Origin of the sequence: Epibacterium sp. Ofav1-8, from assembly GCF_022348185.1 — a bacterium.
In the GTDB taxonomy this organism is placed as follows: Bacteria; Pseudomonadota; Alphaproteobacteria; order Rhodobacterales; family Rhodobacteraceae; genus Epibacterium.
On the sequence record NZ_JAKRFD010000010.1, the window covers coordinates 111899 to 168077 of the forward strand.

The window sequence follows — 56179 nt, forward strand, 5'->3', positions numbered from 1 at the left end:
CCGGCAGGTCGTTCTTGTGCACATGCGGCAGGATCACGTTCTGCTCGTGGCTGATGCGCAGCTCGCCATAGGCGAACTCCTCGGCGATATCGGCCATTTCGCGCATCTGCGCGGCGGTCGCATCGCCCGGGGTCGCCCCGTGTTTCTTGATCGAGATGGTCACGATCGCATGCCCGGGCGCCTTGTGCGCGGCCAGGTTGGTATCGGCCCAGGCGCGGAACACCGGGTCGGAGTCGTAGGCGGCGTCAAAGGCCTCGGTGCCGCCGCTGCGGAACTCCGGCGCGGCAAAGTGGCGCTTGATGTCCTGGAACAGCGCCTGATCGGCACCGCCAAAAGTCGGGCGCACCTGTTCGAACCGCGCGTCGGTCAGCTCGCGGATCTTCTCCAGACCCATTTCATGCACGGTGATCTTGATGCGGGCCTTGTATTTGTTGTCGCGGCGCCCGTACTGGTTCCAGACCGAGATCACGCTCTCGATATAGGGCAGCAGGTCATCGGCAGCGACAAAGTCGTTGAGCACCTTGCCGATCATCGGGGTGCGGCCAAGGCCACCACCCACCAGCACCTGATAGCCAAGCTCGCCCGCGTCATTGCGCACGATCTTCACCGCCAGGTCATGCGCCTTCAGCACCGCACGGTCATTGGCGGCGCCAGAGACGGCGATCTTGAACTTGCGGCCCATGAACTGGAATTCCGGATGGTCGGTGGACCACTGCCGGATCAGCTCGGCGATCGGGCGCGGATCTTCGATCTCGTCGGCGGCTGCACCGGCGAAATGGTCCGCGGTCACGTTGCGGATGGTGTTGCCCGAGGTCTGGATGGCGTGCAGGTTCACCTCCGCCAGCGCGTCCAGCATGTCCGGCACGTCCTTCAGCTTCGGCCAGTTGTACTGGATGTTCTGCCGGGTGGTGAAATGGCCATAGCCCTTGTCCCATTTCTCGGCCAGCAGCGCCAGCGCGCGCATCTGATCGGGATTGAGCGTGCCATAGGGGATCGCCACCCGCAGCATATAGGCATGCAGTTGCAGGTAGAGCCCGTTCATCAGGCGCAGCGGCTTGAACTCGTCTTCGGTCAGCGCGCCGTCGATGCGACGCTCGACCTGGGCGCGGAACTGACGGTTGCGCTCGGCGAGAAAGGCGTGGTCGAAGTCGTTGTACTTATACATTGGCTGCGGCCTCCTGTTTGCCGTGGCGGTAGTTCGAGGGCCCGGTGCGGCGGAACGCCTCGCGGAAGTGGGTGGGTTCAGGACCGGTCTCCCCGGCCTGAGCATCGGCGAGATAGGCGCCGACCGCGACCTGCGGCTGGCTCTGCGCCTCCAGCAGGCGCAACTGTGCCTCCGCCTCGTCGACGATCAGCTCGGCCTCTTCCAGGACGCGGGTCCAGCCGCCCGCGGCGGTGAGATAGATCACATCGCCTTCGAGCAGGTCGTTGGCGGTGACGACTTTGGGGGTAAATGCACGGGCCATCAGGCAAGCTCCATCTGAATATCGGTGCGGGCGGCGGTGGCGGCAGCTGCGCGCGGCGCCAGCCCGAGGAAGGTGAGGGCCGGGCCGTCAAAGGCGGCGGCGGCCAGATCGGCGGGCAGCCGGTCAAGGGTGGTGGCCAGCACGCGCTGGCTGTCACGAGAGGCGTTCTCCACCACGGTCACCGGCGTCGCCGGGTCGGCGCCATGCATCAGCATGCGCCCCTGCACGAACCGGGCGGATTTCTTGCCCATATAGACGGCAGCCACTTCGCCCGGACGGGCAAGCTGCGCCCAGTCGTGATCGGCAAAGCCCTTCATGTCGTGACCGGTGAGGAACCGCACCGAGGAATTGCGCCCGCGCTGGGTCAGGCTCTGACCGATCGCGGCCACGGCGGCAGAGGCGGCGGTGATGCCGGGCAGGATCTGCGTGTCCACATCAGCGGCCTCGCAGGCGGAAAGCTCCTCGTCGAGGCGGCCAAAGATCGTCGGATCGCCCGATTTCAGCCGCAGCACGCTGCGCCCGCGCTTGGCATGATGCACCAGCCGCGCGCAGATATCTTCCTGCGCCATCGAGGGGCCGAAGCCCTCCTTGCCGACGTCTTCGAGAAGGGCCCCGTCATGGGCCAGCGCCATGATCTCGGCGCTGACCAGACGGTCGTAGAGGATCACATCCGCCGTGCGCAGCGCCTTCAGCACCTTGAGCGTCAGCAGGTCCGGGTCTCCGGGGCCGGAGCCGGCAAAGGCCACCACGCCCGGGCACATCACGCCCTGCGGTCCCGGAAGGGCGGGCAGGTCGGCGGGGATATGGCTGGTGTCGCGTGGCATTGGCGGGTCCGTCCGTGGTGTTTGACTTGGGATTAGATATAGGAAATATTCCCGTCTGGACGCTATATGCGCCGGGAAATAAGGACATGCGTCCGCAGCCCTCCGGGCAGGAAGTCCGGATGTCCTCAGGTTTGGAGAATTTTGGAATGACAGTGCGGATCGACGCCACGGATCGGAAAATTCTGGCGGAACTGCAACGCGATGCGGGGCAATCCCTGGACGAAATCGCCAAGCAGGTGGGCAGTTCCAAGACGCCGGTGTGGAATCGTATCCGCAAGCTGCGCGAGGCCGGGGTCGTGGGCAATCAGACCATGATCCTCGATGCCGAGGCGCTGGGGTTCGAGGCCTGTTTCTTCGTGCTGATCCGCACCTCGGAGCATGAGGCCGACTGGCAGGCCGCGTTCCTCAAGGCGCTGCGCGAACGCCCCGAGGTGCAGGAGGCGCATCGGCTCGCCGGTGACATCGACTATATTCTCAAGGTTCGGGTCCGCAACGCGCGCGCCTACGACAAGTTCTATCAGGCGCTGATCTCCGAGGTGCGGGTGCACAATGTCACCGCGCTCCTGTCGATGGAGGAGATCAAATCCACCACCCATTTGCCGCTGGAGCAGATCCGGGTGGAGTGACCCGGCGGCGATCCGCAGCGCCAACCTGTGTCGAGGCGCAAACGTTGACCGCCGCATGACGGGGACGCTCCCCTAGAGGGGCGAGCGCAGCACCAGTTGCCGCCCGTCCTCCAGCCGCCACGGCAACTGATCCTTGCCGCTGGTGGCAGGCTGTACGCCAATGTCGGCCAGCAGATGCGGCGAGGTCTCTGCCAATCGGCGCAGATCCTGTTCCGGAATCCTGACAGCCGGCGCAGGTTTTCTCACGCCAAATCTCTCGCGAATCCGGCGAAGAAGAGTGCGGACCCCGGAGCGCCTGCCCAGTGCTGCCTGGGTGTTCAATACTGTGGTCATGGCCTCATCTCCCTAATATCGGCGTCCGTGCTTTGGGAATACGGGGTCAGGGGGCTTGCGCGCAAATCAGTTAAATTCCATGATTGGATCAGGAAAACTGATCCATGAGGGAGCGTCATGCGCCTGCCGCCGTTGAATGCCCTGCGCGCCTTCGAGGCCGCCGCCCGCCATCAGGGGTTCATTCAGGCGGCCGAAGAGCTGTTCGTGACCCGCGGTGCCATCAGCCGTCAGGTCAAGATCCTGGAGGATCACCTCGGGGTGGGGCTGTTTCACCGCCATGCCCGCGGGGTGGAGCTGACCACGGCCGGGCGGCGGCTCCATCCGGTGCTGACCGAGGCGTTCCAGATGATGCAGCGGCAGGTCGAGCAGATCGCCTCCGATGCCTCCGAGCTGCGGGTGATCTGCCCGCCAACCCTGTCGATCCGCTGGCTGCTGCCGCAGCTGGAGACGTTCCGGGCGGCCCATCCGGAGATCAAGCTGCGGCTGACCACCGATTTCTACAGCACCAAGGGGTTCGAGGCCGCCGAGTACGACCTTGGCATCTCCTTGCAGAACCGCCCCGGCCGGTCGGCATCGCTCCAGGTGCTGCCGCTGTTTGAAATGGTGCTGTCACCGGCCTGCGCGCCGGCGCTGCTACCGGACCTGGCGGCGAAGGGACCCCCGGCGCTGGCGCAGCAGCGGCTGCTGCACGAGAGCCCGCGGCGCAGCGACTGGCCCACCTGGGTGCAGCACTTCGGCGTCGCGCAGGTCGACGCCACCGCCGGCGAGGTGTTTCCCAACCTCGACATGGCCACGCGCGCGGCGGTGATCGGGGCCGGTGTGGTGATGGCGGATCTGGTCCTCTGTGCCGAGGAGCTGGCGCGCGGCGACCTGGTGCTGCCCTTCCCGGAGATGACCTGCGGCACCCCGGATGGCGCCTATGCGCTGGTTGGCGAGGCGGAAAAATGGCACGATCCCAAGGTGGTGGCCTTTCGCGACTGGCTGATGGCGGGGCCCTGCGCAGCGGCGCTTTCGGCGCTGCCGCAGTGACGGGACGCAGGCTGCGAAAGGGGGGGCGCTGCCCCCTCGGCGCGTTCGCGCCTCCCCCCGAGGTATTTGGCAAAAGGTGAAAGAGGCGCGCCGCGCCGCGTCAGCGGCGCCGGGCCCAACGGCGCAAGGGGATCTGTGATCCCCGCCGCGCGGGCGGGAGCGCCCCCGGCCGGGTTTGTCCTCAGCTGCGCGTCACCCACAGGCGGGTCAGCCCGTGGAAGTGATAGGTGTTGGAATAGACAGGCTGTTCCGCCAGCGACAGCTCCGGGCAGCGCGCAAACAGGATCGGCAGGGCAATCTCCATCTCCAACCGCGCCAGCGGCGCGCCGACACAGAAATGCAGCCCGCCGCCAAAGCTCTTGTTCACCTTCGGGGGGCGGGTCGGGTCAAACTGATCTGCGCGCGCCAGCGCCTCCGGGTCGCGGTTGGCCGCCGCCAGCATCAGCGCCACCTGATCACCGCGCTGGAAGGTATGACCGAGCACCTCGACCTCCTCATAGGCGTAGCGGGTAAACATATGCAGCGGCGGATCATAGCGCAGGATCTCCTCCACCAGTCCCGTGATGCCCTCGGGGGCCAGCCACTCGGGCGACCAGCCCTGTTCCAGCATCGTCTTTACCCCGTTGCCCAGCGAATGCACCGTCGCCTCGTGCCCGGCATTGAGCAGCAGGATGCAGGTGCCGATCAGTTCATCGGTGGAGAGGCTCTCGCCATCCTCTTCGGCCTGAATGAGGCGGGTGATCAGATCATCGCCCGGTGTCTTGCGGCGCTCGTCCACATAGTCGGTGAGAAAGGCGATGAACTCTTCGCTCGCTTTGGCGGCGGCATGTTCGGTCTCGATGGTTTTGGAGGCCTGATACATCGCCACCATCTTGTGCGACCAGTCCAGGAGCTTTGGGGCCATGTCTTCCGGCACGCCGAGCAGGCGGCAGATCGCGATCACCGGCACCTGCGTGCAATAGGCGGTCAGCAGATCAAAGGGCGCATCCTCGGGAAAGGCGTCGATCAGATCATGGCACAGCGTCTCCAGCCCCGGTGCCAGCGCCTTGATCTCGCGGCTGGTAAAGGCGCGCAGCACCAGTTTGCGCAGGCGTGTGTGCCGGGGCGGTTCTGCATCCAGCAGGGAATGTGCTTCGACCTGCAAAAAGGGCGCCAGATGGGCCGGGCCCTCGGTGGCCATCTCGGCGGGGATTTCGCGGCCAAAGCGGCGGTCGCGCAGCAGCATATGCACCGTGTCATGGCCAAAGGCCGCCACCATCTTGTAGTCCTGCCAGTACCCGAGTTTCCCGGCCGCGCGCGCGGCGTCGTAAAACGGGTAGGGGTCCTGGACAAACGCCGGCTCGGTCGGGGATTGGATCAGTGTTTTCATGGCTATGGGTTTTTGCCGAGGTCTCTGGCCTTGGCAAGGGGGGCTTTGCTACTGTGGCGCAATGTTGAAAACACGTCACCCCCGTCTGGCCCTGATCCTGGGCGTTGCCATCGCCATTGCACTGCTGTCGGCTGCGGTCTGGTCCTCGGGCTACCGGCAGGCGCTCACCGCCCTGGCGGAGCGCAGCGCCTCCGATCTGGCGCTGGCCTCCGACCGGGTCAGCACGCAGTTGCAGATCTACCGCGAACAGGCGGTGCTGGTGGCGACCCATCCGGCGCTGCGGCGGCTGGATGAGCCGGTGGGCCGGCGCGCCGCCCAGGCGCTGCTGCGCGGGGTGGCGGACAAGACCGGTGCGCTCGACGTGTTCTATGCGGATGCGCAGGGACAGGTGCTGGCCGCCGCCGAAGGGGTCACCGGTCCCAGTGTGGCCACCAGTGACTATTTCCGCCGCGCCATGCAGGGCGCCATGGGCACCGAGGCCCGGGTGCTGGCGGGCAGCGACCGGCGGGTCTATTTCTTTGCCGCGCCAGATTTCGGCCCCGATGGCCGGGTGCGCGGCACCCTGGTGGTGGCGGCGGATATCGAGCTGGTGGAGCAGACCTGGCGCGGCTCCTTGCCGGCGGTCTATTTCACCATCCGCGACGGGCAGGTGTTCATGTCGAACCACTCCGAACTGCTGTTCTGGCAGCGCGAGAGCACCCGCCCTGGCTTGCGCGCGGCGTCGGGTGCGCCGCAGCCACTGCGGGTGCGTCACATCGGATCGCATGAAATCTGGCAGCAACGCTGGAGCCCCTATCTGCCCAACCAGGCGCTGCATCTGGGCATCGACCTGCCGGCGATCGACATGCAGGGCGAGATCCTGGTGGACATTGCCCCGGCGCGGCGGCTGGCGGCGCTACAGACCATGGCGATGGCGGCGGTGGGGCTGGCGTTTGGCACCATCCTGTTCCTGGTGGCAGAGCGCCGCCGGACCCTGGCCGCCGCCAATGCGGAGCTGGAACAGCGCGTCGACACCCGCACCCGTGCCCTGTCGGAGGCCAACGTCCAGCTGCGCCGCGAGGTGCGCGAGCGCAAGGAGGCAGAAGCGGCGCTGAAGCAGGCGCAGGCCGAACTGGTGCAGGCTGATAAACTCTCGGCGCTGGGGCAGATGTCGGCGGGCATCAGCCACGAGCTGAACCAGCCCTTGATGGCGATCCAGCAGTTTGCCGAGAACGGTCAGGCCTTTCTGGAGCGCGGCAAGGCCGAACGCGCGGGCGAGAACCTCACCCGCATTGCGCAGATGTCGGCGCGGATGGCCCGGATCATCAAGAACCTGCGCGCCTTTGCCCGCAACGAGAGCGAGCCGGTGGGCCGGGTCGATCTGGTGCAGGTGATCACCGCGGCGGTGGAGCTGACCGAAACCCGCCTGCGCGACCATGACGTGACGCTTGACTGGCAGCCCCCCGAGGCGGGCGCGATCTGGGTGCGCGGCGGCGAGGTGCGTCTGACGCAGGTGTTTGTGAACCTGATCAACAATGCGGTGGATGCGATGATGGGACAGGACGACCGCCTGGTTCGGATCGTCGTCAACGCGGGCAACCGGCTGACGGTGACCGTGCAGGACATCGGCCCCGGTCTGAAGCAGCCCGAAAAGGTGTTTGAGCCGTTCTACTCGACCAAGGCAGTGGGCAGTTCCGAAGGCATGGGGCTGGGGCTGTCCATTTCCTACGGTCTGGTGCAAAGCTTTGGCGGCAACATCCGGGGCACCAACACCGAACATGGCGCCCTGTTCACGGTCGAACTGGACTACTGGAAAGAGGAAACCGCCGCATGATGCGCTCCCTGTCACCGCTGCCCACGCGAAAGGTCCTGCTGGTGGATGACGACGCCGCCGTGCGCGAGGCGCTGGGCCAGACGCTGGAGCTGGCTGATCTGGACACCATGACGGCGGGGTCGTTTGTGGCCGCCAAGGATCACATCACCGCCGATTTCGACGGGGTGATCCTGTCGGACATGCGGATGCCGGGGCGCGACGGGTTCCACCTGCTGGACTACGCCCAGGGTGTGGATGCGGAACTCCCCGTGGTGTTGCTGACCGGCGAGGGCGACATCCCGATGGCGGTCAAGGCGATGTCCGAAGGGGCGTTTGATTTCCTCGAAAAACCCTGCGAGGCGGCGACGCTGCTGGCGGTGCTGGAGCGGGCGCTGAAGACCCGGGCGCTGGTGTTGGAAAACCGCCGCCTGCAAACCCAGCTCGAAAGCGGTGATCCAGCGGCGCGGATGCTGTTCGGCTCTTCGCCACAGGCGCAGGAGCTGCGGGCGCGGGTGCGCTCTGTGGCGCCGACCGAGGCGGAGGTGCTGGTCTCCGGCCCGCCGGGCAGTGGCATTCCCAAGGTGGCCGAAGTGGTGCATCTGATGTCGCGTCGCGGGCAGGGGGCCTTTGTCAAACGTCCCGCTGCCGGTCTCACGCCCGAGGCGTTCGAGGAGCTGTGCCACCGCGCCGAAGGGGGATCGCTGTTCCTGGACGAGCTGTCGGCGATGCCCGAGGCGACGCAATTTGCGGTGCTGGAGCGGCTGGAGCAGGGCCCGGAGGTGCGCATCATCGGCGGCTCCTCCGCCGATCTGGCCGATCTTGTTGCGGCGGGAAAATTCAACGCCGATCTGTTCTACCGGCTCGATGTGATGCGGGTGCGCATCCCCGCGCTGGCAGAGCGGCGCGACGACATTCCGGTGCTGTTTCGCCACTATGTGAGCCAGGCCGCCGAACAGGCCGGGATCGAGGCGCCGGAAATCAGCGCCGACACCCTCGCCGGCCTGATGGCGCAGGATTGGCCCGGCAATGCGCGCTCGCTGATGTCGGCGGCGATGCGCTTTGTTCTTGGCATGCCGGAAGAGGTCTCAGAGGCCGCCGATCTGGGGCTGGCAGAGCAGATGGCACAGGTGGAGCGCTCGCTGCTGATCGCCGCGCTGGGCCGGCAGAACGGCAAGGCCTCCGCCGCCGCCGAGGCGCTGAAGCTGCCGCGCAAGACCTTCTATGACAAGCTCACGCGCTATGGGATTCGCCCCGAGGATTACCGGCGCTAACAGATGTGCGGTTTTTCGCACAATGCCCGGCACCCCATGTGCGGGATTTCGCACAGCCGCGCCGCGCGGCCGTGTGCGTAACGCAAAGAACCTATAATAACCGCAAGATAAGAAACAAAAAAACGGTTTGTTTGATCGATTCTCGAATCATCGCTTGAGCCTGTCTCCCCCATTGCCAATTCTACCTGCCAAGCCCCGGGCGCTGTTTCGGGGTTGGAGGACAAATTAGGATTCTTAGGGAGGATCACCATGAAGTTCCTGACTGCTGCCGCCACCGCAATGGCGCTGACCGTGACCGCTGGCGTGGCCCAGGCGGATGCCTGTGATGATGGCGAGATCGTCGTCAAGTTCAGCCATGTGACCAACACCGACAAGCACCCCAAGGGGATCGCGGCCTCGTTGCTGGAAAAGCGCGTGAACGAGGAAATGGACGGCACCATGTGCATGGTGGTCTATCCGAACTCCACGCTCTATGACGACAACAAGGTGCTGGAGGCGATGCTCCAGGGCGACGTGCAGCTGGCCGCACCGTCCCTGTCGAAGTTCGAGAAATTCACCAAGCAGTTCCGCCTCTTCGACCTGCCGTTCATGTTCAAGAACATCGACGCCGTGGACGCGTTCCAGGCCTCCGACAATGGTCAGGCGATGCTCGACAGCATGCAGCGCCGTGGTCTGCAAGGTCTGGGATACTGGCACAATGGCATGAAGCAGATGTCGGCCAACAAGCCGCTGCTGAAGCCCGAAGACGCCAATGGTCTGAAGTTCCGCGTGCAGTCCTCTGACGTGCTGGTTGCGCAGATGGAAGCGATCGGCGGCAGCCCGCAGAAAATGGCGTTTTCCGAGGTCTATGGCGCGCTGCAGCAGGGTGTTGTGGACGGTCAGGAAAACACCTGGTCCAACATCTACGGCAAGAAGTTCTTCGAGGTGCAGGACGGTGTGACCGAAACCAACCACGGGGTGCTGGACTATCTGGTGGTGGCTTCCGTCGACTGGCTCGACAGCCTCGAGCCCGAAGTGCGCGACCAGTTCATGACCATCATGGATGAGGTCACCGCAACCCGGAACGCCGAATCCACCAAGGTCAACAACGAAGCCAAACAGGCGATCGTCGAGGCCGGCGGCACCGTGCGTCAGCTGAGCCCGGAACAGCGTCAGGCCTGGGTCGACGTGATGAAGCCGGTGTGGGAGCAATTCGCCGGTGACGTGGGTCAGGACATGATCGACGCGGCGCAATCCATCAACGCCGGGCTGTAATCCGGCCCGCCTGATCCGCTGCCACGCTCCGGGGCCCGCGATACGGCCCCGGACCCCGCGGCGGTCAGGTCCGAAACATCGACGAGAGCGCGCACCACCGGGCGCTCCGTCACACTGGCGGCAGTGATTTTCCTGCCGCGCTTTTTTCCAAAAAACTGGGGAGACGACCATGTCGGGGGCAAGAACCGGCCCAACGGGGTTCATCCATTCGCTTGAAGAGACGCTGATCGCGCTGCTCCTGGGGTTCATGACACTCCTGACCTTTGCCAATGTGATCGCGCGTTATGTGTTCAATTCCAATATCCTCTGGGCGCTGGAGGTCACCGTGTTCCTCTTTGCCTGGCTGGTGCTGCTGGGCGCGTCCTATGCGGTCAAGGTGCATGCGCATCTCGGGGTCGACGCCATTGTCAACATGCTGCCGGCAAGCGCCCGTCGCACGCTGGGCCTGATTGCCGCGACCGCCTGCATCGTGTTTTCGCTGCTGATGCTCAAGGGGGCCTATGACTACTGGGCGGTGTTTGCCGACCTGCCGCCGACCTCGGGCCGCTGGTTCCCCACCGGGTTTGACACCGGCGCGCGCAGCCAGAGCTTTTACGAGGTGCAGGACGTGCCGATGATCGGGGTGCTGCGGTTCCTTGAGGATCTCATCAACTACGGCGAGTCCTACGAGAAACTGCCCAAGGTGGTGCCCTATCTGGTGCTGCCGCTGTCGATGCTGTTGCTGGTGCTGCGGTTTTTCCAGGCGGCGCTGCAAATCCTGCGCGGGCAGGCGGATCGCCTGGTTGCAAGTCACGAAGTCGAAGACGAACTCGAAGCGGTTCGCGCTCAACAGGGAGAGCATGACTGATGGAAGTTGTCCTTCTTTTTGCACTGGTCATTGGTCTGCTGCTGATCGGGGTGCCGATCGCGGTGTCGCTGGGGCTGTCCTCGACCCTGTTCCTGCTGTTTTATTCCGACAGCTCCCTGGCCTCGGTGGCGGGCACGCTGTTCCAGGCCTTCGAGGGGCATTTCACCCTGCTGGCGATCCCCTTCTTCATCTTGGCCTCCAGTTTCATGACCACGGGCGGCGTGGCGCGGCGGATCATCCGTTTCTCCATCGCCTGCGTCGGTCACCTGCCGGGCGGTCTGGCCATTGCAGGCGTCTTTGCCTGTATGCTGTTTGCGGCGCTGTCGGGGTCTTCGCCGGCCACCGTTGTGGCGATCGGCTCGATCGTGATCGCGGGCATGCGCCAGGTGGGCTATTCCAAGGAGTTCGCCGCCGGGGTGATCTGTAACGCCGGCACGCTTGGCATCCTGATCCCGCCCTCCATCGTGATGGTGGTCTATGCGGCGGCGGTCGAGGTTTCGGTCGGGCGGATGTTCCTTGCCGGTGTCATTCCGGGCCTGATGGCGGGGCTGATGCTGATGGTGACCATCTATGTGATGGCCAAGGTCAAGAACCTGCCCAAGGGCGACTGGAACGGCTGGAGCGAGGTCTTTGCCTCTGCCCGCGAGGCCGGCTGGGGCCTGTTCCTGATCGTTATCATCCTCGGCGGCATCTATGGCGGCATCTTCACCCCGACCGAAGCGGCGGCGGTGGCGGCGGTCTATGCCTTCCTGATCGCCTGTTTTGTCTACAAGGACATGGGGCCGCTGTCGAACGGCGAGGGCGCGGCCAAGACCTCGCTCCTGAAGATGCCGCAGGCGCTGATCACCGCCTTTGTGCATCCCGACACCAAACACACGCTGTTCGAGGCTGGCAAGCTGACCGTGACGCTCTTGTTCGTGATCGCCAATGCGCTGATCCTGAAGCACGTGCTGACCGACGAGCAGGTGCCGCAGCATATCGCCAATGCGATGCTGTCGGCGGGCTTTGGTCCGGTGATGTTCCTGATCGTGGTCAATGTGATCCTGCTGATCGGGGGCCAGTTCATGGAACCCTCGGGGCTTCTGGTGATCGTGGCGCCGCTGGTGTTCCCGATCGCCATCGAGCTGGGCATCGATCCGATCCACCTCGGTATCATCATGGTGGTGAACATGGAGATCGGCATGATTACACCGCCGGTGGGGCTGAACCTGTTCGTGACCTCGGGCGTGGCGGGCATGCCGATGATGGGCGTGGTGCGGGCGGCGCTGCCGTTCCTTGCGGTGCTCTTCGTGTTCCTGATCATGATCACCTATATCCCCTGGCTGTCGACGGTGCTGCCAAATGCGATCATGGGGCCGGAGATCATTACCAACTGATCCGATGTCTGAAAAGATATCTGAAAAACGGAAAAGCGCCCGGGGAGTGTCCTCCCCGGGCGCTTTGCTTTTTTGCTGGTGTCAGGGGCGCTGCCCCTCTTGGCCTGGCGGCCAATTCACCCCGGGATATTTGGGAAAAGATGAAGGAGGGCCAGCTCAGCTGGCGCCAAGCGCGGCGATGATCGGCTTGAAATCCGCAGCTTTCAGGCTTGCGCCGCCGACCAGGGCCCCGTCGACGTTGGAGACGGCAAAGATCTCTGCCGCATTGCCCGGTTTCACCGAGCCGCCATAGAGCAGCGGGATGTCGGTGCCGGCATCGCCGTAGCGCTGGGTCAGCGCGTCGCGCAGCGCATCATGCACCTCGGCGATCTGATCGGGGGTCGGCACCTTGCCGGTGCCGATCGCCCAGACCGGCTCGTAGGCCACCACGGTATTGTCGGCGGTGACGCTGTCGGGCAGGGAGCCGGCCAGCTGCATGCAGACCACCTGCAGGGTGGAGCCGGCCTCGCGGTCCTCCAGCGTTTCCCCGACGCAGACCACGGCGGTCAGATCGGCGGCAAAGGCGGCTTCGGTCTTGGCCCGCACCACCTCGTCGCTCTCGCCATGGTCGCTGCGGCGTTCGGAGTGGCCGAGGATCACGTAGCTGGCGCCCGCGTCGCGAAGCATCGGAGCGCTGATGTCGCCGGTATGAGCGCCGGAGGTCTCCGCGTGGCAGTCCTGGCCGCCGAGGCGGACCGCACCGGCCAGCGCCGCCGCGCGCAAGAGCAGCGTGGCGGGCGGGCAGATCAGCACCTCGACCCCTTGGGGCAGGTCCGCCTCGGCCAGCGCTTCCAGCTCTGCCAGGTTGTCGCCGGTGCCGTTCATCTTCCAATTGCCTGCCGCGAGTTTGCGCGCCATGTCGCCCCCCATGTGTTGTTACATAACATCGTCACCACAGGTGGTAGCACCGGGGCGCGAGGCGGGCAATCGCCGCCGCACCGGACAGCAAAAAAGGGCGGCGCATGGCCACCCTTCTGATCCGGGATATACGGGAAGTGCGGCGGTTACTCGCCCACCTTGAAGCTGATCGATTCACCGCAACCGCAGGCCTCAGCGACGTTGGGGTTGTTGAACTTGAAGCTCGACTCCAACAGCGTGGTCTCATAGTCGATCTCGGTGCCGAACAGGAACATCTGCGCCATCGGCGCGATCAGCACCCGGGCACCGTCCTGTTCCACCACCTCGTCATTGGGGTCGGCGGCGTCGACATATTCCATGGTGTATTCCATGCCCGCACAGCCGCCTTTCTTGATGCCGATGCGCAGACCGGCATGGCCCGCCTTCTCCATCAGTCTGGAGATCTGCGCGGCGGCGCGGGGGGTCATGGTGACAGCTTGCTTGCCGGGAATGGCGAACATGGGAAGGCTCCGTTTTCTGTTACCCTGTAACCTAAGGGGGGCGAGGCGGCGCATCAAGGGGAGACCACCGGCAGGGCCGTGGTCGGCGCGGGGGCAGGGGGCGTGCGATCACGATGCCGCGACCGCACAGGGCGCACGGGGCGCACAGGGCGCCGTTACATAAAGCCCAGTTCCAGCCGGGCCTCGTCCGACATCATGTCCATGCCCCAGGGCGGCTCCCAGGTCATTTCCACATCGACGCTCTTGACCCCGGGCACCGGAGAAATCGCATCGACGATCCAGCCGGGCATTTCACCCGCCACCGGACAGCCGGGGGCGGTCAGGGTCATAATGATCTTCACGTCGTTTTCATCCGAAATTTCAACGGTGTAGATCAGCCCCAGCTCGTAGATGTTCACCGGGATTTCCGGGTCATAGACGGTGCGGCAGGCATCGACCACCGGCTCGTAGAGCGGATGGGACACGGAGGAGGGCGCGATCAGCGGGGCGCCTTCAAGCGGTTCGGATGCGTCGGTCATTCAAGCCTCGGTCAGTTATCTGACGGTTTATATAGGAAACATGGCAGGCGGGGTCCAGTGGGCGTGCCGCCACGGCGGTCAGATCACCCGCGCTGCGGTTCAGTCGTTGATGTCGGTGTCGAAGGTCTTGACCTGGCCCTTGGGTAGCGCGAACAGGCGTTTCAGGATCAGCCAGGCCGCCAGCGACAGGGCGGCAAAGATCAGCAGCAACAGCGGCAGCGACACCTTCAGCGTCATCAGCAGGAGCACCGCCACGCAGGTGGCGCCGATGGCAAAGCCGAGGAAGATGAACCCCGGCAGCAGGATCTCGGCAATCCCCAGCAGCAGCGCAAAGGCGCCCCAGATCCACCACAGTGACCAGAGCGCGCCCATCATTTGCCCTTCAGCATCTTGAAGGCGTCGCCAAAGGCCTCGATCGCCTGGGCGGGCACGATGATGGTCTGCTTGCCATCGCCATTGCCAAGCGCATTGAGCGCCTCCACCTGTTTCAGCGCCACCTGATACTGCGCCGCCGACAAGCCGTTGTCGGCGATCGCCTTGGCGACGACCTCGGTGGCAAAGGCCTCGGCCTCGGCCTGGATGCGACGCGCCTTGGCGGTCTGCTCGGCGGCATAGAGCTCCGCATCGGCAGAGAGTTCCACCGCGCGTTTCTTGCCCTCGGCCTCGGTGACCTGGGCGCGGCGGGCGCGCTCGGCATTGAGCTGTTGCAGCATCGCGTCGCGAGTGGCCTGGTCGAGGTTCACATCGAGGATCTCGGCCCGGGTCACTTCGATGCCCCAGTCATCCACCGCGCTTTCGACGCTGTGCTTGATCTCGGCAATCAGCTGCGAGCGGTTGGATTGCACCTCGTCCAGATCCATCTTGCCGATCTCGGCGCGCACGATGCCCGCCACGGTGGTGGAAATCGCCCCGTCCACATCGCGGATGCGGTAGACGGTCTTTTCCGGCTCCAGGATGCGGTAGAACACCGAGGTGTCGATCTCCACCAGCACGTTGTCGCGGGTGATCGCGTCCTGGCTGGCGTTGGGCAGCTGACGTTCCAGGATGGAGACCTTGTGGCGCACAACATCCAGAAACGGCACGATGAAATTGATGCCCGGCCCAAGCACGGATTTCAGCCGGCCAAAGCGTTCGACCACGAATTTCTCCGACTGGGGCACGATGCGCACCCCCTTGAAGATCACGATGACGAGGAAGACCGCCCCGAGGATATACAGCAAGCCGCCAGAGAGGGCGTCGATGATCTCTTGTTCGTTCATGGGAAAAATCCGGCTATGACATGGTGTTGGGAGGCACCGTCCCTGCTGGGCCGGGGCGGGTCAAGGGGAAAGCCGCTGCCGGGCGCCCCTTCCGTCATTCGGCGGCATCCCCCAGCGCCTTGCGGCTGCGCAGGGGCATGGGGCGCACGTTGGCCTCGATCTCGTCGTGGATCAGGGACGCGATGTCCTTTTTCGAGGTTTTCTCGATCCCCTCCAGCCCCGGCGAGGAATTGACCTCCAGCACCTTGGGCCCGGATTCCGAGCGCAGCAGGTCCACGCCCGCCACGCCAAGGCCAAAGCAGCGCGCGGCCCGGATCGCGGTGGAGCGTTCCTCCTTGGTGATGCGCACCGACACGGCGCTGCCGCCCAGATGCAGGTTGGAGCGGAAATCGCCCTCCGCGCCGGAGCGTTTCATCGCCGCCACCACCTTGGAGCCGATCACAAGGCAGCGAATGTCGACGCCGGCGGCCTCCTTGACGAACTGCTGCACCAGAAAGTTGGCCTTGAGGCCGCGAAAGGCGGTGATGACGGAGTCTGCCGCCTTCTTGGTTTCCGCCAGCACCACGCCCTTGCCCTGCGTGCTTTCCAGGAGCTTCACGATCAGGGGCGCGCCGCCAACAATGTCGATCAGCGCCGACGTGTCCTTGGGCGAGGCGGCAAAGGCGGTGGGCGGCATGCCGATCTTGTGCCGCGCCAGCATCTGATGCGCGTGCAGCTTGTCGCGGCTGGCGGTGATGCCGGCGCTGCCGTTGACGCAATAGGTGCCGATGGTCTCGAACTGGCGCAACAGCGCGGTGCCGTATTGGGTGATCGAGGCGCCGATGCGGGGGATCACCGCATCATAGCGGGGCAGGCGCTTGCCGTCATAGTGGATCTCGGGCGACAGCGAATTGATCGACATGTAACAGCGGGTGGTGTCGATCACCTCGACCGAATGGCCGCGTTTCTCGCCCTCTTCGACCAGGCGGCGGGTGGAGTAATTGTCCTCGCGGCTCAGCACGGCAATGCGCAGCGCCCGGTTCGGCGCCTTCTTGCGGATCGCCGGGGTGGCATAGACGGAATAGTCCAGCTCCGGCTGGCAATAGCGTTCGGAGGGCACGATGGAGATATTGTCGCTCAGCGCCTGACGCCCCAGCAGCATATGCAGCGCCATGCCGCGCCGGTCGGTCAGCGTCACCTCCACCGGCCAGGTGACACCGCCGATTTCCAGTGTGGTCTCGATCACGCAGCGCAGCTCGCGATCCCCGTTGGAGGACGTCACCTCGCGCCGGTCCTTCAGCTGGGCCGAGCAGGGGATCAGCAGATCGTCCCGGCCCGGGATCGGATGCACGGTAAAGCGCACCTTGGGCGCTTTTGACGGCCCGAAGGTCTCGATATCGGTGGCATGAAGCGCCGAGGTCCGGGCGCCGGTATCAACCTTGGCGCGCAGGGCGGGCAGGCCGAGTTCGGGCAATTTGACCCATTCCTCCCAGCCGAGACGCAGATTCTGGTTCGGGTCATCTGTGGACATGGGGGCGCCTCCTTGGCATTAGGGGTGAATCACCGCCAGGGCGGTGCGCAGACTGACGCAGGAACATGAGATGGCAGAGCTTTTCAACTTTGAAATGACAGCAACGGATGGCAAGGCGCGCACTGGTGTAATTCATACACCGCGTGGCGATATCCGCACGCCGGCGTTCATGCCTGTTGGCACTGCGGCGACGGTCAAGGCGATGATGCCCGAAAGCGTGCGCGCCACCGGCGCCGACATCCTGTTGGGCAATACCTACCATCTGATGCTGCGCCCCACGGCGGAACGGATCGACCGTCTGGGGGGGCTGCACAAGTTCATGAACTGGGACCGGCCGATCCTGACGGACTCGGGTGGCTTTCAGGTGATGTCGCTGGCGGGGCTGCGCAAGCTGACCGAAAAGGGCGTGACCTTCAAATCCCACATCGACGGCTCGCGGCACGAGCTGACGCCGGAACGCTCGATGGAGATCCAGCGGCTGCTGGGGTCCGACATCGTGATGTGCTTTGACGAATGCCCCGCGCTGCCCGCCGACCGGGATCGCATCGCCGAGAGCATGCGCCTGTCGATGCGGTGGGCGGAACGCTCCAAGGAGGCTTTTGGCGACCGGCCGGGCCATGCGCTCTTTGGTATTCAGCAGGGCGGTCTGGAACAGGATTTCCGCGCCGAAAGCGCCGAAGCCCTCACCAAGATCGGCTTTGACGGCTACGCCGTGGGCGGCCTCGCGGTGGGCGAAGGACAAGAGGCGATGTTTGGCTGTCTGGACTATGCGCCCGACATGCTGCCGGTGGACAAGCCGCGCTACCTGATGGGTGTGGGCAAGCCCGACGACATCGTCGGCGCGGTGGCCCGGGGGATCGACATGATGGATTGCGTGCTGCCCTCGCGCTCGGGCCGCACCGGGCAGGCGTTTACCCGTCATGGCGTGGTCAATATTAAGAACGCCCGCCATCAGGACGACCCGCGCCCGCTGGACGAAAACTGCAGCTGTCCGGCGTGCAGCAATTATTCGCGCGCCTATCTGCACCACGTGTTCCGGTCGAACGAGATGATCTCCGGCATGCTTCTGACATGGCACAACCTGCATTACTTTCAGGACATCATGGCGGGTATGCGCGAGTCAATCGCGGCGGGCACATTTGACGCCTGGCAGAAGACCTTTCACGACATGCGTGCCCAAGGTGACATCGAACCCCTGTGACCTCCTGTGAGGCACGCGGCGCGGAAGGTGCCGCCTGTCCTGCGGGGCTTGATGGCGATGCGGCAGCACATTTTATTGTGAACAGAACCGGGCCACCTCTTGGGGTGGCCCTTTAGCGTTTTGATAGTACACGCCTTTTTCCGAAACCCGTTTGGGGGCGCCGGCAGAAATACGGGGATGCTTCTGCGCCCCGAAACATTCTTGTGGCTGGAGGGTTGAAAGGCGCAGAGGGCATGCTCAGCTCTTGTGGGGCAACATTCCTGTTGCTGGATACTTTGAGCGAAGGATACTCCCCGTGAGCCAGAAACCCGTGAGCCAGAACCTGTTTGCCGCAACCACCGCCGGTGCCCTTGAGTTGACAAATCGCGTGGTGATGGCGCCGCTGACGCGCAACCGTGCCGACGACAGCACCGGAGAGGTGCTCGACCGTCACGCCGAATACTACGCCCAACGCGCCAGCGCCGGCCTGATCATCACCGAAGGCAGCCAGATCAGCGCCGAGGCCAAAGGGTATATCCAGACCCCCGGCATCCACACCGCCGCGCAGGCTGCCGCATGGCGCAAGGTCACTGATGCGGTGCATGCCAAGGGCGGCAAGATCGTGATCCAGCTGTGGCACGTGGGGCGGATCACCCATGACTCGCTGCTGCCCGAGGGGGTGAAGGCTGTCGGCCCCACCGATCAGGCGGCGGAGGCGCAGACCTTTACCCATGCCGGGTTTGAACCCACCGCGACGCCCGAGGCGCTGACGGTTGCAGGCATACAGCGCGTGATCGAAGATTACGTTCAGGCCGCAAAATACGCCAAAGAGGCGGGTTTTGACGGCGTTGAGCTGCATGCCGCCAATGGCTATCTGCTGGAGCAATTCCTCAAGGATGGGGTCAACACCCGCAGTGATGCCTACGGCGGCTCGGCAGAAAACCGGGCGCGTTTCCTGTTTGAGGTGCTGGACGCATTGGCCACCGTCTGGGAGCCGGGGCGCATTGGCGTGCGGCTGTCGCCGTTTGCCAGCTTTAACGATGTTTCCGACAGCGACCCGGTGGCCCATTACACCCCGGTGATCGAACGGCTGAACACCTATGATCTGGCCTATCTGCACCTGATCGAAGGCGACACCGGCGGCGCGCGCGAGGGGGATTTTGAGACCCTGCGCCAGCTTTATACCGGTACCTATATGGCCAATAACGGCTATGACCGCGAGACGGCCCTGGCCCGGACCGAAAGCGGCGCCGTGGATCTGGTGGCCTTTGGGCGGCCCTTCATCTCCAACCCGGATCTTGTGGCGCGCCTGAAGGCGGACGCTCCGCTGGCAGAAGGCGATCAAGCGACCTTTTATGGCGGCGGTGACGAAGGGTTCACCGACTATCCGACGCTGGCGCTTCAGGCAGCGGAATAGGGCTCGACCTCCGGCCGGATCACCTTAGCTTTATTAACGCAGGCGGGGAAATCCGCCTGCGGAACCACAACGATTTGCGCCCGCTTGATGGCGACAGAGCGGCGTCGACCAAAGATGTTAGGTCTTTGCTCACCGTTTCACCATTTGCGCCCTTGTGGTCAGATCAGGCACGAGTCATTCTGGCAGCCAACGTTTGAGGCAAGGCGGTTGAATATCTCGACCCGCCTGACCAGATAAATAATCCGAGTGAGGAGACGACCGCGGTTGCCGTGAAACGGGGCCTGGCCGTCTTGCTAAGAAAAAGGACCGAGTATGCAAGAGCCTCTCAATTCCTCCTACCCCGTACTGCCGCTGCGCGACATCGTGGTTTTCCCCCACATGATCGTGCCGCTGTTTGTGGGCCGGGAGAAGTCGGTACATGCCCTCGAAGAAGTCATGTCCGATGACAAGCAGATTCTCTTGTCCAGCCAGATCGACCCGTCCGAGGACGATCCGGATCAGGATGGTATCTACCGCACTGGCGTGCTGGCCAATGTGCTGCAACTGCTGAAGCTGCCCGACGGCACCGTGAAGGTGCTGGTCGAAGGTCATCAGCGGGTGAAGATCACCGAGTTTCTGGACAACGACACGTTCTTTGAGGCCCGCGCCGAAGCGCTGTCGGAAATGCCCGGCGATGTGACCACAACCGAGGCGCTGCTGCGCACCGTCGGTGATGAGTTCGAGCGCTATGCCAAAGTGCGCAAAAACATCCCCGAAGAGGCGCTGACCGCCGTCGGTGAAACCACCGAGCCTGCCAAACTGGCGGATCTCGTGGCGGGTCACCTCGGCATTGAGGTGGACCGCAAGCAGGAGCTGCTGGAAACCCTGCCGGTCAGCGAGCGGCTGGAGAAGGTCTATGCGCTGATGCAGTCCGAACTGTCGGTGCTGCAGGTCGAGAAAAAGATCAAGACCCGCGTCAAGTCGCAGATGGAGAAGACCCAGCGCGAGTACTATCTGAATGAGCAGATGAAGGCCATTCAGAAGGAGCTGGGTGACGGCGAGGATGGCGCCGGCGAAATTGCCGAGCTGGAAGAAAAGATCGAAGGCACGAAGCTGTCGAAAGAGGCCCGTGAAAAGGCCGATGCCGAGATCAAGAAGCTCAAGAACATGTCGCCGATGTCGGCCGAAGCGACCGTCGTGCGCAACTACCTCGACTGGATGCTGTCGATCCCGTGGGGCACCAAATCCCGCGTCAAAAAGGATCTGGGCCGCGCGCAGGACATTCTCGATACCGATCACTACGGTCTGGAGAAGGTCAAGGAACGCATCGTCGAATATCTCGCGGTGCAGCAGCGCTCGAAGAAACTCAAGGGGCCGATCCTGTGCCTCGTGGGGCCTCCGGGCGTGGGCAAGACCTCGCTGGGCAAATCCGTGGCCAAGGCGACGGGCCGCGAGTTCATCCGGATTTCCCTGGGTGGCGTGCGCGACGAGTCCGAGATCCGCGGCCACCGCCGGACCTATATCGGCTCCATGCCGGGCAAGATCATCCAGGCGCTGAAAAAGGCCAAGACCACGAACCCGCTGATCCTCTTGGATGAGATCGACAAGATGGGGCAGGACTTCCGTGGCGATCCGGCCTCGGCGATGCTCGAAGTGCTTGATCCGGAACAGAACGGCACCTTTGTGGACCACTATCTGGAGGTCGAATATGACCTCTCGAACGTGATGTTCCTGACCACCTCGAACAGCTACAACATGCCGGGCCCGCTTCTGGACCGGATGGAGATCATTCCGCTCTCCGGCTACACCGAGGACGAAAAGCGCGAGATCGCCAAGCAGCACCTGATTTCCAAACAGGTGAAGAACCACGGCCTCAAGGCCAAGGAGTTCGAACTGACCGACGAGGCGCTGACCGAGATCATCCGCACCTACACCCGCGAGGCAGGCGTGCGGAACCTCGAACGTGAGATCGCCAAAGTGGCTCGCAAGGCGCTGACCTCCATCGTGAAGAAAGAGACCGAAAGCGTGAAAGTCACGCCCGACAATCTCGATGATTTCCTCGGCGTGGCGAAGTATCGCTACGGTCTGGCCGAGCTGGAGGATCAGACCGGTGTGGTCACCGGGCTGGCCTATACCTCTGTCGGGGGGGAGCTGCTGTCCATCGAGGCGCTGCGCCTGCCGGGCAAGGGCCGGATGAAGACCACCGGCAAGCTGGGCGATGTGATGAAGGAGTCGATCGAGGCGGCAAGCTCTTATGTGCGCTCCGTCTCGCCGCGTCTGGGCATCAAGCCGCCGCGCTTTGACAAATGGGACATCCACGTGCACGTCCCCGAAGGCGCCACGCCCAAGGATGGCCCCTCGGCGGGTCTGGCGATGGTGACCTCGATCGTGTCGGTGCTGACGGGCATTCCCGTGCGCAAGGACATCGCCATGACCGGCGAGGTCACCCTGCGCGGCAATGCGCTGGCCATTGGTGGGCTGAAGGAAAAACTGCTCGCGGCGCTGCGTGGCGGCATCAAGACCGTTCTCATCCCCAAGGAGAACGAGAAAGATCTGCCGGAGATCCCGGACAACGTGAAGGAAGGGCTTGACATCATCCCGGTCGATCACGTCTCTGAGGTGCTGAAACACGCGTTGGTCCGCCAGCCCGAAGCGATCGAGTGGGACGAGGAGGCCGAAGAGGCCGCCGCCGCCGCTGCCGCGCTGAAAGGCGGAGACGACGCCAGCGGCGCGACGGCGCACTAAGCACCGTCGCGTATGGAGTGTGATGGAGGGCGTCCCGGTTCGGGGCGCCCTTTCTTTGTGCAGGGCGTCGTTGGGTTGGGTGCGGTGCGATCCTTAGGTTTCGCGGTTTTGCACCAGATGGCGGCGCCGCCGGGAGGGCAGGCGGGTTTGATCCACGCGGGCCTGTCCCGCGCGTGATCCGGATAACGTCTTCAGATCGGACCCCCTGTACCTTTGGTTGAGAGGTGATCTCTGGGGGCAAATCCCGGTCCGGAGGTGTCAACTCCGGTGCCATGTCGCGACATCCGGCAGTCTGCCACACAGAGATGAACGCGCGCCGATCAGGGCGCGCGCTCTACTGGCAACGGGATGCGAGGCTCTGCCTCGCGCTCCGAGATATTTACAAAAAGCTGAAGGGGGCGGTCGGCCTGTTCCCCGCTGACGGGGTTATTCGGCCGCCTGCGGCGCCGCCATCATCCGGTCCACGGTGTTGATCGCGACCGTGTCGGGGCTGACGTCCTTGGCCTCTGCGTCGGCGAGGATCTGGCGCAGGGTCTGATCGAGCGCGGCGAGTTTGTCGTCGACGAAGTGCGTGCGGTCGGAGATTTTCAGGATTTCGGTGGCCACGTTGATGATGCCGCCGCCATTGGCCACGAAGTCCGGCGCATAGAGAATGCCGCGATCATGCAGCGCTTTGGCATCCGCGGGGGTGGCCAGCTGGTTGTTGGCGCCGCCGGCGACGATGGCGGTTTTCAGCTGCGGGATGGTCTTGGCGTTGAGAATGCCGCCGATGGCGCAGGGGGCAAAGATGTCCGCCTCGACCCCGTAGATGTCATCCAGCGCCACCGGGCGGGCATCAAAGGCCTGCACCGCGGCGGTGACACGCACCGGATCCACATCGGTCACGATCAGCTTTGCGCCCGCCTGATGCAGCAAGCCGGCCAGATGCCAGCCGACGTGCCCGAGGCCCTGCAGGCTGACGCTGCAGCCGTTCAGGTCGCCGCTGCCGTGGCGGGCGGCCCAGGTGGTGCAGATGGCGTTGAAGATCCCGCGCGCGGTGACCGGAGAGGGGTCGCCGCTGGCAAATTCGCCTTCTGGCAGGCCGGCGACATGGCGGGTTTCCGTGCCGATCACCGCCATGTCCTCCGGGGTCATGCCCATGTCCTCGGCGGTGATGTAGCGCCCGTCCAGGCGTTCGATCGCCCGGCCGAAGGCCCGCAGCAGCTCCGGTGTTTTCTGGGTTGCGGGATCGGCGATGATCACCGCCTTGCCGCCGCCCAGCGGCAGGCCGGCAGCGGCGTTCTTGTAGGTCATGCCCAGCGACAGCCGCGAGACGTCCTCCAGCGCGGCCTCGAAACTGTCGTAGGGGCGCATGCGCAGCCCTCCGGCGGCCGGGCCGAGTTGGGTGGAATGAATGGCAATCAGGCCAAGAAGCCCGCTGTCGGGGTCTTCGACCCGGTGAATGGCGTCGTGAGTGTCGCTGGGAATCAAGGTCATGGCTGCTCCTCCTACTGGGGGCAGTGTAGCCCGGGGGACATGCAGAAAAACTCCAATTGCCGCTGGTTTGCGGGTAGTGTTTAGAGGAATCCTCTATTCAAATGACATTGATTGGTGAAAATCGTGGATAATCTGGATCGAAAGATCATTTCTGCATTGCAGCGCGACGGGCGTATGACCATGGCGGAGCTGTCGGAGGTGGTGGGGCTGTCGCCAACGCCCTGCGCGCGGCGGGTGGCCAACCTGGAGAAGTCCGGGGTGATTTCCGGCTATGGCGCCCGGGTCGATCAGACCCGGCTGGGGTTGCCAGTGACGATCTTTGTGGCGGTGGAGCTGGAACGGCAGTCCCGGGATGCCTTGCAGAGGTTCGAGGCGGCGGTGCGGCAGTTCGATCAGGTCATGGAGTGCTATCTGATGACCGGCACGCGGGATATTCTGTTGCGGGTGGTGGCGGCCAGTCTCAGCGATTTTGACGATTTCCTGGAAAACCGGCTGATGTGTGTGCCGGGTATTCGCAATACGCGCTCCAGCTTTACCCTGCGCACGATGGTCCAGCGCAGCGCGCTGCCGGATCGGGGGGCGCGCGGGTGATCCCGCTGCCGGTTCCGGGGCGTGGCGGGGTATGATCTTGAAATGCCCGGATTTTGTTACTGTGCCGGGGACGAATGGGCTCTGCGCTTGCAACCCGGTGGCTCCTGCCCCTAGGCTTGCCCCATAGCGTGCGACTGGCGAGTTGCGATCAGGGGCCGGCCACAGGCCCCGGCCTGCCCGCGCCGCCGGAGATGTAACGAGCAGAAGGACCACAGGCCCCATGACACGTTCGAAATCCCCCGCAACAGGCACGACACCCTCTGGCGATCCGCAGCCGGCAGAGGCGCATCTGACGCCCGGGCAGCGCCCGGCACCCGCGGACCCGAAGGAGACACCGGCGGCGGGAAATGATCCCGCAGCGGCGGAGGCAGCGGGTGCTTCGGTGACGCTCGAGCTGCGCAAGAAGGAGCTGATCGAGCAGGCCGTGGAGCGCAGCGGGGTCAAGAAACGCGACGCCAAACCGGTGATCGAGGCCATGCTGGCGCTGCTGGGCGAGGCGATCGGCGCCGAGCGGCCCCTGAACCTGGAGCCGATGGGCAAGCTGCGGGTGACCCGTATCAAGGACAATCCCAACGGGCGCGTGCATGTCTGCAAGCTGCGCCGCAAACGGATCCAGCCGGAAAAACCCGATACGGCGGAAAAAACTGCATCAGACCCTCTTGCAGAGGCAGATCGCTCGGGATAAAAGCCGTCCTCACGGGTGATTAGCTCAGTGGTAGAGCGCTTCGTTCACATCGAAGATGTCAGGAGTTCAAATCTCTTATCACCCACCATCTTACCTCTTGAAAACAATGAGATTTATCAAATCTCGGCACTGACATGCAAAGTGTTCCTTGGTTCTGTGAACCTAGCGGTGCGCCTTCAGGTTCATAAAGTCCAGCACATTTATGGCGTCGGTCATGTGTTCCGGCAGGTAGCGACCATAGGTCGAGAACGTGATTGCTGTGTTGCTGTGGCCTAGAACCTGGCTCACTTTTTCCAACGGCACACCACTGGCCAGCATCGTGACCGCCGCCGTGTGCCGCAGATCGTGGATCCGGACATGCCCGATCTTTGACCTGGTCATCGCACCTTGAAACCCTTTGCGGATCGACTTGATCTGTCCGCCGGCATATTCGACGACATGTTCTGAGAGGGCGGCTCGATACGCCACATCCAGCGCGGCGCGGGTGCTTGGGTTCATCGGCACGACGGCGCGGCCTTTCCTAGTCTGGGAATCTTCGAGCCTCAGATTGATGGTGCCCCGGTCAAAATCGACCCGGTCCCAAGTGAGATCCAGGACAGCGCCCACCCTCCCTGCGGTGCCGAGAAGCAGGATGAGAGCGAGCCTGATGTGGGGTTCAATTGCACCATCGATCAGTGCGCGGGCTTCACCAGCTGACAGGATGCGCTTGTCGGTCAGGGGTTTGGCAGGGCGCCATATCTTCGGCGCAGTTTCGATCATCCTGGTGTCGCAGGCGAATTTCAGAGCTGACCGAAGGTGGCCGAGTTCGGTGTGGACGGTGCCCTGGCTCTTGCCTGCTGCGCGGCGCAGCGCCTCGTATTCGATGCAGGTCTTTTTCTCCACGTTGTCGGGGCGCAGGTGTCCGAAGTGGGGCAGAATTGCTTTCCCGGTCCACTTCATCGTCTCAGCCGTGGGCTTGCCCTCGAGGTCTTCCCGGTAGGCTTCCCAAATTTGCGCAATGGTCGGGTTCTGGGGGCGGATCGAGAATGTAGCAGCGCGATAGACCTCTATCGCCTCGGATTCTGCTTCCTTTCTGGTGCGTGCCTCAAGTTTACGACGCACTCGCTTTCCGTCGGGCCCCGTCCAGTAGACGCACAAGCCGCCGCGCAGTCTTCCAATGTTGACGTCTGGCATTCGAATTCCTCTACTTCTTTTTGTGGAATGCGGATCATGCGACCGATGCGGAATCCACGCAACTCGCCTCGTTTCACCATTTGCCGGACGGTTTCGCCCGAGCAGCCCCAGCGTTCGCCGAGCTGGTCGGGAGTGAATGGCTTGGGTTGCATGTCAGGCATCTCTTTTCTCCCGTTTCAGTGTGAGGGGCGTCATGCTGCACCTCGCTCGACTCTCGCCTGTCCAGTGTCCGCCTCGTCGCCCCATTGGCGGGCGGCGGCGTTCATCATGCCCTCGAAGGATCGACTGCGCAGGCGGGTGCGCTCGGGCCCCGGCGGCATGCGGTGCACGCGGTTCCAGCGCTTCCATTCGGCGGAAAGCCGTTCCGGTTCCGGTAGGCGATTTGTCTCGCGCAGCGGCGACAGCCCGTCCAGATACCAACCCGTCGCTTTGTAGGCCGGATCACCAAACTGGAACGGTTGCACGATACTGGGCGCGGGCAGATCCGTCGGCATGCGGTCGCGGGCGAGGTCGTTCATTTCCGGGTTTTCAATGGCCCTGCACGGAATGGGCGCCTGCCAGCAAGCGGTGAAGATGCTGACGCCCAGTTCAAACTCGGCTTTGAGATCTGCCCAGCTCCGCCCCTTCGGCAGCTTCTTGGGGTGGGTCCATTTACCCGGCCCGGACATCCAGCGGCGACCAGAGCGGCACAGACGCGTGCAGGGCGGGTGCATGACCGCTAGCAGATCCCAACCGTCATGCAGGATGCCGTCACGGACGTCGCAGATGATGTGTCGATTGGTCCGATCCTCGGCGGGTTCGATGTCGCAGGACCAGACGTCATGGCCGAGGGCTAGCAAAGCGCGACGCATAATGCCGCTGGTTTCGCAGGCGACCAGTGCTTTAGCCATTGAGGCCACCTTGCACCAAAGTCGGTGCGGGAGATTGGCCGTTGTGGGGGCAATCCGGTCGGCCATCGCTGGCGCGGCGGGGCACGCGCGCTGAGGCGGTCTTGATCCAGCTGCTCAGGGCGCTTTGGCGGGATGTGCCGGTGCTTTGAATGCCCATCAAATCCACCAGCCAGAGCGCCTCGTCGTGGGTCCAAGCATCTGAAATCGGCGCAGTCATGCGCCCGCCAAGACCCGCGAATTGCTCGGACCTCTTATGCATCGGTGTCGCTCTGAGGGTCTCCGACGCGGCATAAAGCGCGAGGGTGTTGATCTCGGTGGATGATGCGCGGGCGGTGGGCAACTTGGAGGATTGATCCGCCCGCGCCAGATCCGCACCGCAGGAGCGGTGCGAAACCTCGGGACAGTCGGCGGCGCGCAATCCTCGAACGCGCCGCGTGTGTTCTTTGGTCTCAGAGGGGCGGGGCCCTCGGGATGCGTCCGCCATGGATGCGGAAGCGTGAGAGATAGGGTTTGTCATTGCGGGTGCGCCTTGCCTTACGCCGCATGGGGGCCGTGCGGGGTGATCTGGCGATCCGCCATGACACGGCGGACCTTCTGGCCGACGCGGTCCAGAACCTGCTCGGTAGGTTCCGGCGTCGGGGCCGGGCGCTCGACCAGATGCGCAGCCCGCAGGCGCGCCGGGTCAAAGCCCTGGCCGCGCGCGGCCTTCAGAGTTGCCCAGGCTGTTGTGAAGAGATGCGGGCTATCGAGGTGGTCCTCGGGCGAGCCTGCGATCTGCTGCGCGTTCCGCAGCACGGTTTCAAGTCTGTCTTGCATTCAATCCTCCATCGGTTGATAGGAGATTGATAGAGTAAGCAATTTGCGTAGGTCAATGATAAAAATACGCACATTGCGTATTGGTAGCTTTGGTTGCTACAGGTGGGGGAGCGTAAGCCGGTACTGATTTGCCGTGTTTGGCCCAGAATTGATCCCGTTTACTCGTGTTAGTTGTGCGACGTGGGAAGGGGTTTCGCGAAGCACTTGGACACTTCAACATGAATATCGAAGACGGAAATATCCTGAAACTGCTGAAAGAGGCCAGGAGGCGCTCAGGCCTTCCATTGGACTTCTGGGCCGATCTTACAGACGGGCTGGATCAGAGATCCTTGGAAATTCTGGTCGGCAAGTCATCTATCTTTCCGAAGTACATGAATTCCAAGGGTAAGCCGTAACGCTTGCGAAGCTTCTTGGCTGCGGACAGGGACAGTTCCCGTTTGGCGTTCTCAAAGGGGCCATAGGTCTGCTCGGTTAGGCCCGCCCTGTCTGCGAAATCCTTCTTGGACAAGCCAAGGATTTCTCTGACCCGCTTCAATCGTGCCGCGACAGCGTCGATATGGTCTTCTTGTTCTTCAAGCATGGGGACAATCTATCGCTTTGGTTGAGGTCCGGCACTGAACAATTTGCGTATTTACAAAATACGCATTATGCGTAGTTTGGCGTGAGGTAGATAGGCAGAGCAGAATTGTGACACTCTCAGATTTCTTGAATAAGGTTGATCGTAGTCGCTTCCAGTCCGAGACGGGTTTCTCCGCGCAACTGGTGAGCCGTGCAAAAAAAGAGGGAGTTTTCCCCGCCCATTGGTTCTGGGCGGTGCGAGACTTTTGCGCCAGCAATGGGGTCGGCGTGCCTGAACATCTTTTCAAAGGCCACCCTGACGCCAAATCTGGAGAGGGCGCATGAGCCGCCCGCGTCTAACCCTGATCGTGAACAATGACGTGCCATGCGACCAGCCTGGCACGTCAGCTGACCAAGCGTCTTGGTCAAATCAGTTGGACCCTCATGCGCTGAAGGTCAGCGCGCCTGACCTTTGGTCGGCCTATTTCCACGCGCGGTTTCACAGCCCGCGCGAGGTGGCGCTGTTTTGCGATGTGTCGTTTCAGACCGCGCTCAACTGGTGGGGCGCGGTGACAGCGCCCGCCAGCCATACCGCCTTGCTGATGATCCTCACCGATCCCGGCGCGGCGGCGTTCTTTCAGGATCAATTGGCGAGGGCCGCATGATGGCACAGAATTCCTCACCCCGCATCGAGCGGATTGCCTATCAGATCTGGTGGCTGATCCAGGATAGTGCCGGCGAATGCACCCTGCAAGATATGGCGGAGTTTACCGGCGCTTCGATGCGCACCTGCACCCAGATTTGCCGCTATCGCGGCTGGGCCGGGGCCTATCGCAAGATGGTGCAGAGACCCGCGGCGGAGAGCGGCCCGCGGATGATCGAGGCGCTGGATGGCGAGCTGTCGGCTCTGTTCGGGGAGGCGGCGTGATGTTGAATGCAGCAGGTTTGCAGCCGGTCCCGACCGATGATCTGCCGGAGTATCCGCTGGGGTCCGAGGATCGGCTCGACAGCCATTACTTCATGGCCTGGGAACGGCGGCGCTGGCTTAATTCGGACATGCGGCTCAAGGGCACGCCGGAGTGCCGGGCGCTCTTTTTTGATCTGATCAATATCTCATACGACCAGACGCCGGTCGGCACGGTGCCGCAGGATCTGGAAATTCTGGCAAAGCTCTTGCTGGTGGATCCGGTGCACTTTCGGGCGCTGTGCAAGCTGGACTACGGTCCGCTGCACAAATGGACGCCCTGTATCTGCGAGGGCGGCGAGGTGCGTCTGATGCACCCGATGGTGCTGCGCACGCTGACCGAGGCGCTGTCACGCAAAGAGGACAACCGCGCCAAGCATGAGGCGGCCAACGCTGCCAAGCGCTTGCAGCGGCTGCGCTCGACCGTGGCGGGCTACCATGCGGAGCTCGCGAAGAATGACGCCGCCATTCGCTGGATGGATGAATGGCTTGTCCAGGAGGGCTGCGAATACCGCAATGCCACCTGGATCGAGCGCGCCATGCAGTCCTGGTCAACGCATATGTTCGACCTCGGCCAAGCGCGTTCCGGAACTCACCGAACATTGTCCTGACACTGTCCAAGACTGTCCGGCGGACAGTTCAAGACAGTCTCGGACAGTCTCGGACTGTCCTGCACGACAGGGATAGAGACAGAGACATAACAAAACAGAAGGACAGTCGCCGGACACATTGCCGTCGGCGGCTGTGGATAACTCGGGATTGCTGAGAAAAGAGGTGCAGAAATGGATGCAAAGGAACAGGCCGCCGGTGAGGCGCGGGTGCAGGAATTGTTGATCACGCCGCTGGAGGCGCTGGGGCTGGCGCGGCCCTCGACGCTGACCAAGGCGCAGTTTGCGGTGATGCTGGGCGAGCTGCGCCAGAAGCTGGCGTATATGTCGCCGGCGAGCCTCGCGGTGCTGCGGGATTGGGTCGAGGCTCACCCGGGCGGCAAGGACAAGGATCGGTTTCCGATTGGGCTGAAGATCCTGAACAAGGCGCGCGAGATCCAGCCGCCGGAAAGCGGGCCATCGCCGCTGATGCTCAAGGTTTTTGCGCATGCACTGGGGCAGGAGGCGCTGGCCGGGGGCTGGGCGCCCGAGTTGCTGCGCTATCTGCGCGGGGCGCGGGAATGGCCGGGTCGCTACACCATCACCCAGATCCGCAATGAGGCGGATGAGGCGGTGCGCCGGATGGCGGACATCGAAATGCGGGCAGGGCGTGGCGATCACCTGTCGGCCGAGGACACGCGCTTTCGGGCGCGGCGGTCAGAAGCGCTGCAGAAATGCCGGGAGATCGCAGACCAGGCGCAGCGGGGTGCAGCGGCATGAGCGAGCATGTTGTGATCGTTGCACCCGATGGCGTGGCGGATCTGACCCCGATGGCAAAGTTTATGGCGGCGCGCCAACGGCGATTGCAGGCGGAGGAGGACCGCATCCAGGCGGTGAAAGAGCAGGGCCATGTGCCCGAGGTCTGCGGCGATGCGATCCCCGAGGCGCCGGCCCGGGGTGCAATTCGTGTGTTCCAACCGATGAGCCTGTTTCCCGATGGTGAAAACGACTGGAAAGCCCGCCCCGCTGGCTACCGTGGCCGGTCGGCCATGCAGCGGGCGGATGTGTTCGATGTGATGGCGGCCAAGGCGGCCAGCAACGGTAAGCCCGCGCCCTTCACTCGCGAGCAGGTGGCGGCGGGGCGCTATTATCGGGATCTGGTCGAGCGCCACGCCTGCGCCGGTGTCCGGTGCTCCTCTGTTGAGGCTATCCGCAGCGGCGGTGGTGGTGGCAGTGGCAGCTTCATTGATGCGGTGCTGCGGGATCGCGAAGAAATCGAGCGCATCCAAAGGCGCATCGGTACTGGCACTGCAATGGCCGTGCGCAAGATCCGCCCGTCCAAACGCGGTTCACGCGTGAACATCACGGATCGGCAGCTGGTCGATATGGTGTGCCTCGAGGACAAGCCGATCAGCGCGGTTCTGCGGGCGCATGGGTGGAGTGTCCGGGGGCAGACGTCAGGAGCGTTGCGGCAGGCTTTGGCGGAGGCGTTGGAGCGGATGGTTTGGTGAGGGCTGAAATCAGCCCAATCACGACATTCGTGCAAGGCGCGGCGATGTCGCTGCTGCAAGCACGAAAGCTTCCCGGGAGCAGACCTTCAAGTCTGCTCAGCTGGCCTTGGCGATGCCGCGCCTTGCTTGAAGGTCGGCGAAGCGCAAGAAGCCGACTTTGCAAACTCTGGCACTTTTCTGGGCAGCGGACCTTCCTGCCCTGCGCGGCGAACTCGGGCTTCGAGTCCTTGGCTGCCGTTCCTGTTTTCAGTGGACAATGCAGATGTTTTTTTTGACTCACGGTCCGAAGAGGACATGAATTTCCAGCACGTTGGGCAGTCGAGCAATCATTCGCCGGGGTCTTGAACCGCTCATCCTGAAGCTCAAAGGCAGACCCTAGCAGTAGCCCTTACTTTGACCTACAAGAGGTAGGTGTTGCGTCGTAGCGGTTTGGCAAAGTCGATTGAGAAAACAGGTCGTAATTCTTTCCGATATTGGGAATTTCATCAAACATGGACTTAACTAATTCATTTTGGTTCCAGATGGTCGCTACCTTAGCTACCATTACAGGTTTTGGTATAGCATTGGATCGGATATTTATTACTGAGCACACACGAGAGCGGATTGAAGGCTATCTTACAACTCCGCGATCAAACAGAACCTGGTTTGAAGGATACAAAGAGATACTGGGGCTTTCGGAATCTATAGTTTTCGATAGATATTTCTCGGGTGCGACCATTAGTTGGGGGTTTCTGAGGTCATCGTTCTTCGTTTCAACGCTGTCCTTTATTGTTGCAATAACAATTCAAAACCTATTCTTCAGAGATTTTCTTCCACACTTCGTCTTTACCAAACTGCAAATCGCCACGATTGGCAGCTTCTTCCTCTTTAACATTGCTATGGATGTGATAACTATTGCCCAAACAAGAGCATTTATCCGAGCATCTGTTTCCTCAGATCGTCCATTCAATAGCATCATTTTTTTTGGATCGGATGTTATTGTTACGCTAAATATATTTATACTTACGTATGCCGCTTTCCTGTTGGTGCTGGTTCAGTTTTTTACGATTCCCGAGCAAAGCGCCAATGTACGTATGACGGCTGATACATGGGTGGGGGTTGAAGGGGAAATTTATGTCAATGACGACATCATAGAAGGTCTGATTGAGACGCAGGTATCCTATAGCCTTTCTGCGGATGAAGTTAGCGCAGAGGGGCGATTTGACACCTTGTCGACCGACCCAGTAAGTCCAATAGAGGCAGTCAATCTCTTGCAGCTCTTGTATGGTGGGTCATTGGCCATTGCAGATATAGACCCATATTTTACAGAAGATGTAGAAGGCATCCTCGGGTCGGAATTAAGAGTGAGGCTTTTACGCGCTGCGGACAGATCGATTGCATTGGCTGATCCAGAAGCTTTCCCTGACTACGATCCCGACGGAGAAAACATACTTCCGCGCCTCGCTATCGATTTGCGACTCGACTTAGCTGGAGTTAAGCCGAATATTAGTAACATTGGCGCGTTGTATACTCCAGCCTTTATTACAGTGGATGCGTTGGAAGACAATTTTCCATTCGCGATGTTCAACTCCACAGGGTGGGTGTCGATGGAAGATTTCATCAGTAGATATACTCGGTCGCAGCTTGCTGGATCGAGCATGGCGGCTGTACTTTGTGAGACGGACGCAGGCTATGATTTCAGGTTTCAGGCAGATGACACAATTGATGAAGTCACTCGGGAGACCTTGGATGTTGAGTGCCAGCAGAGCTACATTGTAAGAAGTAGAGATTGGATTTCAAACCGACAAACCGTGACGAGCTTTGGTCGTGGGGTGGATATTTATTTGCCATTCTCAGCTATGTTCATCACCAGCATGCTACCGACAATGTTACTCTACCTTGTGATGATAGGGGTTGCAACGTCAGCGTCCATTCATCGAGTTTTGGTTGGGCGAATGGCAAGGTATGGTGACTTCATTGTTCAGCAACCGATTGGTTTCTTCTGCTTTCTCAGTGGGTTGGCCGTGGTTGCATCTCTTATGGTCGCGTAACAGAATTAATAGTCTTTGGTGAATTCGCAATCCGCGTGGCTAAGGTTAGCTATCGTAAATTCGCGCAAAGGGCCTTGGGTCCGCTTCGTGCTGGCTGGAGACATCAGGCGGTGGTGACCAGGTCGGGAATCGTTGCAACCTTGCCGCCGTGACACCGCATGTCGGATTCGAAGACCAGATCTATGTACCGGCTGCTGCAAGGTGAACTAATGTCAGGTTTCCTTAGTCGACCACAAATGTGACGAAATCACCTATCCGCCTCCAAGAACTCGCAATATTCCCCCGACAAGTGCCATCGCTCCTTCTGCTGTGAGATTGCCTGCAGCTCCAGCAAGAGCGGATCGAACATCTTGGGTTAGGCTTCTGAGCTTGCCTGTATCTGGGGCGTCTTTGTCCGCCTCTTCTATCACAGCATCAATAATATCTGGCAACGCTCCTTCAGCGCCAGCCTCTACCAAACTGGGAGCAGCCTCCCGCAACTTGCGCAAAGTCTCTTTGACCTCAGTCACATGTTGTGCCGTTAGAGAGATGTCTCCTGAAGTGTTTCCTGTCCCCATGTTTCCGGCAAAATTGTCAATTTTTCCAATGTTGAACGTGTTCATAACTGCCTTTGCGCTCTCAACTTCTTCGGCGTCAAAGGAAAACCCTTCACCTAAGACACCATTGCGTTCCATCTCTATTGCCCAATCGAGTACCATGTTGCGAACAAAGTCTAAAATGCCAATAATTCCGCCTCGTGGAACCTGCACAACCATTCTTGCTGTTGAAACATTCATCGCTTTGTTCAGCGCGATAACGGTCTCGTCAGGGATCGGAAAATGGAAGAGACCGCCATCGCTGCTTGCAATGAGGTCCCGGAGTCCGCCAATGCCTTGACCCACCATAGCTGTTCCCAGCGCGTCAGCTATCGTGGCTTCGTTTGTTTGCACAGGAATCCAACCACGAAAGGAGTTCCATCCTGCAGGTTGGCCTTTAAGAATTCGATGGGGCGGAAGCTCGCCGCTGTAGCCATTTAGCTCATTGTCCACCCAACTCTCTAAAGCACCAAGTTTTAGCTTTGTAGCTGCCAGCTTCACGCGGCGTAGCAATGACTCAACTGGAACTCTCTCATCCAGACAAGCCTTCTGAATTTCAGTGATCAAACCACTCATACTAAGAATCCTTCTCTGCGGCCTTCGACTACGAATGCTTCGGCCTACAAATTAGGCATAACGACCTTTTCCACGCTACACCACAGAGCAGCCGCTGGCGCATCTGCGGGGCATTGTTGCAGAACTCAAGCCTGAGGCGTGACTGCCCCTTACCCCGCTGACGTCAGGCGACACGAACGATTTCGGCGGTGCCCAGGGCGTTGAAGCGGTTCATGAGGGCGATGCGGATGTGGATTTCGGCGGTCTGGCGGTCGGGGTCTCTTGCCATGATGCGCTCGCCGAAAGATTTCAGGCAGCGCATCTTGGCCTCGATCCGGCTGCGGGCGTGGTATCCCGTCCATCGTTTCCAGAAAGCCCTGCCGTAATATCGCGTTGCGCGCAGGGTTTCGTTTCGGGCGCGTGCCGCTGGGCTGTCATCCTTCCATAGCCGCCCGTTCTTGCGGATCGGAATGATCGGAATGGCCTTACGGGCGAGGATAGCGGTGTGGCAGCGGCGCGTGTCATAGGCGCCGTCGGCAGTCACGGTGCCGATTTGCTCGTCTTCCGGGACCTGCCCAAGAAGGTCCGGTAGCACGGGACTGTCGCCATCACGGCTGGGCGTGAATTCCACGGCGCGGATGTCGGATGTGGCCGGGTCCATGGCCAAATGGACCTTGCGCCACTGGCGTCGACCCTGCACCCCATGCTTGCGGACTTGCCATTCGCCGTCGCCAAGGAACTTGATCCCGGTGCTGTCCACGAGCAGGTTCAATGGGCCAGCTGCGCGGCGATAGGGAACCTGCACGGCTAGGGTCTTTTGCCTTCGGCACAGCGTCGAGAAATCCGGCACGGGCCAGTCCAGCCCCGCCAGCTTCAACAGGCTCGCCACCATCCCGGAAGTCGGGCGCAAAGGCAGCTTGAAAAGGATCTTGATCGACAAGCAAAACTGGATGGCGGCATCGGAAAACACCGCTGGCCGTCCGGGCCGCCCGTCACGCGGCGCGCGCCAGCTCATGTCCTTGTCGACCCAGACGAGGAGCGACCCCCGCTCCCGCAGCGATGCGTTGTAGCTGGACCAGTTCGTCGTGCGATAGCGGGCGAGAGGTGGTTTGCTCATGCAGCCCGTCTAACCGCATGGATTCGCAAAGTGAATCCCTTAAGGCGATAGTTCTGCAACAACGCCCATCTGCGGCGAAGGTCAGCTCTTCCTTGGCACCTGCGGCATGGATCGCTCGCTATGTCGTCAGATCCGCCGACTTTGCAGCGGCAGTTATCTGCGCATTCCAGCCTTCCCCCATGCCCCCTTGACGCTAACCTCACCGGCATGCCAGTGAATATGCATCATCACTGATTGCGCCCACGGGAGACCGTCGGGCGCTTTTGCGTTCCGGGGGTATGGTATGACGGCACGGAGCGATTATCACCATTTGTACAACCTGTCTGCGTGGCGACGTCGGTTGCGGCCTCAGCATCTGGCGCGGGAGCCGCTGTGCCGGGCGTGTCTGCGGCGGGGTATCGTCAACGATGGTTCGCTGACGGCGTCCGGCACGCGACAGGGTAACCCAAAGCGCTGCCGCCTGGTGGTGGATCATGTGATCCCGCATCGGGGCGATCCGGCGCTGTTTCTGGATCCAGGCAATCTGCAGACGCTGTGCCCGGATGATCATGATCAGAACAAACAACGGCTGGAGGCGCGCGGGTACTCGGAAGAGCGCGGCGCGGATGGCTGGCCGGTGGATCCACAGCACCCCGCCAACCGCTGACGCAGCGGGGCGAATGCCCCGGGGGGAGGGTTCGAAGGAATTCCGGATGTGGTGGCAACCGGAGGGGGAGCCTTTGTCTGCGCAAAGTGGAAATTGAATAGAAAAAGCCACATGAACAAGGAGTTGATCGGGATATGCGAGGGCGCAGACCGGCAGAGGAAAAAGTTGTGGCCCTCGCGGAAGAGGGCGCACCGCTTCACAATCTGGAAGAACGGGCGCGGCTGCGCCTGGAGGAGATCCGGCCCGAGGGGCTGACCGGCGAGCTGCGCTGGACCTTTGACCGGCTGGCGCTGCCGCTGTGTCATCCGACCGTGGATCGGTTGAAGCCCAGCAATGTGATGATGTTCAAACAGCTCTGCAAAGCGGTGCTGCGGTTTGAACGTCTGGAGCTGGAACTGGAAGAGACCGGCGAGACCTATGAGAGTGAGACGCGCAACGGGGTGCAGATCAAGGCGCGGCCCGAGGTGGCGCAGCTCAATGAGACCTTCCGCCAGATCCGCGGGCTGGCCAATGACTTTGGCATGACGCCGGCGGCGGAGCGGGGCCTGTCGGGGGCAGGGCAGATGGGGTTCAGCTTTCCGGATCCCAACGGGCCCGAGAGCTATCTGACGTGAGCGCATCCCCGGACCGGGTCTCGGCCAGCGAGGATCCGGTGACAGCCTGGGCACAAGCGGTGCAGGCCGGCGAGGTTGTGGCCGGGCCTTATGTGCGGGCGGCGGATCGGCATCTGCACGATCTGGCGGCGGTCCCACGCTGCACGAGCAATGGAAAGAGCAGACCTTCGCCGCAGGTGCAGCCTCCGACCACCATGGAACGGCTAGGAGCGGACCTTCCGGACGTTCGCTGCAACTGCACCCTGTCCGTTCAGATCCGGGCTGGAATGGATTCAATGGGCGCAAAGAGGTCTGACGGCAGCGCAACATGGCAATCGCAGGGTCAGCGGCGAAGCAGTCACTCATGCACTGCGAGCGGTTCGTCTCCACATCCACGCCCCAAAATGCGAAATCAGGAGTCTGCGGCAACTCCCACAACTAGCTGATTAGGAGCTGGCTGCGGGGCAAAACGATCGTGTCCACTGTCTTCCCCCGCGCCTGGTGCCAGAAGAACGGCATGGCGCGGGAGAGGTATGACACCATCAACAACAAGACACCGATCAGTTCCAAGACGAACCAGATCGTGGGCGGTGACGCACCGTCTTTATATCTCGCACGTCTGCCGAAGAAGGGCGCGACATCAGACACCGCAATTGATACACACCTTGAGAGCCACCTGATCGGCCCGCAGCTACTGCGGTCGCATGACTTCTACGGCTTAGTCGGACGGCGTCAGAAGGCTATGCTCGGTATGATCGCGGCCGCAACAGGCAAGGCAATTTATCGGGGGACAGCGACGGACGATCCTGTCGAGAACATTATCGAGGACGAGGGCGAGGGACTTGAGGCGGCCGAGAAGGCCGGACGCACTCCAGTGCGGATTTCGCCCGGTCTGCGTACTGCCTGGCTTCTACCCCTCTAATCTTGCACGTAGTTTTACCAAGATTGCCACCATTCATCCACCGCGCAGCGCCGCGCTCAGCCCGAACGGCGGCTTCTAGGGACGAGGCGTCAAGACGTGACCGACGGTTAAGGGCCGCCTGTCACCTTCGCCCTTCACCTCAATATCCTCTCCAGGAGGCCTGCGGCATGCCTGAGCGCTCTGTCCTTGGTCCTCCGCTGGTGCCAGGCGAGATGCAGCGGGAAGCCGGGAACCGGGATCGGGGGCGGCAGGGCGATCAGGTCCGGCGCGGCGGGCAGTACGCGCGAGGGTAGCATGGCGATCATGTCCGAGCCGCGCAGAAGGTCGGGCACCATGCCGAAGCTCGGCACCACCAGCCCGACCCGGCGGCTGAGGCTGAAGCGCGCGAGTTCCGCGTCGAGCGGACTGCGCGCTTCGCTTCGGCCCGATACGAGGATATGTGGCCATGCCAGCCAGGCATCGAGGTCGAAGCCTGTGATCGCCGGATGGCCGGGACGCAGGGCGATGACGTAGCTCTCTGCCAGCAATTCCTCGCGGTGGATGTCGCCGTCCTCGCCGGGGAAAACCGAGATGGCGATGTCGGTCGTGCCGTCCACCAACGCGGCCTTCGCGGCCTCAGCCCCGTGCCAGGGCTGGATCACGAGGTCGACGCCCGGCGCGCTCTCCGCAAGGGCGCGCTGCAGGGGGCCGGTTACAAACAGCGCCGGGTAATCGGCCATGGCGATGCGCAGGGTCTGGCGCAGCTCGGCCAGCGGCACCTCGGGTGGGTCGACCAGATCTCCCACCCCGGCCAGCAGCGATTTTAGCGGCGCGCGCAGGGCCTCCGCCCTTGCCGTCAGCCGCATGGTGCCGCGCCCGCGTTCCAGAAGTTCGTCGCGGAACAGATGCCGGCAGCGTTGCAATGCGGCCGAGGCGGCAGGTTGCGACAGGCCCAGCCGGTCGGCGGCACGGCTGACATGCGCCTCGTCCAGCAGTGCGTCGAGGATCACCAGGAGGTTAAGGTCAAGCGAGCGTAAATTCATACGAGTGATAATAGAACATATTATTAATCGATTGGAGTGATTTCTTGTGCTCCGGCATCTTCCTCTCATCCCAACCATGGAGATGACGATGACCAAGACCCTGATCCTAATGTTCCACCCCGATCTGAGCCGATCGAAGGCCAATGCCGCAATGGCCCGCGCCGCCGCCGCCCTGCCAGGGGTGGAGGTGGTCGACATGACCGCCGCCTGCCCGGATGGTCTCGACCTCTTCCGAGATGGCGAACGTGAGGCGGCACGGCTGCTGGGGGCTGATCGGCTCGTACTGCAGTTTCCGGTGCAGTGGTATTCGACCCCGCCGCTGCTGAAGGCCTGGCAGGACGCCGTTCTGACGCGGATGTTCTACATCGCCTACGAGGCTGAGGGTCGCCGGCTGGAAGGCACTCCGCTGCTGATCGCGGCCACCGCCGGCAACACGCCCGAGGCCTACACGGCGGGCGGGCGCAACCTGTTCCCGATGGCGGATCTCATGGCGCCGCTGCGCGCCACAGCGCATCGCTGCGGGCTGGAATGGGCCGACCCCTTCGTCCTCTACCGGGCGGACAAGCTCTCGCCCGACCAGATCGAGGCCGCCGCCGCGGACTATGCCGTGCATCTGGCCCGCTGGATCGCCACGCCTCTCGAACGGGCGGCCTGAACCATGGAGACGACGCATGACACTCTTTCACCGATCTTGGCGCCGGCACGCCCCTGTGGTTCAGCCTTGCGGCCCGTGCCCTCCCCGTCGGCATTCTCGCCCAGTTCCTCAGCGCCGGAGCCGCGCTTTTCCGCGACGGCGGGCTGTGGGGGCTGCACGCGGCGCTTGGCGGGGCTTTGTCCTTTCCGGCCCTTGCCCTTGACGGAGGGTCGCTGTTCCTCCGCCGACTGAACGGCTTCGGTTGGTGGGGCGGGCTGACCTTCGCTCTCTACCTGACGCAGATCGCCCTCGCTGCCGGAGCGAACCCGCTGCCGCTTTCCCTCCACCCGTTCAACGGCGCGCTGCTGCTGACCGCCAGCCTGATCCTGCTGGCCAAGGTCGAACGCCGCCGCGCCCAGCCCATTCCTACGGAGATCCTGTGATGAACCCCACCCGCCGCGATATCCTGCGCATGGGCAGCGGCCTTGCCGCCAGCGCTGTTGCCACATCCATCACCACCTTCGAGGCGCTGGCCAAGGGCGATACCGCCGCCGGTACACCCAGCTTTCTCTCCGGCCATTTCCGTCCAGTGACGGAGGAGACCACGGCCCTGACCTTGCCGGTCCGGGGCGCGATCCCGACCGCACTTTCAGGCCGCTACTTCCGCAACGGCCACAACCCGAAGGAAGGCATGAACCCCGGCGCCTGGTTCTATGGCTCGGGCATGATCCACGGGCTGCGCCTGAAGGGCGGGCGGGCTGAGTGGTATCGCAACCGCTGGGTCAAGACACCCGCGCTGACCGAGGGTCGGGCACTGTTCACGGAACATGGCAGCATCGACCTGACCGCCAGCGCCGCTGGGACCAGCGTCATCGCCCATGCCGGGCGCATCCTCGCCCTCCAGGAGGTGAACCTTACCTTCGAGGTTACGCCAGAGCTGGAGACCCTCGGCGCCTACGACTTCGACGGTGCGCTGAAGACGATGATGACCGCGCACCCCAAGATCTGCCCCCGCACTGGCGAGTTGCTGTTCTTCGGCAACTCGCCCCTTGCTCCGCACCTGACCTACCACGTCGCGGATGCGCAGGGGCGACTGGTCCACAGTGAGGTGCTGGACGGCCCCGGCGGTTCGATTATCCACGACTTCGCCATCACCGAGAACTATGTGGTCTGGTTCGACCCTTCGGTCGCGCTCGACCTCGGCTCGGGTCTGCCCTTCCCCTACACGTGGCAAGACGGCTACCTCGCCCGCATCGGGGTGATGCCGCGTGATCGCAGCAAGGGCGGGGTCCTCTGGATTGAGGTCGCCCCTTATTATGCCTTGCATTTCGCCAATGCCTGGGAGAATGCCGAGGGTCGGATCGTCGTGGAGGGTCCGTATTTCAACCGCAGCGCCTGGGACAGGGCGGCCGATTTCATCAATGGCACCGCTCCCCATGGCGCCCCGCCCGCCGACGGCTGCGTGCGTGGCCAGTGGCACATCGACCCGACAGCAGGCACGGCGAAAATTGCGCTGCTCGATGATCTGACGGTCGAGTTCCCGACCATCAATCTGTCCTTTACGGGTCGGGAAAGTCGCTACGCCTATGCCTGCTTCTTCCCCGGCGCGGGGCTGCGTGGGTGCGGCGTAGCCAAATACGACTTGCGGAGCGGCGCGCGGCAGTTGCTGCCCTTGCCCGAAGGCGTGATGGCGGGCGAGCCCTGCTTTGTCCCAGACCCGAAAGGCACGGCCGAGGATCACGGCTGGTTGCTGACCTATGTCACCGACCTGCGCAGAGACGAGGCCGAGCTCTGGATCCTCGACGCAACCCGCATCGAGGCGGGCCCCGTCGCAGCCATCGAACTGCCGGTCTGGGTCCCCGCCGGCGTCCACGGCAGCTGGATCGACGATCTGGCTATCTGATGCCCAGACTAGCTCCGCGCCCCTGAAAATCCGGTGGCGTGGAGCTATCATCTCGCAGGCTTAATCCGTCAGATGCCATTGCGTTCTAGTGGAAATGCAATGGTCCTAGCTGTGAAGTCTCGGAAGGTTGTTCACCCGCTGCGGGGGTAGGGTGCAATCGCCAAACTCCAGCCCGGGACCTGCAAGGATGCACAACCCGCATCAGAATGCCCGACTCACTGTCTATGGTCGAGAACAGATCGTGGCCCGCGTCGCCTCCGGCCAAAACGCAGCCGAGGTGGCGCACCTGCATTCGCCGCGGCTGGCACGAATGACTGGAGAGGGCTCAGAGCTGCCTTCGGCGGTGCGGCAGCAGGGTCGCAGCGTTTCCGCACCAGTTCCCAGACGCTAGATGACGGCAGCCAGCCCGAATACGACACTCATGCAAGGTGCAGCGATACCTTTGCTGCAAGCGCGAACGATCTCCTGAGAGCGGACCTTCGAACGGCTCCGATGACCAGGGCGATGCCGCGCTCAGCTCAGAGGTCAGCAAAGCGCAGTTAGTGACCTTTGCAAAGTCGTGGTTCTTACCAGCAGGGCGGAGGCTCCACGCTGCACACGCACTAGGGAAAGCCGCCGTTCGCCGCGCCTGCAGCCCTCAATTACCGTCCGTCGTCAGCAGTGCGGGACAAATCTGACTTCTGCTGCGCCCCCACCAATGTTTGCTTCATTAACGGAAACCTACCATCATATCGGCGCTTCTAAGAACCATTTCCAATACCTTGTCTAGAACCTTTCTACTTCTTGGCTTTAAGCGCTCGGCAACCTCATCTGGTGAAAGATTTGACGTTGCATAAAATGCAACCTCCGCGACCGTGCTTAAATCCACACCTTCCGAAGTCGCCATTGTAACCTCGATCATCGTGAATACTTTCTCAATCTGGCGCGGAGTCAGATCGAGTTCGTTGGCTGCACTTTGAATGGATTGCAGGAGCTCTACGAATTCTGCATCTTCTATCTGGTTTCCGGCATTGTTGAGTTCAAATAGCTTGATTAAGTATGCCTTGCACAATTCGTCCGAACTGTTCTCACCTAACTCAAGTCTCAAATCTATGAACTTCGTAAAATACGGTTCACCACCATCCACATTGCCGAACAGTCTAGCGGCGGTGCTCGCGAGTTGCGCGGGGTTCAAGAATAACACAAACACAAACCCCTCTTCGTTGAACAAGTGCTTTATTGCTTCGAGAAGTGAAATTGCATAATCAGGTCTGCAACGATCAAGCTCATCGATAAGTACAACGACTCTTCCGTTGCTGCGTCCTTTTTCCACAAGGGTCCGTCGAAGACCCTGAAGACGCTGGGGCAATTCGACTTCACGGACTCGCTCAGCTTCGAACTGAGACAATAGGAGCTTTGAAGCTTCCTTCGACATCGACTTTCTCGCAGCGCTCAAACTTTCACTTGCTAATTTTGATAGCTCAGGAAAATCAGCGGCACCCTCAGCAGTTCCGCCAATTCCCACTGTTTCGAGTAATTCGCCCAGCTCATCCCCAATTTGGTCAACCGCCTCTCCGACCAATACTTGGCTTCCACGACGAAACCCCGCCTTTGCTACAGTGGTAGCTACGTCACGTAGCTGGCTGCCGAATCCCGGCGCACCCTCTGGAACTTGAAGAGATCGGAGAAGTTGGAAACTGAAAGCCGACAATGGATCGCCAGAGTGATCTGACTTCCATGCATCAAACTCCACTACCGTTTCGCCTAGTACACGTAGATGCTGGGCCCACCTTGTGCGGAAAAACGTCTTTCCTGAACCAAAGCCGCCTTCAACTGAGATTACCCTCGCACGTTCGCTATGTTGAATAATGCGTGCAAATGCGTTTGCACGCTCGCGACGATCCAGTTTGTCATCATCCCACATCAAAAAGTCAGTGTCTGCCATACTAAAATATCTTTCCATCGAACTGCATACATCTACCTTGAGCATGTCTGCCCCCAAAAACAACCTGGCAAATCAGGAAGCGGACATCTGTCGCATTGCCGAAACCCGGAGGTCAGGGCTCGAAGCCGACTTGCGGCGGCGCGGCACCGGGTTGCTGGGATACCGCACCTGGTCTCCGCCGCCAGAGGACGCCAGCCAGCCCTTTCTTGCCGTTCGTCTTGGCGCGTCTATCGCATAGCGCAATTCTTCACGTTGCAGTAAAAGGCGCCACCATTGCAAATTTTTTTTGAGAAAATCTAGGCCAGCTGCGGCTACCATTCAGCAAAATTTTCTTGCAATGTGTCAGCCGCGAATTGAGTTCGATACAGCGTTAGGTCATGTTGACAAATGGCGGAGCCAAAGGCGGATAGAAGTGATGTCGACGAACCCCAGGAAGCTCTCAGCCGTCTTATCGTAGCGTGTTGCGACGCGCCTGGCGTTCTTGAGCTTGTTGAAGCACCGCTCGACCAAGTTGCGCAAGCGATAGAGCGAACGGTCCACGCCGATGCGTTTCTTTCGGGATTTGCGCATCGGGATGACCGGCAGCACATCGCGCTTTTCCATTTTCACCCTGATGCTGTCGGCGTCATATCCGCGATCCGCCAGCAGCACGCTGGGAGTGGGCAGGTTGTCGGCCATGACCAGATCGAAACCGAGATAGTCGGATGTCTGACCCGGCGTGATCTCCGTCCTCATGGGCAGACCATGCGCGTTGACAAGGAGGTGGATCTTGGTCGTGAAGCCACCTCTTGAGCGCCCGAAACCCTGTCGCGGAGTCCCCCTTTAGCGCCCGCTGCCTGATGATGGGCCCGGATCACGGTGCTATCGATCATTTGAAGGGCGTCTGGCACGGCCCTGCTTTGGTTCAGAGCGTCCATGATCTCCTCCCAGAGCCCGGCCAGCGTCCAGCGCCGGAACTGGCGGTAGACGCTCGACCACTTGCCAAACTCTTCCGGCAGATCGCGCCATGGCGCGCCGGTCCGGGCAATCCAGAAAATCCCATCAAGAACACGGCGGTGGTTGGCGGGTTTCCGTCCGTTCGGGGCGCGGGCTGTCAGGATGAACCGCTCAAAGAACGCCCATTCCTCGTCCGACATCAAGTCTCGTGCCATGCTGGTCTCCATCGCAGATACCAGCTTGAATCATGCTCAAAGCCCGATGTGAATCCCTTTTTTTCAACACGACCTAGCCAATTTTCCTCGGGCGATGCGTGAATGAACATGTGCAAAGAAAGACGCCGCGCCTCAGCTGACAGCTGCTATGCTAACCTGAGCCACATGAGTAATTCCACATCCAAGACCTTGTCATGTCACGATAGTAGTAGCACAAGGGGGGGACAGGTTTAAGGAGACGCCACTTGCGGCGTGGGAGCTATTTGATTTGAATGTATCCGAACGCCATTTTCCGAACCACAAAATGGAACGGGACATCGGTCTTGCAGAGTACAGTCTTGCTGCAAGCCGATTGTCCGCAGAAGAAAGTGCCCTGAACTGGGCGAAAACAGCCTCTCTTGCGATATCCACTATCATTGTATTCATATCGTTTAAAGCCGCTGATTATAGTGATGGGATCAAAGCCATTGGACTGTCGGAATCACAAGTAAAACTTGGGGCATTGATTTTTTTGCTTACTATCGGATTTATGGCTGCTATCCATGTCTCAAACCTGATGAAGTCCAAGCACCTGGCAGAACGTAAGATTATTGTTCTACGCCGTATGCTCGGTGTGAGCTACGGGGAGAACACACTTGTATTGCCAAATTGGCGACTTGAAGGGGCGGATAGTCCTTTCTCAATTCATCTTTTTCCAGGCTACTTATCCCCAAAGTCGTTTCCAATCCATTTGATAATTATGTCAATGACGCTGGGGGTTTTCCTACTTGGGGACTCTGTGCAGCATTATATCCCCTCGCCGCTAAAAGTATATTTTTCCAAAGACTTCAGACTACAGAAAACTTTCGCATTTCTAGTATGTTTTGGGACTCTTCTTGCGTATAGATACCACCTGCGAGAAATGCATGATAATATTTTTCTGTCGATCTCTAAGCTGATCGCGAAAATGTTCCGAATACGTATCGTTCCAAACTTTGAGAGCGCGATCTACTTCATCAAGTTAGACGTTGAAGAGGCCAAGAGAATTCAGTCACACTTCGAATGCGTAGAAAGAATGGCTATCTTGATAGAAGATACTGTTTTTTTCCACCACCGGGGGATTAGTTGGCGTGGAATGGCGCGAGCGATCAAGGGTAAATTTATAGGCAGGAATCTCGGGGGTGGCAGCACTATTTCCCAACAATTTGCACGAGGAAACTTCATAAAAGATTTAACCCCTGCTTGCAGAAGAAAGCCTGTAGAAATTGCCCTGGCTGTCTGGGTCGAATCTACTTTTTCAAAAAAGGAAATTCTTCTCGCCTACTTAACTACGGCGCGGTTTGACTTTGAAGTCTACGGTTTCCACCGTGCTTCCAAACATTTTTTCGAAAAGGAGGCTGCGCATATTGGGTCTGCAGAGGCATTTTTCCTAATTGAGCGTCTCGGTAACATTCACGGACACTTTTTAGGGCGCAGAATTCTTCAGCTCCTTCGGAGGCTTCGTGAGGCTGGTGAATTAAACAATGACGAAATATCTGATATTCTTGATATCTATAGGAAAGCCATTTCGAAAGGCTTGATCAAAGAGAAGCAGCGGGATCTTACCTTGAAGGAAGTAGAGGCACAAATCACGCTTTAAACTCAATGCCAGGCCTCAGAGTTGCCAACATTCTCAGCAGTTGCAGTCCCGCCCACCTGTCGTGCCAAAAGTAGTTTTTCAGGAAATCAGGTTCGCCGTCTGTCCAGAGGGGAACGATCTCAAAGTTCAGTCGACTTTGCAAAATCCGGAAACTGCGCTTCTCTGACCTTGAAGCCGAGTGCAGCATCCCCTGGGTCCCATGAGCAGACTTGAAGGTCCGGTTTCGGGAAGTCTTTCGCGCTAGCGACAGCCCCTTTGCCGCGCCAGGGACGAATGTCGTAATTGGGCTGAAAGCCGCCGTAGGTTCGGATAAAAACTGAGCAGTTCGGGAGTGTTTGCGGCGAGTTCTGTTGTCTGATGAATGAATACGGGAAATTCAGAGCCTACACCCTATCGCCCGAAAGGTCTGGTCGACAGCAGCCTGGTGAATGAACTCAATTAGTCTACTTTCACCGTCGCTAGGGGGACGAGACGCGTGATCGATACAGCTGCGTCGACTGGAAGTAGCAATTTAGGTTTGAGCTTCAATAGGCTCATGTTTCACCATACGTTTGCGGCTTTGCCCAGCACCTCCCGATCAATTGTCACCCCCAGACCCGGATTTGAAGGCGGTATCACTCCGCCGTCTTTGATAGGCGCGTCGAATGTTCCGGTCGGCACGGTGACCATGTCTCGCGGATCAAGTACGCAACGCAAATGCTGCTCGGGCACGGTCGCTCCCATATGAAATATCGAAGCTGCCGAAAGGGTGGAACCTACGGTGTCTTGCACGCTTATGGTCAGGCCCGCCGCACGGCAGATATCGCGATGACGGCGCGCGCGAGTGAGGCCCCCCGCTTTGGAAATCTTCAGCCCGATACCATCTGCCGCATCTTCAGCGAGGATCATCGCGATGTCATCGTCATCCTGTGCCAGTTCGTCGACAATGATAGGCACCTGACACCGCCGCCGCAGAGAAATCGTTTCCCGCCAGGTTGCACAAGGCGCTTCCAAAACGAAGTCGAGCCCACCGGGCAGCATCCGGAGCATACGCAGGGCCGCCTCGGGCAATAGACCTCCATTTGCGTCGACGATGAAGTACTCACCCGGTTTGCGATCTGCAAGGCACGCAGCGATGCGCTCCGCATCCAGAGCTGGGCCGCCGTCGCGGTCAAGAGCCCCGATCTTGACCGAATGGCCCAGATAGCCCATGGCACGATGTTCCGCCACGCGAGCCCGCATGTCCTCAGGGGAGCCCGCGTAGATCGAGCTGATCACCGGAAGCCGATTTCCGGTTGTTCCGCCCAGCAACGTATAGACCGGCAAATCGATGGATTTCCCGAACAGATCCCAACAGGCGAGGTCGATAGCGGATTTCGCATGATTGTGCCCTGTGAGGGCCATATCCATCGCGTCATTGATCCGGTCTACCTCGCGTGGGTCACGCCCGATCAGATAAGGCGCGATTTCTTCCACACCGGCGCGCGCACCCCGAGCATGCGCTGCGATGTAGTTCGGCCCGAAAGGGGTGGATTCCCCCCAACCCTCTAGTCCCGTATCGGTTGTCAGACAGACAACGACACTGTCAAAACCGGTGTAGATGCGCCCCCCGGACAATTCGTAGGTTCCGCCCGAATAGGGCAGGTGAAGGTCGAAAAGCTCTATCTTGTTGATTTTCATGAAATCACCTGTGGTGGGATGAGGACGAATTGACCGGTATGCGCTTTGGCAAGAAAGTTTTCTTGCGCGCGCGCGATCTGATCGAGCGGATAGGTCGCAGCGATGAGGGGGCGGATTTCTCCGGCCTCGATATAGCGCACGAGGTTTTCGAAAACCTCGTCCTCCTGAAAGGTGCAACCCAAGAGCGTGAGATCCTTGAGATAGAGCGTACGAATGTCGATCTGGCTGATCGGGCCAGCAATCGCACCCGCCGTCGCATAGCGACCTCCCCTCCGCAGCACCTCGGGCAGGCTCGGCCATTGCGGACCTGCAACCAGATCAATGACCACATCGACGCTGTTCTTCCCGAGCTCGTTCACGAGGTCCGCGTCCCGTCCGACAACTCGATCCGCGCCAAGCTCCATTACGGCCGCCGCCTTGGAGGACGCACATTGCGCAATCACATAGGCGCCCCGACGTTTGGCGAGTTGTACCGCAGCCGAGCCGACCCCGCCGGACGCACCTGTGATCAATACGATTTCGCCGCCTAGATTGGCACGGACCAGCATGCCCTCTGCCGTCGAATACGCGCAGGGAATGGCGGCGAGCTCTACGTCTTCCAAACCGCAGTTCACCGCGTAAGTTTCACGAGAAGGCGCGACACAGAACTGGGCAAAGCCACCATCGCATTCGCTGCCAAGGGTCCAGCACTCAAAAGGGCGATAGTCGACGTAGCTACGCAACATGTTCCGCACGATCACACGCTCTCCAATGCGGGCTGGGTCAACACCTTCGCCAACTGCGGCAATATAACCGCAGACATCGGCACCCTGAATGCGGGGGAATGTCAAAGGTGTACCTGACCAACTGGCATCGTCGTCATCCACGGTGTCAAAGCCATCGGCGCCACCTGTTTCAGTATCTGTCACAACCGCCTTGGAGTACCAGCCGATACGTGTGTTGATATCCGTATTGTTCACTCCGGCGGCGGCCACCTCAATGAGGACCTCGCCCTCAGCAGGAACCGGAACCGGTAGGTCTGTCCGGTATTCCAGCTTCTCTATTCCCCCGTGACCTATCAATTGGACTCCGACCATGTGTTCCTTTGGCATGACGCACCCCTTTTTTTCACGCTTTCACGACACACTGGCAGGTGATGATCTATTTGCAACCGGTGAAAAATTGGGCGAGAGGTGAATACAGATCACCTCAGATCGTCCACAGCCACGCATTCGCTGACGTACTCCTAGGCGGCGGTTGTGGAAGCGCCTCATGGGGGCCGGGGGGGCGCCATGCACTACTGATGAACGTGAAACCGGCCACAAAGAAGCCAAACAAGGTCGTTCTTTCACGACGAACTGAAAATTCTCAAACGATAGGCTGAAATGGCGCTGGTCGCTGCTCATCTGGCACAGCAACCGGACGGCGTGATCTTTCGACTTTTAAAAGCCTTATACACCCGTACCTGCCCGGCGCCGTCGACAGAATACTCGGCAAAAGCAGTTTGCCCTGAACGTTGGCTTTCGGGGCTCAGACCAATCTTTCGCGCTTGCAGCAGGGGGGGGGGGGCGCTGCGCCTTGCATGAATGTCGTGATTGGGCTGACTGGGGGCATCCCGTGGCCGGTGCAAGGATCTGCCAGGTCAAGATCTGGGTGCCGCATCGCCGCAAGGCGGCTCTGAGCCCCTTCAAGACATTCGGTAACATGCCGCCCGGCCGGTAAGTCCGGGCGGAAACGAGATCAACTCTTGTATGCCGAAACCATCAACATCATTGGCCGCTCCATCTCTTCGGCCAGCTCTGGCATCGCCGCGATCTGGTCCGATGTCGGTGAAAACTCCTCGATCCGTCGAAGGGCGAAGCCCGCGCCGATCAGGGTGTTTATCGTAGTCGCCAGTGTCCGATGCTGCTTCAGCACCCCCTCGGCGAACCAGTCGGTGCGGCGTTCGCCCTCCATCGAATAGCCGTTGACCGGCCATGTCTTGCGACCGTCCTCGTCCTTGATCCATTGAGGATGGGTCGCGGCCATGAAGATCGGGTGTTCGATGGTGAAGACCAGATCGCCGCAGGGCGACAGCGCGCGGTGGATCGCTTGCATCAGCCGTCCGAAGTCCTGCACATAGTGGAAGGTCAGCACACTAAAAATCAGATCGAACTCGGCGTCCGGAAGGTCGAGCGCGTCAAGATCGACAATGCGATAGGTGATGGCGGCATCGTCAGTGTCGGCCCGGGCTCGGTCGATCATGTTTCGGGACAGGTCAAGACCCAGGACCGTTTCCGCCCCCTGTTCGCGGAACCAGCGGGATGCCCAACCGAAGCCGCAGCCCAGATCGGCCACGCTCTTGCCTGCCACGTCTGGCAGCAACGCACGGATGGCGGGCCATTCCGGCGCACCATCCAGCCCTTGCACCTGCCGGGGAAGCTGGCTGTAGCCAGCGAAAAAATCAGGATCGTCATAGATATTCTGTGCCATGTAAGTCTCCAGAGAAAAGGGAGGACGAGGCACGTATTCCACGCCAAAGAACCTCGTCCGAAAGGGCGAGGCCGAGGCTGGCAATCGGCGTGGTCAGGTCGCGTGATCGTCATCCCGGCATCCCGCCAAGGGGACACCGGCTGACCGGGCGACTATATGGATGTCCTTCTCAACCATGCGAACAGTATCGACCGTGAGGTTAGAAAAGTCAATTTCATCGCCACGCGAGTGGCCGGAATGTCCGCTCCCTTCCGTTCGATAGTAGTTGGTGGCTGCGTCTGCAGCGAAGGTCTGCTCCCTCCATCTCGCAGAGCGGCAGGCCTGGACCGACCGGGCACAGCTTGTCCTTCTCGGTTATGCGCCCACGGATGCGCGCGCCTTCCAGCGCTCCGCCGGCCTGACCGTGGACGGGGTGGTCGGCCCCAAGACCCGCACCGCGCTGCATCAGGCGCTGCTTGCCCTGCCGCCGGTATCCACATCCCCAAAACCCGCGCCGCGTCTGAACTGGCTGCGGCGCGTCCTCGCCTTCTTCCGCAGCTAAGCGGTGGTCGGCATTCTTCCCCCTGAAATCGAAAGGATAGACTGATGAACGACATCTTGCAGGAATTTCTGCCGGTGGCCCTGAGCGGGCTAAGCGTACTGCTGACGGCGCTGATCGGCAGCGCGGCCCATACCGCCAAACGGCGCTGGGGGCTCGACATCGAGGCCCGCCACCGCGATGCGCTGCACAGCGCCCTGATGAGCGGCATCCGCGCCGGTCTGGAGCGCGGGCCCAATGAGGCGGCGGAGATCCTGATCCGCGAGGCCGTGGATCACGCAAAGGCTTCTGTCCCCGACGCAATCCTGCGCCTTGGGCCAAACGATCACGTGTTGCAGAACCTCGCCCGCAGCAAGCTCGCCAGCGTGGTGGGCGGCCTCATTCACTGACGAAAGCGGCCTGGCGACCATCGGCGCCAGACCGCTAAAAAAGGGATTACAGCATTGCCGCCAGGCGTCGCGCCGCAACGGGTCACGGGGGACCAGCAAAGTATCAGTCTTTCTTCCCGCGCAATCAAAATACATGAAGGGGGTCAGTCTATCCATGGCAGCCATCCGCTAGGCTCCTGCTTGGATACACTGCAGCCCGCAATTTCTTTGCCTGTGTCGTCGACTAGAACCCAGCAGCCCTCATCGCATTGAGACATATTCTGCATCCCAACGGTATCCGTGCTGGAGGAGCCCAAACGAATAAACTTGGCCCTCCGAAAGGTGTTGCGCACATAGATGAGTATCTCCGTGCCATCATGCGGCGCACTCTCCATTGAGTTTATTCGAAGTGATTCTCTGATCTTGGAAATCCAATATATCGGTTGCTGGGAAGACGGTTGCTGACCCAACTATAGTTCAGGAATGCGAATCTCGTCAAACGAACACAAAAAAAGCGTTGGAGAGATTGGTTAATCAGTTTGAGGTGTTTGTGTTTTACTAAACTTTTATCGTTTCCATTTTGTTGGCAATTTCGGCGCAAGTTCGGCAATGCCCACACTTGGAGAACTGTGATGCCGACTGCCATTCACGCAAACCCAGAGTTTCGATCAAATTTCACACAAGATCATTTCGGCGGAAACTTTCTGTTCCATAGGGACACCCTAGAGGGTGATCAGTCTTATCCGCAGTTGGTTCAGGATTTGGGAGTTGAAACGGTACGTTTCCCTGGTGGGTCCGTTACCGAAGAGTACTTCGATATCTCAAACCCCAACAGCTCCTCTGTTATCAATCCGGAGACCGGTGAACCGGTGAACCTGGTCCCGCTCAGTGATTGGCTAAACACTGCAGGGGAACTTGGAATATCGACGACTGTCGTCATCCCGACAAGAACTTACCTATCTGAAACGGTGGACGAAAACGGGGATCGCCAACCAGAATTTGATCATGAAGAACTCTATAGCTTTGTTAACGACGTCGTGCGTGGAGTACACGGAAACGGTGAGATCGCAGCGTTTGAGATCGGTAACGAGTACTGGGGTGCGGGGCAAATGTCGTCGGTCGAGTACGGTCGGCTGTCGAGTGAAATGTCCTCGGTCATTGATCAAGCGTTATCAGATTCTCAGAATATGGGCTTCGACACCGGAGACATCGATATTGTCGTACAGGCAGGCACAAACTTCGATTTTGCTAGATTGGACAGCTCCTACGACGACTTAGATACTTCAGAAGAGATTTTGAGCGCGTTGTCCGAAGAATACAGTCAAGACTTTAGCGAAGGTTTCACTTTTTCAAGTGGAGAGATCAACTGGTCAAAAGTTAACAATGCGCTCATCATGAATGAGTTCGACGATCAGGAAATCGAGCAGATCGACGGAGTTGCATCTCATATCTATACGAGGGGTGAACTCAATCCTGAGATGCGTGACTTCTCGACTGGACTTGTCGAAAATACTTGGCTCGCGAGGAACGAAGACCTCGACTCATATGTAACTGAGTGGAATTTGAAATCCACGTCTTCTCTTGATCCCGACACCGACTATGGCTTGCGACAAGCGCATGAAATGTTGGAAATTCTGGAGCAGTTTCCTGAACATGGCGTCGACACTGCTCACGCTTGGCCGCTACTTCAAAACACCCGAAACGCTCTAAGCTCCGGTTTTGAGCACGACGAGCTCACCGTCGGCGGTGAGATGTTTCGTTTGATGGAAGAGAGCTTGCCCGGAAACCGATCCATAGATTTGGTGGGGTCGGAGAACTCAGAAACCGAGTACTCTTCCTCCACAATCGATGTGCATGCATTCGGAAACCCGGACGAGCTGGTACTGTTTCTAACATCGAAGTCTGAAGAGGTTACGTCAAACGACTTCGATCTTTCGGGGGTTTTAAGTGGTGGTGAGAACATATCGGTAACCTACCTTGGTGTTGAGCAGGGGGATGCTCCTGGTAGTAGGAATGCAAACGCTACCGTTGAAGAAGCGTCCTCCGAAGAAATCGAGAGCGAAATATTCAATAATGGTATTCTGCACGCCGATCTCGATAGCTTGGAAGTCATGCGGGTGGTTATCTCCCAGCCTACTTGGGCCGAAGAGATGGAGGTGTACTGGGAAGCAGTAGAGATAGCGGAAGATGAAGTCGGAGAGATTGAGGGAGTCTATGACGCCGAAGCACTCATCGAATCCCTTATGCTATCTCCAGGTGATGGACCTCCTGTGGATGAACCATCACCTGAACCAGATGAAGAGTTTGATGATGACGATGGTGGCTTGGGGTTCGCAGCAATTGCTCTGGGGCTGCTTCCGTTGTTGGCCCTCGTACTTTAGGCAACTTACTAGCTGCTTGCCTAGCGCTAACCCATATCGTGTACACCCATGGTGGCTAGGTGCGACATCAGTCTATCTAGGTCTAGATTCTCTTCTTCGACTAGCTGTGTGAGCATTGTAGCTAACCACTCTTCACCGGACCAGGTTCCGAGAGGTATGGTTTCACGATTGCCAGCTTTAAAGCGCTCAGGAAGATCTCGACCATCCTCGTAGCGAGAAAGGCCAATCACTCCACACGGAGAGTAGAACTTAAACATTTCAACGGAACCTTTAAGAAGCTAGGCTTGCTGATCTTGCGTGGAACCCATGTGAAGGGAAGCTTCAAGCAGAGCATGAAGTACTGACTGCCGGTCCGCTCTGGTCTTGGCATTCGAGAGGTTATATCGCTTGTCAAAGTCTGTAAGCTGCTCTGATGCATACAGAAAAGTGTAAGCTAGTACTTGTTCATAGTTCAGGATTGCCGATTTTACAGCAGTGTCGAATTCTGGCGCGATTGGTGTTTCGGGCTTTCTTGTGAATAGCGTTCGCCGATCTCTTGTTCTGTGAGGAGGGTGTCTACTCTTCAAGAGGCTAGGCGTTCTCGGCCCCCACCAATGAACTTTCTCAAAGAACTTTTTTGCGGTTTTGGAAGTGATTTTTGCACACATAACAATGTCCCCAGGTGTGTAAGCGCACGACCTAGGATTTGAGAAAGTGGTAAACAAAGTGATAACCAATGCTGCGCATAGACACGCATCGCGTGTGATGTGGATGCCATCACTTAGTTCAGCATAAAAAGAACCGATGCCACTGATAGGGCGGGCCTACATTTAGGCTGCGTTTCTGATTGTTGCACCATATATGTGCGCATTCTGCCATTTGCGTTAGTTTTTGAATTTTTTATATTTTTACGTTCGCGGTAATTTATCGGTCACCTTTTTTGCTGATTGGGTAGATTTCAATAATTTAAATAAATTGCATTGTATCTATTTTGGAAACTTAGCCCCTCAGAAACCAGGAATGTCTACCGATAAGGGTGCCTGCAGTCTTCATCAAGCTAACGGCACAAGTTCCATTCCTTCCGGTTAGGGGTAACCAATGAACATATCGCGGAAACTAAAATTCGTGCCGGTCCTGAGCTTGGCGCTGCTGGCTGCTTGCGGCAACTACCGCTCTCACAGTCTGGATGTTGTCAACCGAGCGAGCACGACGCTCGGGTATCGTGACATTTCAACGTTGTCTGTAGAGACGCCCATGAACGCATATCTGACGGGTTACAGCTACTGGGATAATACGCCGCGCGGTTCGGCCCAGATCGCCCGTCCGGTGATACACCGCTCAGCTGGAGGAACCGGAACTTTCTCCGACCCAATCACTCTCGCTGTTGGGCACGTAAAACAGGGGGGGCGTAGTATTATGGATTATCCAGCAGGAACTCGCTTCTATATTAAGAGATTGCGAAAGTACGCCATTGTGGAAGATCTTTGCGGTGACGGGAATCGACCACAGGACGGTCCTTGCCACTCGGGGCACCAAGGCCACGATTGGATCGACATCTACGTCGGTGGTAGAAGGATGGCAGAGTCGTCTGTCGACGCCTGCATGCGACACATTACAGGTATCCAGCCAGTTATTCTCAATCCGCAACCTGGGCACCCTGTCGAACCCGGTGAGATTGCTTCAACCGGATGTCGGAAATTCTAGGCTCCGACGTCACTATCCATAGCTCTGAATAAACGGGAGCCACGTCTCTTTGAGGACGTTGAGCAACGCGGAACAAAAATTACGAGGTTTTGGCCTGCTGTTGGCTTAGTAGGCGGTAGCAGGCCAGATCCACGCCAACAAAAAAGAGAAATCCACCGAGGCCGTAGCTACATCCGCAGAAAAGGCCCCGGTTCCGCATGTGATGGCTAGCAGCCTGAAGCGGCCATAGACTGAAGTTTCTAGGCCAATGATGCTGCGCGTACGAAGCTCCAGGGTCTTCTTCCCGGAAGCGGACCCTGGGCATGACTAAGCTACCTCACGTGATGCTACGGGATGCGCCGGGGGCCGCGGAGCGCATATAGCGTCTATTTGCATAGTTGAGGTGATCGGGCACGATTTCTAGTCTGACCGGCCGAATGGATCTTCGCGTTGACCGGCAGCGTCACCCAAACGGGCAATCATCCGAGCCGCAACATTCTAAACAGCCCGTGATCTACTGTGCGGCATGATGCTCACGCTGGTTACGCCGCAGCCTAGTAGGATTAGTCCAAAACGGTTGCCCGACTTCCTTACAATTTCTGAGGAGCGGCACGGCAAAGGCTTCGTTCAATGATCTAACGGGCCCTCTGAGCCCGACCGCGATCATGAGCTCGGTCAATAGCTGCAATCTACATCCAAGTGTGTCTGACACCCGGGACCTGACTTACTGACCTGAGATCTAAGGTTGATGAATCACTCGAATAGATGCACCGCCTCTTCTCGCAAAATCGCTTTCAACTTATCGATTCCGACTGGTTTCGTGATGAAACGCCCCGACTCAAGTCCACGTGCTTCCGCAATCATGCGTGCTGCAAGTGCAGAACTGTGTGAACCTCCTGTTATAAAGCGAATGCGCAAGCGTCTATTGATCGACTTCAACTCTTCGATCACTTGGATCCCGTCGACTTCGGGCATGTTGATATCTAC

General features: G+C 60.4%; 55 protein-coding genes and 1 tRNA gene (2 of these 56 cut by a window edge). 29 read left to right on the top strand and 27 right to left on the bottom strand.

Features of this window, described 5'->3' with window-relative positions; genetic code table 11:
• The 3 genes in view from MHM97_RS16310 to cobA are tightly spaced (each overlapping or abutting the next) and all read right to left on the bottom strand, a layout consistent with a single transcriptional unit that may run on beyond the window.
• Window positions 1-1165 carry the 5' portion of a nitrite/sulfite reductase gene (locus tag MHM97_RS16310; RefSeq protein ID WP_239323415.1) on the bottom strand. The gene continues 503 nt to the left of window position 1, outside the view, so the window shows 1165 of its 1668 coding nt (coding positions 1-1165); its start codon is at window positions 1163-1165; its stop codon lies off the left edge, out of view.
• Window positions 1158-1466 (bottom strand): DUF2849 domain-containing protein, encoded by a 309-nt coding sequence (locus tag MHM97_RS16315; protein ID WP_239323416.1) that lies wholly within the window; start codon window positions 1464-1466, stop codon window positions 1158-1160. Before MHM97_RS16315 ends, MHM97_RS16310 begins: the two co-directional genes overlap by 8 nt.
• Window positions 1466-2227, bottom strand: coding sequence for a uroporphyrinogen-III C-methyltransferase (gene cobA / locus MHM97_RS16320; protein ID WP_239323521.1), 762 nt, complete (start codon window positions 2225-2227; stop codon window positions 1466-1468). The genes MHM97_RS16315 and cobA overlap by 1 nt, the downstream gene beginning before the upstream one ends.
• 209 nt (window positions 2228-2436) lie before the next feature.
• Here cobA and MHM97_RS16325 point away from each other — a divergent pair, with 209 nt between their 5' ends.
• Entirely contained in the window at window positions 2437-2916 is a 480-nt protein-coding gene (locus tag MHM97_RS16325) for an Lrp/AsnC family transcriptional regulator (protein ID WP_239323417.1), read from the top strand.
• A gap of 72 nt (window positions 2917-2988) precedes the next feature.
• Here MHM97_RS16325 and MHM97_RS16330 read toward each other — a convergent pair whose 3' ends face one another.
• Window positions 2989-3249, bottom strand: a complete 261-nt coding sequence (locus tag MHM97_RS16330) for a hypothetical protein (RefSeq protein ID WP_239323418.1) — start codon at window positions 3247-3249, stop codon at window positions 2989-2991.
• A gap of 117 nt (window positions 3250-3366) precedes the next feature.
• On the opposite strand from MHM97_RS16330, the gene MHM97_RS16335 reads away from it, so the two are divergent.
• Window positions 3367-4278, top strand: a complete 912-nt coding sequence (locus tag MHM97_RS16335) for a LysR substrate-binding domain-containing protein (RefSeq protein ID WP_239323419.1) — start codon at window positions 3367-3369, stop codon at window positions 4276-4278.
• A 181-nt stretch (window positions 4279-4459) separates the two neighbouring features.
• Here the strand turns inward: MHM97_RS16335 and MHM97_RS16340 are convergent, their stop codons facing one another.
• Window positions 4460-5647 (bottom strand): cytochrome P450, encoded by a 1188-nt coding sequence (locus tag MHM97_RS16340; RefSeq protein WP_239323420.1) that lies wholly within the window; start codon window positions 5645-5647, stop codon window positions 4460-4462.
• Between the two features lie 61 nt (window positions 5648-5708).
• Between MHM97_RS16340 and MHM97_RS16345 the strand changes: the two genes are divergently transcribed.
• From MHM97_RS16345 to MHM97_RS16365, 5 genes are all read left to right on the top strand, one after another.
• A complete protein-coding gene (locus tag MHM97_RS16345) occupies window positions 5709-7460 on the top strand; it encodes an ATP-binding protein (RefSeq protein WP_239323421.1) in 1752 nt (583 codons plus the stop codon).
• Window positions 7457-8710 carry a sigma-54-dependent transcriptional regulator gene (locus tag MHM97_RS16350; RefSeq protein ID WP_239323422.1) on the top strand — a complete coding sequence of 418 codons (1254 nt, stop codon included), beginning with the start codon at window positions 7457-7459 and terminating at the stop codon, window positions 8708-8710. Before MHM97_RS16345 ends, MHM97_RS16350 begins: the two co-directional genes overlap by 4 nt.
• 249 nt (window positions 8711-8959) lie before the next feature.
• Window positions 8960-9964 carry a DctP family TRAP transporter solute-binding subunit gene (locus tag MHM97_RS16355; protein WP_239323423.1) on the top strand — a complete coding sequence of 335 codons (1005 nt, stop codon included), beginning with the start codon at window positions 8960-8962 and terminating at the stop codon, window positions 9962-9964.
• A 169-nt stretch (window positions 9965-10133) separates the two neighbouring features.
• Entirely contained in the window at window positions 10134-10811 is a 678-nt protein-coding gene (locus MHM97_RS16360) for a TRAP transporter small permease (protein ID WP_239323424.1), read from the top strand.
• Window positions 10811-12187 (top strand): TRAP transporter large permease, encoded by a 1377-nt coding sequence (locus MHM97_RS16365; RefSeq protein WP_239323425.1) that lies wholly within the window; start codon window positions 10811-10813, stop codon window positions 12185-12187. Before MHM97_RS16360 ends, MHM97_RS16365 begins: the two co-directional genes overlap by 1 nt.
• A 156-nt stretch (window positions 12188-12343) precedes the next feature.
• Here MHM97_RS16365 and tpiA read toward each other — a convergent pair whose 3' ends face one another.
• From tpiA to rimK, 6 genes are all read right to left on the bottom strand, one after another.
• Complete coding sequence (tpiA, locus tag MHM97_RS16370; protein ID WP_239323426.1) at window positions 12344-13084, bottom strand: triose-phosphate isomerase; 741 nt, start codon at window positions 13082-13084, stop codon at window positions 12344-12346.
• A gap of 146 nt (window positions 13085-13230) precedes the next feature.
• Window positions 13231-13584, bottom strand: a complete 354-nt coding sequence (locus MHM97_RS16375; protein ID WP_239323427.1) for a HesB/IscA family protein — start codon at window positions 13582-13584, stop codon at window positions 13231-13233.
• A 155-nt stretch (window positions 13585-13739) separates the two neighbouring features.
• On the bottom strand, window positions 13740-14102 hold the full coding sequence (locus tag MHM97_RS16380; RefSeq protein WP_239323428.1) for an SUF system Fe-S cluster assembly protein: 363 nt from the start codon (window positions 14100-14102) through the stop codon (window positions 13740-13742).
• Window positions 14103-14201: 99 nt separating this feature from the next.
• Window positions 14202-14474, bottom strand: coding sequence for an NfeD family protein (locus tag MHM97_RS16385; RefSeq protein WP_239323527.1), 273 nt, complete (start codon window positions 14472-14474; stop codon window positions 14202-14204).
• The gene (locus tag MHM97_RS16390) at window positions 14474-15361 is read right to left on the bottom strand and encodes an SPFH domain-containing protein (protein WP_239323429.1); all 888 of its coding nucleotides are present in this window, start codon (window positions 15359-15361) and stop codon (window positions 14474-14476) included. The genes MHM97_RS16385 and MHM97_RS16390 overlap by 1 nt, the downstream gene beginning before the upstream one ends.
• A 94-nt stretch (window positions 15362-15455) precedes the next feature.
• A complete protein-coding gene (gene rimK, locus MHM97_RS16395; RefSeq protein ID WP_239323430.1) occupies window positions 15456-16871 on the bottom strand; it encodes a 30S ribosomal protein S6--L-glutamate ligase in 1416 nt (471 codons plus the stop codon).
• A 70-nt stretch (window positions 16872-16941) separates the two neighbouring features.
• On the opposite strand from rimK, the gene tgt reads away from it, so the two are divergent.
• The 3 genes from tgt to lon all read left to right on the top strand — a co-directional run bounded on the left by tgt (window position 16942) and on the right by lon (window position 22192).
• Window positions 16942-18072 carry a tRNA guanosine(34) transglycosylase Tgt gene (gene tgt, locus MHM97_RS16400; protein ID WP_239323431.1) on the top strand — a complete coding sequence of 377 codons (1131 nt, stop codon included), beginning with the start codon at window positions 16942-16944 and terminating at the stop codon, window positions 18070-18072.
• 295 nt (window positions 18073-18367) lie between these two features.
• Window positions 18368-19468: an alkene reductase gene (locus MHM97_RS16405; RefSeq protein ID WP_239323432.1), complete on the top strand. Its 1101-nt coding sequence runs from the start codon at window positions 18368-18370 to the stop codon at window positions 19466-19468.
• Window positions 19469-19780: 312 nt separating this feature from the next.
• Window positions 19781-22192: an endopeptidase La gene (lon, locus tag MHM97_RS16410; protein ID WP_239323433.1), complete on the top strand. Its 2412-nt coding sequence runs from the start codon at window positions 19781-19783 to the stop codon at window positions 22190-22192.
• Between the two features lie 426 nt (window positions 22193-22618).
• On the opposite strand, the gene MHM97_RS16415 is transcribed toward lon, so the two are convergent.
• Window positions 22619-23668 (bottom strand): Glu/Leu/Phe/Val family dehydrogenase, encoded by a 1050-nt coding sequence (locus MHM97_RS16415; RefSeq protein ID WP_239323434.1) that lies wholly within the window; start codon window positions 23666-23668, stop codon window positions 22619-22621.
• 123 nt (window positions 23669-23791) lie between these two features.
• Here MHM97_RS16415 and MHM97_RS16420 point away from each other — a divergent pair, with 123 nt between their 5' ends.
• The 3 genes from MHM97_RS16420 to MHM97_RS16430 all read left to right on the top strand — a co-directional run bounded on the left by MHM97_RS16420 (window position 23792) and on the right by MHM97_RS16430 (window position 25032).
• On the top strand, window positions 23792-24259 hold the full coding sequence (locus tag MHM97_RS16420) for an Lrp/AsnC family transcriptional regulator (protein WP_239323536.1): 468 nt from the start codon (window positions 23792-23794) through the stop codon (window positions 24257-24259).
• A gap of 220 nt (window positions 24260-24479) precedes the next feature.
• A complete protein-coding gene (locus tag MHM97_RS16425; protein WP_239323435.1) occupies window positions 24480-24944 on the top strand; it encodes an HU family DNA-binding protein in 465 nt (154 codons plus the stop codon).
• Between the two features lie 13 nt (window positions 24945-24957).
• Window positions 24958-25032, top strand: a tRNA-Val gene (locus tag MHM97_RS16430).
• 74 nt (window positions 25033-25106) lie between these two features.
• Here the strand turns inward: MHM97_RS16430 and MHM97_RS16435 are convergent.
• The 6 genes from MHM97_RS16435 to MHM97_RS16455 all read right to left on the bottom strand — a co-directional run bounded on the left by MHM97_RS16435 (window position 25107) and on the right by MHM97_RS16455 (window position 28403).
• Window positions 25107-26081, bottom strand: a complete 975-nt coding sequence (locus MHM97_RS16435) for a tyrosine-type recombinase/integrase (RefSeq protein WP_370645748.1) — start codon at window positions 26079-26081, stop codon at window positions 25107-25109.
• Window positions 25991-26278 (bottom strand): helix-turn-helix domain-containing protein, encoded by a 288-nt coding sequence (locus MHM97_RS22885; protein WP_370645746.1) that lies wholly within the window; start codon window positions 26276-26278, stop codon window positions 25991-25993. The genes MHM97_RS16435 and MHM97_RS22885 overlap by 91 nt, the downstream gene beginning before the upstream one ends.
• A 30-nt stretch (window positions 26279-26308) precedes the next feature.
• A complete protein-coding gene (locus MHM97_RS16440) occupies window positions 26309-27016 on the bottom strand; it encodes a hypothetical protein (protein ID WP_370645747.1) in 708 nt (235 codons plus the stop codon).
• The gene (locus MHM97_RS16445; RefSeq protein ID WP_239323438.1) at window positions 27000-27425 is read right to left on the bottom strand and encodes a hypothetical protein; all 426 of its coding nucleotides are present in this window, start codon (window positions 27423-27425) and stop codon (window positions 27000-27002) included. The genes MHM97_RS16440 and MHM97_RS16445 overlap by 17 nt, the downstream gene beginning before the upstream one ends.
• 116 nt (window positions 27426-27541) lie before the next feature.
• Window positions 27542-27823: a hypothetical protein gene (locus tag MHM97_RS16450; protein ID WP_239323439.1), complete on the bottom strand. Its 282-nt coding sequence runs from the start codon at window positions 27821-27823 to the stop codon at window positions 27542-27544.
• A gap of 319 nt (window positions 27824-28142) precedes the next feature.
• Window positions 28143-28403, bottom strand: a complete 261-nt coding sequence (locus MHM97_RS16455) for a helix-turn-helix transcriptional regulator (RefSeq protein ID WP_239323440.1) — start codon at window positions 28401-28403, stop codon at window positions 28143-28145.
• 319 nt (window positions 28404-28722) lie between these two features.
• Between MHM97_RS16455 and MHM97_RS16460 the strand changes: the two genes are divergently transcribed.
• The 6 genes from MHM97_RS16460 (at window position 28723) to MHM97_RS16485 (ending at window position 33473) form a co-directional block, all read left to right on the top strand.
• Complete coding sequence (locus tag MHM97_RS16460; protein ID WP_239321455.1) at window positions 28723-29046, top strand: hypothetical protein; 324 nt, start codon at window positions 28723-28725, stop codon at window positions 29044-29046.
• A complete protein-coding gene (locus tag MHM97_RS16465; RefSeq protein ID WP_239323441.1) occupies window positions 29043-29309 on the top strand; it encodes a hypothetical protein in 267 nt (88 codons plus the stop codon). Before MHM97_RS16460 ends, MHM97_RS16465 begins: the two co-directional genes overlap by 4 nt.
• Window positions 29309-29956, top strand: coding sequence for a hypothetical protein (locus MHM97_RS16470; RefSeq protein WP_239323442.1), 648 nt, complete (start codon window positions 29309-29311; stop codon window positions 29954-29956). The genes MHM97_RS16465 and MHM97_RS16470 overlap by 1 nt, the downstream gene beginning before the upstream one ends.
• A 171-nt stretch (window positions 29957-30127) precedes the next feature.
• Entirely contained in the window at window positions 30128-30712 is a 585-nt protein-coding gene (locus MHM97_RS16475) for a hypothetical protein (protein ID WP_239323443.1), read from the top strand.
• Window positions 30709-31443: a hypothetical protein gene (locus MHM97_RS16480; RefSeq protein ID WP_239323444.1), complete on the top strand. Its 735-nt coding sequence runs from the start codon at window positions 30709-30711 to the stop codon at window positions 31441-31443. Before MHM97_RS16475 ends, MHM97_RS16480 begins: the two co-directional genes overlap by 4 nt.
• A gap of 491 nt (window positions 31444-31934) precedes the next feature.
• The gene (locus MHM97_RS16485) at window positions 31935-33473 is read left to right on the top strand and encodes a hypothetical protein (protein WP_239323445.1); all 1539 of its coding nucleotides are present in this window, start codon (window positions 31935-31937) and stop codon (window positions 33471-33473) included.
• Window positions 33474-33724: 251 nt separating this feature from the next.
• On the opposite strand, the gene MHM97_RS16490 is transcribed toward MHM97_RS16485, so the two are convergent.
• Both MHM97_RS16490 and MHM97_RS16495 read right to left on the bottom strand, forming a co-directional pair.
• On the bottom strand, window positions 33725-34624 hold the full coding sequence (locus tag MHM97_RS16490) for an AbiTii domain-containing protein (RefSeq protein WP_239323446.1): 900 nt from the start codon (window positions 34622-34624) through the stop codon (window positions 33725-33727).
• Between the two features lie 163 nt (window positions 34625-34787).
• The gene (locus MHM97_RS16495) at window positions 34788-35720 is read right to left on the bottom strand and encodes an IS5 family transposase (RefSeq protein WP_239323447.1); all 933 of its coding nucleotides are present in this window, start codon (window positions 35718-35720) and stop codon (window positions 34788-34790) included.
• Between the two features lie 283 nt (window positions 35721-36003).
• Here MHM97_RS16495 and MHM97_RS16500 point away from each other — a divergent pair, with 283 nt between their 5' ends.
• From MHM97_RS16500 to MHM97_RS16510, 3 genes are all read left to right on the top strand, one after another.
• Window positions 36004-36366, top strand: a complete 363-nt coding sequence (locus MHM97_RS16500) for an HNH endonuclease signature motif containing protein (RefSeq protein WP_239323448.1) — start codon at window positions 36004-36006, stop codon at window positions 36364-36366.
• A 134-nt stretch (window positions 36367-36500) separates the two neighbouring features.
• Window positions 36501-36980, top strand: a complete 480-nt coding sequence (locus MHM97_RS16505; protein WP_239323449.1) for a P27 family phage terminase small subunit — start codon at window positions 36501-36503, stop codon at window positions 36978-36980.
• A 454-nt stretch (window positions 36981-37434) separates the two neighbouring features.
• Complete coding sequence (locus tag MHM97_RS16510) at window positions 37435-37881, top strand: hypothetical protein (protein ID WP_239323450.1); 447 nt, start codon at window positions 37435-37437, stop codon at window positions 37879-37881.
• A gap of 134 nt (window positions 37882-38015) precedes the next feature.
• On the opposite strand, the gene MHM97_RS16515 is transcribed toward MHM97_RS16510, so the two are convergent.
• Window positions 38016-38870 carry a LysR family transcriptional regulator gene (locus MHM97_RS16515; RefSeq protein WP_239323451.1) on the bottom strand — a complete coding sequence of 285 codons (855 nt, stop codon included), beginning with the start codon at window positions 38868-38870 and terminating at the stop codon, window positions 38016-38018.
• 115 nt (window positions 38871-38985) lie between these two features.
• On the opposite strand from MHM97_RS16515, the gene MHM97_RS16520 reads away from it, so the two are divergent.
• The 3 genes from MHM97_RS16520 (at window position 38986) to MHM97_RS16530 (ending at window position 41440) form a co-directional block, all read left to right on the top strand.
• The gene (locus tag MHM97_RS16520) at window positions 38986-39558 is read left to right on the top strand and encodes an NAD(P)H-dependent oxidoreductase (RefSeq protein WP_239323452.1); all 573 of its coding nucleotides are present in this window, start codon (window positions 38986-38988) and stop codon (window positions 39556-39558) included.
• Window positions 39559-39710: 152 nt separating this feature from the next.
• On the top strand, window positions 39711-39980 hold the full coding sequence (locus MHM97_RS16525) for a DUF6220 domain-containing protein (protein ID WP_239323538.1): 270 nt from the start codon (window positions 39711-39713) through the stop codon (window positions 39978-39980).
• Window positions 39980-41440 (top strand): carotenoid oxygenase family protein, encoded by a 1461-nt coding sequence (locus MHM97_RS16530; protein WP_239323453.1) that lies wholly within the window; start codon window positions 39980-39982, stop codon window positions 41438-41440. Before MHM97_RS16525 ends, MHM97_RS16530 begins: the two co-directional genes overlap by 1 nt.
• A 709-nt stretch (window positions 41441-42149) precedes the next feature.
• Here the strand turns inward: MHM97_RS16530 and MHM97_RS16535 are convergent.
• Both MHM97_RS16535 and MHM97_RS16540 read right to left on the bottom strand, forming a co-directional pair.
• Entirely contained in the window at window positions 42150-43364 is a 1215-nt protein-coding gene (locus MHM97_RS16535; RefSeq protein ID WP_239323454.1) for a KAP family P-loop NTPase fold protein, read from the bottom strand.
• Window positions 43365-43739: 375 nt separating this feature from the next.
• A protein-coding gene (locus MHM97_RS16540) for an IS5 family transposase (RefSeq protein ID WP_239323455.1) occupies window positions 43740-44527 on the bottom strand; the annotation gives its coding sequence in 2 pieces (ribosomal slippage) (window positions 43740-44188 and window positions 44188-44527; 789 coding nt in all).
• Window positions 44528-44783: 256 nt separating this feature from the next.
• Here MHM97_RS16540 and MHM97_RS16545 point away from each other — a divergent pair.
• The gene (locus tag MHM97_RS16545; RefSeq protein WP_239323456.1) at window positions 44784-46133 is read left to right on the top strand and encodes a biosynthetic peptidoglycan transglycosylase; all 1350 of its coding nucleotides are present in this window, start codon (window positions 44784-44786) and stop codon (window positions 46131-46133) included.
• A gap of 540 nt (window positions 46134-46673) precedes the next feature.
• Here MHM97_RS16545 and MHM97_RS16550 read toward each other — a convergent pair.
• From MHM97_RS16550 to MHM97_RS16560, 3 genes are all read right to left on the bottom strand, one after another.
• Window positions 46674-47792: a mandelate racemase/muconate lactonizing enzyme family protein gene (locus MHM97_RS16550; protein ID WP_239323457.1), complete on the bottom strand. Its 1119-nt coding sequence runs from the start codon at window positions 47790-47792 to the stop codon at window positions 46674-46676.
• On the bottom strand, window positions 47789-48883 hold the full coding sequence (locus MHM97_RS16555) for an alcohol dehydrogenase family protein (protein ID WP_239323458.1): 1095 nt from the start codon (window positions 48881-48883) through the stop codon (window positions 47789-47791). The genes MHM97_RS16550 and MHM97_RS16555 overlap by 4 nt, the downstream gene beginning before the upstream one ends.
• 628 nt (window positions 48884-49511) lie before the next feature.
• Window positions 49512-50243, bottom strand: a complete 732-nt coding sequence (locus tag MHM97_RS16560) for a class I SAM-dependent methyltransferase (protein WP_239323459.1) — start codon at window positions 50241-50243, stop codon at window positions 49512-49514.
• A gap of 268 nt (window positions 50244-50511) precedes the next feature.
• Here MHM97_RS16560 and MHM97_RS16565 point away from each other — a divergent pair, with 268 nt between their 5' ends.
• From MHM97_RS16565 to MHM97_RS16575, 3 genes are all read left to right on the top strand, one after another.
• Window positions 50512-50784 (top strand): peptidoglycan-binding domain-containing protein, encoded by a 273-nt coding sequence (locus tag MHM97_RS16565; protein WP_239323460.1) that lies wholly within the window; start codon window positions 50512-50514, stop codon window positions 50782-50784.
• 44 nt (window positions 50785-50828) lie between these two features.
• Window positions 50829-51170, top strand: a complete 342-nt coding sequence (locus MHM97_RS16570; protein ID WP_239323461.1) for a hypothetical protein — start codon at window positions 50829-50831, stop codon at window positions 51168-51170.
• 611 nt (window positions 51171-51781) lie between these two features.
• A complete protein-coding gene (locus MHM97_RS16575) occupies window positions 51782-53530 on the top strand; it encodes a type I secretion protein (RefSeq protein ID WP_239323462.1) in 1749 nt (582 codons plus the stop codon).
• Window positions 53531-55945: 2415 nt separating this feature from the next.
• On the opposite strand, the gene MHM97_RS16580 is transcribed toward MHM97_RS16575, so the two are convergent.
• Window positions 55946-56179: the 3' portion of a response regulator transcription factor gene (locus MHM97_RS16580; protein ID WP_239323463.1), read on the bottom strand. It continues 150 nt past the right edge of the window; the window shows 234 of its 384 coding nt (coding positions 151-384); the start codon falls outside the window, past its right edge — the gene reads right to left on this strand; its stop codon occupies window positions 55946-55948.

Coding starts and splice junctions, on each gene's coding strand:
- MHM97_RS16315 (WP_239323416.1), bottom strand. CDS start 1,466: ATGGCCCGTGCATTTACCCCCAAAGTCGTCACCGCCAACGACCTGCTC.
- cobA (WP_239323521.1), bottom strand. CDS start 2,227: ATGTGCCCGGGCGTGGTGGCCTTTGCCGGCTCCGGCCCCGGAGACCCG.
- MHM97_RS16325 (WP_239323417.1), top strand. CDS start 2,437: ATGACAGTGCGGATCGACGCCACGGATCGGAAAATTCTGGCGGAACTG.
- MHM97_RS16330 (WP_239323418.1), bottom strand. CDS start 3,249: ATGACCACAGTATTGAACACCCAGGCAGCACTGGGCAGGCGCTCCGGG.
- MHM97_RS16335 (WP_239323419.1), top strand. CDS start 3,367: ATGCGCCTGCCGCCGTTGAATGCCCTGCGCGCCTTCGAGGCCGCCGCC.
- MHM97_RS16340 (WP_239323420.1), bottom strand. CDS start 5,647: ATGAAAACACTGATCCAATCCCCGACCGAGCCGGCGTTTGTCCAGGAC.
- MHM97_RS16345 (WP_239323421.1), top strand. CDS start 5,709: ATGTTGAAAACACGTCACCCCCGTCTGGCCCTGATCCTGGGCGTTGCC.
- MHM97_RS16350 (WP_239323422.1), top strand. CDS start 7,457: ATGATGCGCTCCCTGTCACCGCTGCCCACGCGAAAGGTCCTGCTGGTG.
- MHM97_RS16355 (WP_239323423.1), top strand. CDS start 8,960: ATGAAGTTCCTGACTGCTGCCGCCACCGCAATGGCGCTGACCGTGACC.
- MHM97_RS16360 (WP_239323424.1), top strand. CDS start 10,134: ATGTCGGGGGCAAGAACCGGCCCAACGGGGTTCATCCATTCGCTTGAA.
- MHM97_RS16365 (WP_239323425.1), top strand. CDS start 10,811: ATGGAAGTTGTCCTTCTTTTTGCACTGGTCATTGGTCTGCTGCTGATC.
- tpiA (WP_239323426.1), bottom strand. CDS start 13,084: ATGGCGCGCAAACTCGCGGCAGGCAATTGGAAGATGAACGGCACCGGC.
- MHM97_RS16375 (WP_239323427.1), bottom strand. CDS start 13,584: ATGTTCGCCATTCCCGGCAAGCAAGCTGTCACCATGACCCCCCGCGCC.
- MHM97_RS16380 (WP_239323428.1), bottom strand. CDS start 14,102: ATGACCGACGCATCCGAACCGCTTGAAGGCGCCCCGCTGATCGCGCCC.
- MHM97_RS16385 (WP_239323527.1), bottom strand. CDS start 14,474: ATGGGCGCGCTCTGGTCACTGTGGTGGATCTGGGGCGCCTTTGCGCTG.
- MHM97_RS16390 (WP_239323429.1), bottom strand. CDS start 15,361: ATGAACGAACAAGAGATCATCGACGCCCTCTCTGGCGGCTTGCTGTAT.
- rimK (WP_239323430.1), bottom strand. CDS start 16,871: ATGTCCACAGATGACCCGAACCAGAATCTGCGTCTCGGCTGGGAGGAA.
- tgt (WP_239323431.1), top strand. CDS start 16,942: ATGGCAGAGCTTTTCAACTTTGAAATGACAGCAACGGATGGCAAGGCG.
- lon (WP_239323433.1), top strand. CDS start 19,781: ATGCAAGAGCCTCTCAATTCCTCCTACCCCGTACTGCCGCTGCGCGAC.
- MHM97_RS16415 (WP_239323434.1), bottom strand. CDS start 23,668: ATGACCTTGATTCCCAGCGACACTCACGACGCCATTCACCGGGTCGAA.
- MHM97_RS16425 (WP_239323435.1), top strand. CDS start 24,480: ATGACACGTTCGAAATCCCCCGCAACAGGCACGACACCCTCTGGCGAT.
- MHM97_RS22885 (WP_370645746.1), bottom strand. CDS start 26,278: ATGCCTGACATGCAACCCAAGCCATTCACTCCCGACCAGCTCGGCGAA.
- MHM97_RS16450 (WP_239323439.1), bottom strand. CDS start 27,823: ATGCAAGACAGACTTGAAACCGTGCTGCGGAACGCGCAGCAGATCGCA.
- MHM97_RS16455 (WP_239323440.1), bottom strand. CDS start 28,403: ATGCTTGAAGAACAAGAAGACCATATCGACGCTGTCGCGGCACGATTG.
- MHM97_RS16460 (WP_239321455.1), top strand. CDS start 28,723: ATGAGCCGCCCGCGTCTAACCCTGATCGTGAACAATGACGTGCCATGC.
- MHM97_RS16465 (WP_239323441.1), top strand. CDS start 29,043: ATGATGGCACAGAATTCCTCACCCCGCATCGAGCGGATTGCCTATCAG.
- MHM97_RS16470 (WP_239323442.1), top strand. CDS start 29,309: ATGTTGAATGCAGCAGGTTTGCAGCCGGTCCCGACCGATGATCTGCCG.
- MHM97_RS16475 (WP_239323443.1), top strand. CDS start 30,128: ATGGATGCAAAGGAACAGGCCGCCGGTGAGGCGCGGGTGCAGGAATTG.
- MHM97_RS16480 (WP_239323444.1), top strand. CDS start 30,709: ATGAGCGAGCATGTTGTGATCGTTGCACCCGATGGCGTGGCGGATCTG.
- MHM97_RS16485 (WP_239323445.1), top strand. CDS start 31,935: ATGGACTTAACTAATTCATTTTGGTTCCAGATGGTCGCTACCTTAGCT.
- MHM97_RS16490 (WP_239323446.1), bottom strand. CDS start 34,624: ATGAGTGGTTTGATCACTGAAATTCAGAAGGCTTGTCTGGATGAGAGA.
- MHM97_RS16495 (WP_239323447.1), bottom strand. CDS start 35,720: ATGAGCAAACCACCTCTCGCCCGCTATCGCACGACGAACTGGTCCAGC.
- MHM97_RS16500 (WP_239323448.1), top strand. CDS start 36,004: ATGACGGCACGGAGCGATTATCACCATTTGTACAACCTGTCTGCGTGG.
- MHM97_RS16505 (WP_239323449.1), top strand. CDS start 36,501: ATGCGAGGGCGCAGACCGGCAGAGGAAAAAGTTGTGGCCCTCGCGGAA.
- MHM97_RS16520 (WP_239323452.1), top strand. CDS start 38,986: ATGACGATGACCAAGACCCTGATCCTAATGTTCCACCCCGATCTGAGC.
- MHM97_RS16530 (WP_239323453.1), top strand. CDS start 39,980: ATGAACCCCACCCGCCGCGATATCCTGCGCATGGGCAGCGGCCTTGCC.
- MHM97_RS16535 (WP_239323454.1), bottom strand. CDS start 43,364: ATGGCAGACACTGACTTTTTGATGTGGGATGATGACAAACTGGATCGT.
- MHM97_RS16550 (WP_239323457.1), bottom strand. CDS start 47,792: ATGAAAATCAACAAGATAGAGCTTTTCGACCTTCACCTGCCCTATTCG.
- MHM97_RS16555 (WP_239323458.1), bottom strand. CDS start 48,883: ATGCCAAAGGAACACATGGTCGGAGTCCAATTGATAGGTCACGGGGGA.
- MHM97_RS16560 (WP_239323459.1), bottom strand. CDS start 50,243: ATGGCACAGAATATCTATGACGATCCTGATTTTTTCGCTGGCTACAGC.
- MHM97_RS16570 (WP_239323461.1), top strand. CDS start 50,829: ATGAACGACATCTTGCAGGAATTTCTGCCGGTGGCCCTGAGCGGGCTA.
- MHM97_RS16575 (WP_239323462.1), top strand. CDS start 51,782: ATGCCGACTGCCATTCACGCAAACCCAGAGTTTCGATCAAATTTCACA.